Here is a 41,046-nt window from a genome sequence, read left to right on the forward strand (position 1 = left end):
TGCGGGCGGCCGCCCGCAACGCGGCCGACACGCTCGCCACCGGCGGCGACGACATCGACGTGGCGGTGGCCGTCGCCCAGGCGTTCGCCGCGCCCGTGGCCGTCCACGCGGCCGAGGAGGCGCTGCAACTCCACGGCGGCATCGGCATGACCTGGGAGCACCCGGTCCACCTGTACCTCAAGCGGGCCAAGGCCGACGCGATCGCGTACGGCACCGCGGGCGCCCACCGGGAGGCACTGGCCGAACTGGTCGACCTGCGCGCACCCTGAGCCACCGGCAGCCAGCCACCCTCAGCCGCCGTCAGCCATCGACGGAAGGCGCCAAGGAAGCACGCGGCGGCACGCGGCAGCGTGCGGAGAGCCCGTCCCACCTGGGGCGGGCTTTTCCGCGCGCCCCGCGCGGACGGGGTGAACGCACGACGGCGGTCCGGCCAACTCCTGCCCCGTACATGCTCGTTGCGCGGTACGGCACCCCATACTCGCTGGGGTCCCGTACGCCACCTCAGGGGAGGCAGAGCATGGCCCTCACCACCCGCCGCAGAGCCCTCACCACCCTCGGCGCCGCCCTCGCCGGCCCGCTCGCCCTGCCCGCCGCCGAGGCCCTGGCGGCGCAGGACCGCGGGCACCGCCCCCGACCGCTGTGGCGGGCCCACGCGCACAACGACTACGAGCACCCGCGCCCCCTCCTCGACGCCCTCGACCACCGCTTCGGCAGCGTCGAGGCCGACATCTTCCTCGTCGGTGGCCAACTCCTCGTCGCCCACGACCCCGAGGACCTCGACCCGACCCGCACCCTGGAATCCCTCTACCTGGCGCCGCTCGCCGCCCGCGTCCGCGCCCACCACGGCTCCGTGTACCGGGGACACCGAAGGCCGCTGCAACTCCTCATCGACATCAAGACCGAGGGCGCCGCGACCTACCTCGAACTCGACCGGCAACTGCGCCGCTACGGCCCTCTCTTCTCGACGTACGCTCACGGCCGGGTGCGCCCCGGACCGGTGACGGCCGTGATCTCCGGGGACCGGGCCGCCCGCGTCCCCATGGAGGCGCAGACCGTGCGGCACGCCTTCTACGACGGGCGGCTCGCCGACCTGGTGAGCGCGACACCCGCGCCCGCCTCCTTCATCCCGCTGATCTCCGACAACTGGTCGCTGAACTTCACCTGGCGGGGCGCCGGTTCGTTCCCGGAGGCCGAGCGGGCCAAGCTGCGTGCCGTCGTCTCCACGGCGCACGGGCGCGGACAGCGGGTCCGGTTCTGGGCCACGCCGGACGTCGCGGGTCCGGACCGGGACGCGGTCTGGGGTGAACTCCTCGCCGCGGGCGTGGACCACCTCAACACCGACGACCTCGCGGGCCTCGAAGCCTTCCTCGACGCCCACCGGGCGCGCTAGTGCTGTGACCGGAAGGGTTCACCGGCTCGCGACGCCCGGCACGGCACTAGCGACACCACCGACACCACACGTTCGGCGGACACGTCAGCCGCACGGACCAACCCCCCGCTACGCCACACTTGCGGCCGAATGCCGCGAAGTGGGCGTGGCGGAGGAGGTTGACGATGGCCATTTCCATCTCTGTGGTGCTGCTGCTCGTGATCCTGGCGGTGGTCTTCATGCGCAACGGCGCGCTGAAGCTCTCGCACGCCGCCGTCTGTGTGCTGCTCGGGTTCTCCATGGCGAGCACGAGCCTGGCGCCGACCATCCACAACGGCCTCACGGCCACGGCGGACATCGTCAGCAGCCTCAAACCATGAGCCGGGTCCCCGCCCGTCGCTCTGCCGTCACGGCTTGGTGAACACCCCGATCCCGTTCGGCACGGGGCGTTCCTCGCCCGCGCTGGGGTGGTTCCGTACGGTCACGGCGCTCTCGCCGGCGGCACGGGCGACCAGGGTGGAGGAGCCGCCGCCGTCCAGGCTGAACGCGTCGTCCGAGCCCAGTCCCCGCATCACCTCCGCGGCCTCGGCGACGGTGAGGCCGGACCGGTGGGCGGGGGCGCCGTCCAGGGCGAGCAGCAGCAGCCGGTGGCCGTCCTCGGCGACACCGGCGGCCGTGCGCACCGCCGAGACCGTGTCGTCGAGGCCCGGCAGCGGCCGGCCCGACCGCAGGACCGGGTAGCCGCCGAGCGCGAAGGCGTAGGCGGTGCGGGCCGTCGCCGCCACCAGGCGGTGCCGTACCTGGACCGGGTCGCCGGGGGAGAGCTTGCGCAGCCACTGGGCGCCCGCCTCACGGCCGACCAGGACCGTGGCGCCGGGCGCGACGGCACCGCTGCCGGGCGCGGACGCGACGGAGACCACCCGGCCGCCGGCGACCAGCACCTCGTGGACGTCGGTGCTGCACGGTGCCGCCCGGTCGGTGTCGGTGCCGCACACGGCCCGCGTCCGGGAGACGGTGCCCCAGTCGGAGGTGAACGCGCCGACGGAACCGACCGGCAGGGCGTACTGGTTGAGGCCGCCGAGCGGAAGGTCGCCCCCGGCGGTGGTGACGGAACCGTCGAGGGCGAGGCTGTCGAGGCGGGCCACGCCGTCGGCCGTGACGCCGAGTACGTCCTTGGTGCTGGTGCCGGGCGGCAGGGCAGGGCCGAAGCGCTGGCCGTCCGGCACGGCGGCCTTGAGGGCGTGCCCGCGGGCGATCGCCGGGCCCACGGAGGCGCCCGTGGCGGTGACACCCGGGTGCTGGACCTCGGTGATGTTGAAGAAGTCGCCGTTCACCCCGGCCACGGCGCCCGCGGCGGTCGCCATCCGGGACACGGTCTGCCGCGCGGCCACCGCCCCCGGGTACAGCAGGCCGACACCCACCCGGCGATCCCGCAGATCGACGCTCAGCACATGGGCGTGCGCCACACCCTGCGCGCCCGTCACGTCGAACTCGGAGTACGCGACGCCCGGCGCGAGGTCGGCGGCCCGGGGCGCGCCGGTGGCCGGCGCCGCCCCCACGAGGGCCGCGCCGGTGAGCACACTCCATGCCGCGAGAACCGTCAGTACCGTCCTGAACCGTCCGCCACGACGTGTCACGGTGCCCCCTGATGTCTCGTCAACTGTCCCAGGACCCAAAGGAAGTGCACCAGACGACTACCGGCCGGGCGGCGGCTCCGGGCCGACGACGCGGGAACGGATCAGGAAACGCACTCCTTCGGGTGCCTCCAGGGAGAAGCCGCTGCCCCGGCCGGGGACGACGTCGACGATGAGCCGGGTGTGGCTCCACACCTCGTACTGGCCGCGGGACATCCAGAAGCCCACCGCCTCGTCGACCCCGTCGACCTCCAGTTCCGCGAGGAGGACGTCCGAGTCGCCCGTACGGAACTCGCCGTCCGGGTAGCACATGGGGGCGCTGCCGTCGCAGCAGCCGCCCGACTGGTGGAACATCAGCGGGCCGTGGGCCGCCCGCAGCCGCCGGAGCAGGTCGGCGGCCGCGGGGGTCAGCTCTACACGCGGGACCACATCCATGGCCGCAGTCAACGCCCCGTCAGGTTGCGAGGACGTTGCGCGCGGCCCCGTCACTCCTCGGACGGACCGCCGGAGCGGTCGCGGCGCCGCAGCAGGAGCAGACCGCCGGCGAGGGCCGCGACACCGCCGGCCACGGTCCAGGCCGGGACGTCGGAGAGGCCGGTCGCGGCCAGGTCCGCGCCGCGTCCGCCCTGGGCGCCCGCCGACGAGGGGGGCGAGGAGGACGGGGAGGACCCCGAGGACCCGGAGGTGCCGCCCCGCTTCGCCGATGAGCCGGATCCCGTTGCGGAACCCGTGTCCGCCGTGCCGCCCGGCGCCGACGGGGGCGCCGCCGCCTCGGCGGGGGTGGCCCGGTCCCGGGTGAAGGCCAGGGTGCCGAAGCCGAGCTGGTCGTAGCCGCCGCTGTTGGGGCCGTAGTCGCCGCCACCGCCCTCGGGTGCCGACCGGGCCGCGACCCGGGTGAGGTACGGGGCGTCGAGGCCGCGGCGCCGGGTGTAGTGGTTGGCGATCATGGCCCAGACGGGGCGTGTCATGTTCGGGTCGACGGCGGCCGCCTCGGACGCGGTCTCCCTGCCGGACCAGCCGTCGACGGCGCCCTTCGCACGGGTGTTGGCCGTGTAGGCGACCTTGCCGCCCATAGTCCACTTCGCCACGTACTGGGCGCCCTTGAGGAAGCGGTTGTCGTCGTAGCCGTACAGGTCGATGCCCTGGTTCCAGGCCATCTCGCAGAAGGTGCCCATGAGGCCGACGCCCAGCAGGGCGTGGCCCTGGTCGCGGCCCGCCTCCAGCCACTCGCCGAGGCCGTCGTCGTGGACGACCGGGATGGCCTTCCTGACGGCGCCGAGACCCTCGCCGTGCTGGAAGTAGTCCACGGCGCGCTCGACCCGGGCCCGGTCGTCGCAGAAGATGCCGGTGGCCAGGACGCAGGCCATGGCGCACAGGTCCCAGTTGGTCCAGTAGTTGGTGATGACGGCACCGTTGTGGTGGCGCAGGAAGTCCTCACTGAGCCGGGCGAAGACGCCGGTCAGCATCTCCTGGAAGCGGTCCAGCTCGAAGCCGTCGTGGTCGCGGACGAGTTCGGCGGCGTTGGCGATCTGATAGCCGTACAGGCCCGCCGCGAGGAACCGGTCGGCGCTTCCCTCGACGGCGGTCAGCTTCGCCGACCAGGCGTTGAGGATCGCGACGGCGGTGTCGGCGTGCGCGGTGTCGCCGCCGACGTGGTAGCGCAGTCCGTTCTGGTAGGCGGCGTGCACGTCGTTGTAGAGGATCCCGTAGTTCTGCGGGCCGCCGGCGCCGCGCGTGACGACGGACTGCGGGTTGGCCCGCCAGTCGCTCCCGGAGTGCCGGTTGGCGGTGAGTCTCGCGAAGCCGGCGGTGTGGGGCCGGGCACCCGCCTTCACCTCGGCGGCCATCCGCCGCAGATCGGCCGTGGTGTGGAGCAGACCGGGGTGCGCGAAGGCGCCGCCCACCGCCGAGGCCGGCGTCGCCGCCGCTCCCGTGCCGATGCCCACCGCGCCCGCGGTGGTTCCGGCGACCTTGAGCAGGGTCCGGCGACTGATCTGTGCTGTCACGTGGGGGTCCTCGGGGCTCGGGTACGGTTCACGGCTCGCTCTGCGCGCGGTGTGCGCCGTGTGCGCGGGCCACGAACGGGAGACGCACCGGCCCCGGCGCGATAACAGAAACCGGGGGCGGTGCGTCCGCGGGGCCGGGGCTCCTCGGCCGGGCGTCAGGCGCCGGGCGTCCAGCCGGCCAGCCAGTCCGCGACCTCCTGGTCGGCGGCCTGCGCGTCGGTCAGATGCGGGCGGTCACCGCTCGCGCCGCCCGCGCCGGGGCCCTTGTTCCTGTACTCGGCGAAGCGGTCGTCCTTCCAGGAGAAGCCGCTCATGTCGGTCCACGGCGTGGTCTTCACGGCGGCGCTGAGAGTGGTGTTGCGGACCGTCGTCTGCGGGTCGAGGGAGGCGTCGCCGCCCGCGTGCCAGGGGCGCCCGAGGTAGAAGCTCCGGTCGGAGACGTCGCCGTTGACGGTGGAGTTGGCGATGAGGATGCCCTTGCGGCCCGCGGCCGTGCTCGGGGCGGTGACGTAACCGGCCGAGGTGCCGTTCCAGCGCTTCTTGAGGGTGATGACCGACCGGTCGATGACGGCCGTGGCCCTGCCGAAGATGAAGTCGACGTTGCCGATGACGTAGGAGTTCGAGACGTAGACGCGGCCGAGCCTGTCCTTCGACGCCGTGTCGAGCAGCAGGGTGTCCTGGTCGCCGGTGACGATGACGCCGTCGAGGACGACCTTGTCGGCGGCGGTGCGCAGGGCGACCGCCTGGTGGCCGTCGAGGGACTGGTGGGTGGCCTCGTCGAAGTCGTTGGAGATCGTCAGGTTGCGGGCCTGGAAGTCGTCGGCCTCGACGGCGACGGTGGCGCTGCCGCCGGTGCCGTAGGTGCCGCCGCCCGGCTTGGGCGTACCGGACGCGTTGTTGTAGACGATCACCGTGTCCTTGCGGCTGGCGCCCGAGCCCTGGATGGTGATGTGCGGCTTGTTGGACGGGACCTTCACAAGCTCCCGGTAGGTGCCCGGCTTGACCGAGATGATGACCCGCGAGGCGTTGTTCGCGGGCACCGCGTCGACGGCCTTCTGCACGCTGGTGAACTGGCCGCTGCCGTCCTTGGCGACGGTCAGCGTGGTCGCCGCGGAGGCCTTCGTCGTGGCCGTCGAACCGATCGAACTCCGTGGCCCGGTAACGGACTTGAGGAGAGCGGGCACATCAGCGGCCTTGTCGAGGGTGTAGGGGTAGTACGCCTTCGGGTCGAAGGCGGTGCCGCCGCTCTCGTTGCGGCCGGAGGTGCCCGAGAAGACGTTGCCGCGCTGGACCAGGGACGCCGTCGCGTCCTTCGTCACCGGGTTGCGCATGCCCTGGAAGTAGCTGTTCTCCAGGACCATCCTGGTGTTGCCGCGCGCGTAGTTGCCGTACGACGAGGCGATGTCCGTGCCGGAGACGTCCTCCAGGAAGTTGTTGTACAGGTGCGCGTGGGCCACGTTGTCGGTGGACGGGTTGCGCTGCTCGGTCTCACGGAACCAGTTGTGGTGGATCGTCAGATCGGCGGTGGTGTTCGTGGTCCAGCCGATGCCGAACGTCTTGTTGTTCTGGCTCAGCTTGTTCCAGGACACCGTGACGTAGGTGGTGTCCTTGCGGCTGTCGATCAGGCCGTCCGCCATGTGCCGCAGGTCGTTGTGGTCGATCCACACATGGTGGGCGCCGTCCATCTGGATCGCGTCGAAGTCGTGGTCCTTGTCGTTCCAGGTGCCCTGGTAGGAGTCCCGGATCGTCAGATTGCGGATGATGACGTTGTGCACGCCGGAGCCCAGGAAGAAGCCGCCTCCGACGATGTGCCCCGACGTTCCCGAGCCCACGATCGTCTTGTCCGAGGCGACCTTGATCTCCTTGCCCACCGGGTTCACGGCGATCGTCCCGGCGACCACGATGACGTAGGGCTCGGCGGCCGTCGCGTACTTCTCCAGGTCCGCGAGGGTTTTCACGGTGACCGTTCTGCCGTTCCGGCCACCGTAGGTGCCCTTCTGGCCGAGGGCGTCGACCGAGGCGAAGCCGTCGGCGGCCTCCGTGGCCCATGTGGGGCCGGCCGCCGCGGCGAGCGGCCGGGCGTCCTCGCCGAACGCTCCGAAGACGGAGCCGTACGCCATGGTTCCGGCGGCGGTCAGAGCCAGGGGGAGGCCGACCACGAGCGCCGTCCTCCTCCTGCGGTGGCGAGCCTTGCTTCGGGTCTCAGTCACGAGTCGCTTCCGTTCCGTGCGGGGGATGGCCGGTCAGCCGAGCAGTCGCCGCCGCACGGGAAGAGGTTGCCGCCCTTCCGGGCGGGTTCAGGCCATCCAGGAAGGGCCCGACAGGACGGGGGAGTTGGCCGGATCCGAGCGATGCCGGATTTGCGGAATTCCCGGTGGGTGACACGTGTGCGCCGGTCGCGTCCGACCTGTCACAGCAGTACATCGATTTCGATGGTCACTTGACTACCGGGCGTCACACGCGATTGGCTCCGCCCAGCGAAAGTCAGCCAGTCGCCGCACGTCAGCGCGGTATCGCGGTGTTTTCGCCTCTCCCGACGTCCCGCCTTGGTCGCACAGCGAGGTGCCGCACCCTCATGAACCCAGCCTCCGCCGCCCGTCGTTCCTCCCTCCTGTTCCGCGCCGCGGCCCTCGCCGCCGCCGTCTGTCTCACCGTCGCCGGCTGCTCCGTCCTCACGGGCGCCGACTCCGACGCGGGTGACGGAGCGTCGGGCGGGTCGGGCGGAAGCGGGATGAAGGTCGCCCTCATCGCCCACGGGGCGGAGGGGGACGTCTTCTGGGACCGGGTGCGCAAGGGAGCGGAGGCCGCGGCGGCCAAGGACGGCATCGACCTGACGTTCGTCAGCGACCCCGACGCCGCGGGCCAGGCGAAGCTGGTGCGGAACGCGATAGCCGACAAGGTCGACGGCATCGCGGTGACCCTCGCCAAGCCCCGGGCCATGCGCGGCGCGGTCGCCGAGGCCCGCGCGGCCGGCATACCCGTCGTCGCCCTCAACTCCGGTATCGACGCCTGGCGGGCACAGGGCCTGCTGGGCTTCTACGGCCAGGACGAGTCCGTCGCCGGACGGGCGCTCGGCAAGAAACTGGACGCCCGCGGCGCCCGGCACGCCGTCTGCGTCATCCACGAACGCGGCAACGTCGCCCTGGAGGCCCGCTGCGCCGGCGTCCGCAAGACCTTCGGCGGACAGACCCAGAACCTCTACGTCGACGGCGCCGACATGGACCAGGTGACCGGTGTGATCGCCGCGAAGCTCCGTCAGGACCCCTCCATCGACGAGGTCGTGACCCTCGGGGCGCAGTTCGCGCTCGCCGCCGTCGAGTCCGTCAAGGACGCGGGGGACCGGGCCGAGGTCGCCACCTTCGACCTCAACGCGGACATGGTGAAGGCCGTCAGGAGCGGCGCCGTGCAGTTCGCCGTGGACCAGCAGCCGTACCTCCAGGGCTATCTCGCGGTCGACGGGCTGTGGCTCTACCGCACCAACGGCAACATCAGCGGCGGCGGTGTGGAACCGGTGCTCACCGGTCCCGCGTTCGTGACCAAGAAGAACATCGCCGGGATCGAGAAGTTCGCCGCCAACGGCACCCGTTGACGCGATGCCGACGCCCGGCGTGGACACGATGCGAACGGCACGCCCGCACACCGGGCGCACAGCCCTCACGCATCCGCCGCGAACACCAAACGGAACCCTCCGTTCGGACACGGGTTCACCACGGATCCCAACCATCCGGAACGGTCCGGTAACGGCGGCACCAAGCTTTGGGCCTCCCCGGACGCACGCGTTCACTTGTGCCGATAGCATCCTGCGCATCCCCTGTGCACCGTACTGACGGGTGACCACCCACCACCCGCGGCCGCCGAAGCCCCGCCCCTCGAAACCCTTCCGCTCCCCGCAACCGCCCAAGGACGACGATGCCCTCAAGGACCGGCGCCCGGCGCCGTCTCGGCTCCATACGTCTCTCGCTGATCCTGCTGGCTCTCATCCCCAGCGTCACGCTCACCGCGAGCTGGGCCATGACGACGACGCAGATGTTCTCCGAGGGGCTGCGGCTGCGGGCGCAGACGGGGCTGAGCAAGTCCACCGGCGCCATGGGCACCGAGGCCACCCTGGCCCTCCAGCGGGAGCGGGCCCTCTCCGCCGCCCACATGGCCGCCCCCGGCAGCTCCACGGCGGCCCTGGAGGATCAGCGCAGGAAGACGGACGCGGCGGTCGCCCGGCTCGCCGAGAAGGCGGACGCCATCGAGGACGCCCCCGACCGTATCGGCGAGCGGCTGTACTCGGTGATGGCCGGCTCCGGCAGCCTGGAGTACTACCGGGACCAGGTGGACGACCCCACCGACATCACCCCCGAGCAGATCCTGGACCAGTACACCGAGATCATCGACGGCCAGATCCACGCCTTCCAGGAGCTGTCCCAGGTCGACGACGGCGACCTCACCTCCCAGGCCGGCCCCCTCGTCACCCTCGAACAGGCCGCGGAGCTGGTCTCCCAGGAGGACGCCCTCCTCACCCTGCACTGGCCCGCCGGGCAACTCGACGACGCCTCCCGTCAGCGTTTCGCGCAGGTGGTCAACGCCCGGCGCTGGCTCGTCGACAACCAGCTCGTGCCCTCCCTCGAAGGGGAGGTGAAGAGCGAGGTCGAGCGCATCGTCCAGGACAAGGACTGGCAGAACCTCCAGGCGGTGGAGGACCAGGTCCTCTCGGCCCACGCCACCGGCACCGGCAAGAACCGCAGGACCGCCCTGCCCGACTCCCAGGACCGCTGGGACACCGCCATGACCAGCCTCTCCATCCAGTACGAGAAGCTGATCCGGGAGCAGACCCGCGCCCTGCTGGACCGCAGTGGCGAGGAGGCCCGCGGACTGCTCATCAAGGCCGGCTCGCTCAGCGCCGCGGGGCTCGCCGCGCTGCTGCTGTGCGTCGTGATGTCCTGGCGCATCACCCGCTCCCTGTCGCTGCGGCTGAGGGGCCTGAGGACCGCCACCCTGAGCCTCGCCCAGGAGCGGCTGCCCGACGTCGTCGCCCGCCTGGAGCGCGGCGAGAAGGTCGACGTCGACACGGCGGCGGCCCCGCTGGACTACGGCACCGACGAACTCGGCCAGGTCGCCAAGGCGTTCAACGCAGCCCAGCGCACCGCCGTGCACACCGCCGTCGAACTCGCCGACACCCGGCGCGGCTTCCAGCGCGTCATCCTCGGCATCGCCCGGCAGAGCCAGAACCTGGTCAACCTCCAACTCACCAAGCTCGACAAGCTGGAGCGCCAGCACCAGGACCCGGAGATCCTCAAGGGCCTGTACGAGCTGGACTCCACCGCGAGCCAGCTGCGCCGCTACGAGGAGAACCTCGTCATCATCAGCGGCGAGCGGCCCGGCCGTACCTGGACCGAGCCGGTCGCGCTGATCGACATCCTGCGCAGCGCCGTCGGCGAGGTCGCCCAGTACCAGCGCGTCGAGGTGCACACCGAGGACGACGTGTGGATCGCCCCGCCGGCCGTGGCCGACGTGATCCACCTTCTCGCCGAGCTGATCGACAACGCCACCTCGTACTCGCCGGCCCCCAGCCCCGTGAGCGTGCGCGCCGCGATCGTGGCGAAGGGCCTCGCCCTGGAGGTCGAGGACCGTGGGCTCGGCATGTCCGAGGAGGACTACGAGGCGTTCAACGCCCAGCTGGCGGTGCCCCCGCAGTTCGACGTGGTGGCCCTCGCCGACGACCTCCGGCTCGGCATGTTCGTCATCGCCCGGCTCGCCACCCGGCACGGCATCGCCGTCACCCTGCGGGCCTCGCCGTACGGGGGCACCACCGCGATCGTGCTGATCCCGCACGACATCGTCGTCCACGAGGCACCTGAGCCCGAGTCGGACGCCACCGACGAGGACGAGCCGCCCGTGCGGTCCTCCCTCGTGGCCCGGCGGGTCGCCGCCGCCGAGCCCGAACCCGTACGGGCCGAGCCCGAGCCCGAGCCGGAGGAGCGGCCCGCCGCGTCCACCCGGACCCCCGGGACCCCGGCCGCGAACGGCACCGGGAGCGCGGCCCGCAAGTCCTCGGCCCGGACGAACGGCGGCCCGATCCCGCTGCCCCGGCGGGTGCCGCAGACCAGCCTGGCGGCCGAGCTGAAGGAGGAGGCGGCGCCCTGCCCCGACGGGGACGACGATGACTTCACGGCCGAGCGAGCCGCCTCCTCGCTCGCCGGTTTCCAGCGCGGAACACTTCAGGCACGTGACGACGAGGCGGAACCCGAGTACGTACTGGGGGAGGAATCCGCTTCCGTCGACCCGGGAGACCGGATCCCCGCCTCCGGCACCTGACGTCCCCATCGACTCCCCCGCCGCAGCCCGCTCATGAAGGACACACAGATGACACGCCCCATCCCCGCCACCCACAGCCAGCTCGACCAGCTGCTCACCGGACTGGTGGACCGGGTCGCCGAGGTCGACCACGCCGTCGTGCTCTCCGAGGACGGGCTGGTCGTCAGCAAGTCCACCGCGTTCCTGCGCGACGACGCCGAGCGGCTGGCGGCGACCGCGTCCGGGCTGATGAGCCTCAGCAAGGGCGTCAGCATGGACTTCCGCGGTGGTCCCGTGCGTCAGCTGCTCATAGAGATGGGCAACGCCTTCCTCATCCTCACCAACGCCGGGCCCGGTGCCAACCTCGCCGTGCTCACCCGGCAGGGCGCGGACGTCGGTGTGGTGGCGTACCAGATGAACATGCTGGTGAAGAAGATCGGCGAGCACCTCAGCGCGGCCCCGCGCGCCGGTGTGGTCGTCGCGGACAGCGGCGAGTGAGGTGAACGGAGGCGACGCGGCGGGCCGGCTGGTTCGCCCGTTCACCCTGACCGGCGGCCGGACCAGACCGAGTCGGAGCGACTTCACCCTCATCACCACGGTGACGGCGGTGGACCCGCAGCCCGTCGGCGGGGCCCGGCCGCAGCCCGAGCACACCCGGATCCTCAGACTCTGCGCCAAGCCGATCGTGGTGGCGGAGCTGGCCACCGGGCTCGACCTTCCGGTGAGCGTGGTGGCGATCATGCTCTGCGACCTGCTGGAGGCGGGCCGGATCACCGTACGGCAGCCGCGGCTGATCTCCCGCACTCCCGACCTGGACCTGCTGAAGAAAGTGAGGGACGGCCTTGGCCGCCTCTGACCCCACCCCTCAGAGGATGCCGGCTCCCGACGCGGTGAAGATACTCATCGCCGGCGGATTCGGCGTCGGCAAGACGACCATGGTCGGGTCGGTCAGCGAGATCGTCCCGCTGCGCACCGAGGAGCCCCTCACCACGGCGGGCCTCGGCGTCGACGACCTCGACGGCATCCCCGACAAGCACGCCACCACGGTCGCCCTCGACTTCGGGCGGATCAGCATCGGGGACGACCTCGTGCTGTACCTGTTCGGTACGCCCGGACAGCAGCGGTTCTGGTTCATGTGGAACGACCTGGCGCTCGGCGCGCTCGGCGCGGTGGTCCTCGTGGACGTCCGCAGACCGGAGTCGAGCTTCGCGGCGATCGACTTCTTCGAACGCCGGAAGATCCCTTTCGTCATCGGCGTCAACGGGTTCTACGGCGAGCACCCCTACGAACCGGACGAGATCCGCGAGGCGCTCGCCCTGCCCGAGCACACCCCGGTCCTCCTCTTCGACGCCCGCGAACGCGCCTCCTGCCGAGACGTGCTGATCGCGCTCCTCGACCAGCTGATCGCCACGTCGGCCCGCTGAGGGGGCAGGGCGCCCCCGGCGTCGCGGTTCTCAGGGGCGGGCCTCCTCGCGGACGAGGCCGGAGACGTGGTCGGTGATGGTGTCCAGGATGCTCGTCCAGGTCGTGTCGTCGCCCAGGACCAGGAAGTTGAGGGTGAGGCCGTCGGTCATGGCGGCCAGGTAGCGGGCCAGGACGGGGACGGGGACGGTCAGTTCGAAGTCCGTCGTGCGGCGCAGCTGGTCGATCAGTTCGGTGTACGTGTCGCAGTACATCTCGTACTGGCGCCGCGCCAGGTGCTCGAACCCCGGCTCCCGCAGGGCGTACTGGGTCAGCTCGTAGGTGAGCATGTGCTCACCCGGGTGGGCGGACACATGGTCCCAGTACGCCTGGAAACCGGCCCGGACGGTCTCCCTGAGCGTCTCCCGAGGGCGGATCGCCTCCCGCACCAGCGCCACGTAGTGGCCGGTGATGGTGGTGATGACGGACTCGATCAGCTCCTGCTTCGAGGCGAAGCAGTAGTGGAAGACGCTCAGGGACACGCCTGCCTCGGCCGCGATGGACCGGGTCGTCGTCCTGGGGACGCCGTCCCGGGTCATCGCGCGGATCGCCGCTTCGGTCAGCTGTCTGCGGCGTTCGGCCGACGGCAGGCGTGCCATGTGGTTCCCTTTCCCCCGTGCGTGCGGTCAGCCGCCGTAGACGCCGACCTCGTAGAGGGAGTAGCCCCAGTCCGTGCCGCGGTCGACCCCCTGCATCCGAACATAGCGGGCGGGGACCGCGGAGAACCCGGCCGTGTCGAGGCCACCGTCACCCGAGGTCGTGGACCACACGGTCTTCCAGTTCGAGCCGTCGGTGGAGACGTCGATCCGGTACGACCTGCCGTACGCGCGCTCCCAGTCGAGGGTGACACGCTTGACGGTGTGGGTGGAGCCGAGGTCCACCTTCCACCACTGGTCGTCGCTCCAGTCGCTCGCCCAGCGGGTGCCGCCGTCACCGTCCACGGCCCGGCCGGGCTGGTAGCTGGTGAAGGGGTTCGACTCGGACGCGCTCGCCGTGGCCGTGGCGCCCTTGGCGAGGTTCACGCCCGCCTTGTGCGACTCGGACGCGCCCCAGGTGTCGAGGTAGGACTCGGCGCCCCGGAAGAGATCGTCCACGACGCCCTTGCCGCCGACGAGCCGGATGTCCTCGATCCAGTCCGGGACCATGCCGACGTGGGCGGCGCCGTCGGTGTTGAAGTCGAAGGTGCGCTGACCGGTGGTCTGCTTGTCGATGGTCGAGCCGCCGTCGGCGCTCTTGAAGGGGTACTTCACGGGGTTCGACGTGTTCGCGCCGCGCGGGGCGGGGTGGTCGCCGATGCCGTTGAAGTCGGTGCCGAAGCCGTAGCCCACGTCGTACTTGGCCCGCAGGGCGTCCGTGCGCGCGGCCTCCTCGCTGAACTCCTTCGAGCCGTGCATGTACTGGGCGACGAAACCGCCGAGGGAGTAGACCCGCTCGGTCCAGTTCAGGTCCATCCAGCTGTGCGAGGACAGCACGCCCGGGTAGGACTCGGCCTCGAAGATGTCGAGGACGCGGCCGGTGGCCTTGACGCTCATGTGGTCGATCTCGACCATCATCTTGCGCTTCATCATGCCGCGCAGCGCGTACTCGCCGAGGTCGGTGAGCCCGCGCACGTTGCACTGCGCGTTCTCGTCGTACTCCGGGACCTCGGTGCCCGCGGGCAGGTCCGCCTCGGCCTTCGACGCGGCGTCGCCGATCGGGTTGTCCTTCTGCGGGCCCTTGCACTTCTCCGTCTGCCAGAACGTGCCGGTCGACAGGAACTGGCCGACGTTGATGGCGGTGCCGAGACCGTGCTCGTCGAAGCGGACGCCACACAGCGCGTTGTCGAACTTGTGGCACAGGAACATGCTGCGCACACCCAGGTCGTACAGTTCGTCGAGGCCCTTGTCGATGTCCGACTTGTCGCACTGCGGGATGTCGAGGATCTGCTTGCAGCCGAACGGCTCGGACGTCTCGACGCCCAGCACGACCGCCAGCTTGCCCTGCGCGACGACCTCACGGGCCTGCGCGCTGTCCGTGACGATCCGGAACCAGCCCTTGCCGGTGCCGCCGTACTGGGCGTCGATGTAGGCCTGGAGGTCGTACGTCAGCTTCGCCTGGAGCCGGATCGACGTCATCTCGTCGCAGCCGCGGTCCTTGAACGGGTAGACCGAGCAGATCATGCCGTTGGTGACGAGGTCGTTGACGAGGACGCGCTGACCGCCGCGCCAGGCGCGCTCGACCCAGGCGTAGTAGTTGGCCTGGTGGGTCATCGAGTCGTAGGCCGGCCAGTCCTTGAACGTCGGGTAGCCGACCGGGTCGTGCTTGCCGTCGCCGCCGTGGGTGATGTAGTCGAAGATCGCGAGGGTGCCGTCCGGGTAGTGCTCGGGGCAGTCCTTCAGCGCGTCGGCGATGCCGGCCGTCGAGAAGACCTTGCCGCAGATCAGCCGGCCGCCGAACGCCTCGTTGGAGAACAGGTGGTTGTGCGCGTCCACGAAACCGCGCACCTCGCCCGCCGCGTTCGTGCCCTTGAACGGCTCGCCCGTGACGTTGATCTGGGAGTCGGGCGTCGGCCGCGCGGTGGGCTGCCACCAGTCGCCGGTGGCGGCCGAGCTGGCCGACGGGCTGAGCAGCATGCCCATCGCGGTCAGGAACAGCGTCAGCACCATGAGGGGTCTGCGTCTGTGGTGGGCGCGTCGGGTCCGGGTCATCGTTCACGTCCTTGGTCGAGGGAAGCGTGGTCGATCGGCCAGACCCTGCGGGACGCGCGCACACCACGACGCCATGGCCCGGTTGTCATGGCTGGCACAAGCGATGTGACGAGAATCGCCACTGTGGTGATGCGAGTCAATAGTCCGGGACGGATGACCTGATGGTGATCGCGTGGTAGGCGTCGAGATGACGTCTCGTCAAACACTGTGTCCGGCCCGCCATTAGGGGCTGTCCTCAGTTGTGATCAATGGGCTTCGTAAGAGGTCGCTGGTCAGGGGATTGGTCACGAGATCGCGATCAAGGACGGCTGCTCGGCGTCACCACCGACTACCGCCCGGACCCGTTGCGTTGGCGCACCCGCCGGGCGGCCACGACCGGCGTGGCCGACTACGGCGGGTGGCTCGACCGTGGGTCGGTTACGGGATGAAGCCGTAGTCCAACTGCTTGATGAGTTTGGTCTTGTTGCCCTTCAGGGACACCACGAGCGTGCGTGCCAGGGTGCCGCCGAAGCGCGTCCCGCCGTCGGCGGTCGGGACGGTGTCGATGAAGCTCTCCACCAGCCCGTTGGGCATCACGTAGTGGGAGTACTGCTGCGTCGGGGCTTCCTCCGGGTTGCCCAGGACCAGTGCACTGCCGTTGAGCGGCTTGTAGTCGCTGCGCAGGGACGCGCCGACGAACCCGTAGAGGCCGTCCCAGCCGCTCAGGCCCGGCGCGAACGTGAACTTGTGGCTGATGGTGAACAGGTAGTACTTGCCGTTACGGATGACCAGGTGGGGCCGTTCGGTCTGCTGGTTCACACAGTTGGCCGAGAGCAGCGGGGGCTTCAGCCGCCAGTTGGTCATGCTGTCGCTGTCAGCCGTGGCCAGCCCGATGTTGCCCGTGTAGTACTTCGCGTCTTCCGGCACCTCATGGCCGGCCGGGACGTCACCTATGTCGCGCTTGGTGCACCGGTACGTGCCGGCGACACCGGCCGTGTTGCCCTCGAACAAGATGTGGATCTTCCGGTCCCGGGGGTCTCGGAAGACGAACGGGTCGCGGAAGGCGTAGATGATCGGGCCCGCCTGGGACTGTTCCATGGTCTGGTACAGCTTGCCGTCGGCCTCGGCGATGATGCGGTGGTTCCGGAACCCGTCGAACCACACGTGGGTCTTGTCCGCGTGGATCCGACCGCTCGCCATCGCCAGGCGCTGCAGGGGATCGTTGGGGTCCACCCCACCGTTGTCGCGCCCGGAGGCGGTGTAGAAGGAGTACACCTTGTTCCCGACGAGGGCCGCCGAGCCGGCCCACTGACGTGAGCCGAACGCGGTGCCGGGCTGGAACAGGTCGCCGCCGTACTTCCAGCTCTTGGCGTCACGCGAGTAGTAGTAGCCGATCTTCGCGTACCAGTGCCGGTCACCGAAGGGGACCGAGCGCGGGGCCGTCAGCGCGAAGATGACATGCCAGCCCTTGTAGGTGGCGGTCTTCGTGTTGAGCTTGGTCAGCGGCCAGGTGTCCCACTGCCACACTCTGTCGCTGATCACGGGAAAGTCGGGAGAAACACGGGGGGCGGTGTTGGTCTTGTCCTGCCGGAGCTTCAACGCGTCCGCGCGGGACCAGACGGCGAAGTAGTCGTCGTCCGCGCTGTACTGCCGCGTTCCCGTCTGTGACGAGGCCGGTCTGTCGGCGGAAGCCGGTGTCGCCACACCGCCCAGCACCGCGAGGGCCATCAAGCCCGTGGCCAGCCGGAGCAGCACTTTTCGTGCTCTGCGCATGCGTCGTCCTTCCCAAGGGGGGTGATCGAAAGGAACAGAACTGGAGCGACTGCGATTCGCGACTACCCCCCTTCTCGCCTGACACACCCTCACCTTTCTTCACTGGCAACGCACTTCTGTAATCCGGGAGTTCAGGGCTCGACCAGGTCCACCGGTTCCACCCCTCGGGCGCTGTCTGGTTCGGGCGGGACGTCGCACGTGGCGAACAGCGACCGACAGGTTTCCGCGTGGGACCGACACGGCCGAGAGCCCCCGATCAGTGAGCCTCTTCAGCGCTGCCGGCTCCGGCGCGAGGATGGCCTTGGCGACTGACGTCATTAGATGCGGGCTGCGCCGGGACCTGCGGCCCGGCTGTCACCGCCCCGGTCGCAACCGGCGAGCGCCCCGTACAGCAGGACGTGAGCGGGATCCGTCTTCCGCAGGACCCGCAGCAGGCCGCGAGCCCGGCGGGACGGATGGCCGACGAGGGCGGTGACGTAGGTGTGGGAAGTGCCGACGGACATGCCTTGCGGGAGGCCACCCCGTCACCCAACCAATACCAACTCCGCACATGTTCACGGGACTTCTAGCCAGAGCGGTGCTCGGGCACGCGACGGGGAGTCGATGAGTATCGGCCGACAGATGCCGTTGCCTGCATCGAACGGCCAGCCGCTCAGGGACGGGGCTTCGGTCGTCCGGCATGCGACCTGAGGTGGACGACACCTACATCGCACAGCGTGAACGACCGCCGAAATGCTCAGCCCGGAAGCCGATGGCCTGGACGGCGCGAAGGCACAGGATGGATCCCGTCGAACACCGACTTTCAGAAGAGGGACGGGATCACCATGACATCTCCTTTACGCCGCAGGACCCTGGCCGTCCTGGCGGCACTCGCCACAGGTCTCACTCTGTCCAGCTCCGCCGTCGCTGCCTCCGGAGACCGGGAGGGGAAGCCGGCCCGCGCGAGCGTCGTCGGAAGCGCCGAGTTCGTGCTGCCCTACTACAAGGACGACGACATCCGCTCGTTCACCTTCGACGCTCATGGTGCCCCGTACAGCCGCCCGCTGCCCGCGATCCCCACGGGCCTGCCCACCGACGCACAGGGGACGATTCTCATATCCCACTACTCGGCCGAGCGGAACATCACGTACACGTCGAAAGGGAGTGTGGACTGCTTGGTCACGGGACCACGAACCGCGACGGTGACAGCGGTCATCACCGAGGTGAGTCCTGGCGGGTGGCCCCCCGTCGGGCAGCGCGTCGGCCTGAGCGTCTACGACGGGGGCAGAGACAAGGGCCGTTCGGCCGACCGCGTGGGCTTCTCCTGGAACGGTCTGAACCTGCGGCCGGAAGACGACGCCGATCCCGAGGACGCCCCGGTCGGCACCTGTATGGCGCCCGCTCCGTTCGCGCCGGTGACCAGGGGCGGGTACACGGTCACGCATGCCGAGCTGCCGCCGATGCCGTCGACATCCGACTAGGGGTGGAACGCACGGTCCCTGCCAGACCGTCTACGAGCGTCGCCGCTGGTCGGTCGACGGCACCTGGACGGGGATCGGGCAGATCGTCGCCGCCATGGATGCCCTCATGAACCAGGCACATCAGGAGCGCACCGCGGTGATGTGCAGCGAAGCGGCGTGGTGGCGATGCCACCGGCGCCTGATCGCCGACTTCGCCGTCCTGTCCGGCGGAATGCCCGTCCGCCACTTGATGCGCGATGGACGCCTCACAGCGCACCGTCCGACGCCAGGGGTGCGCCTTCGCGACGACCGCCTGCTTGTGTACGACGACGCCTGACGTCTGGAGTCCGTCGACCTCATCGACCGCAAGACCGAGTAGTCCGGACCTGGTGGCCGTCCGGCTCGCGCGCAAGGAATCGCATGAGCGCTCGCTTCTCGATCTGAGAAGCGGCGACGTCGACCGCTGCGAGCTGTCCGCGAACAACCCGCGGACGATCACCCGGGCCTTGGGAGTGCGGGTGCCGACTCTTGCTCGGTGTCCCGGTGACTTCTCGTCCCATCGTCCGTGCGGTGGCCGGAACGGCGCCGGAAAGTGATACGGCATCAAGTCAAAGTCATCGAAGTGCCCTCGGTCGTCTTCCGGGACGGTGGCCTCGCCCATATCCTCGTGCGGCCGATGTTACCGATGGTAAGGGATGGCGATGAGCGGCACGACGCGCAGAGGGTTCCTGGGTACGGCCGCGGCCGCCGGTGGCGGGATCGCCCTCGGCGCCCCTCAGCCGGCTTCGGCCGAGAACGGCGCAAGAGCGCAGACCGTGGCCGTGCTGGGTGGGGGCGTCGCCGGGCTCACGGCCGCGCACGAACTCGCCGAGCGTGGCTTCCGGGTCACGGTCTACGAACGCAAGGCGCTGGGCGGCAAGGCCCGCAGCATGGACGTACCGGACAGCGGCACGGGCGGCCGCAGCCCCCTGCCAGGGGAACACGGCTTCCGCTTCATCCCCGGCATCTACCACAATCTGCCCGACACCATGCGGCGCATCCCGCTCCCCGGCAACGCAGGCAGTGTCCACGACAACCTCGTCGCGCCCAAGGAGATGCTGTTCGCCCGGTCCGGCGGTCGCGAGGACATCCGGATCCCGCTGCCCTGGCCCGGCAACACCCCGGTCGAACTCACCCCCGACGAGCTCCGCCGCGCCATCACCTCGGTCCTGGACACGGCCTTCAACCTCCCCCTCCACGAGGCCCTCTACTTCGCCAACCGCTTTCTGGTCTTCCTCACCAGCTGCGACGAGCGCCGCGACGACGTATGGGAGCGGACGCCGTGGTGGGAGTTCGTCCGGGCCGGACGGATGTCCTACGACTACCAGCGGATCCTCGCCGTCGGCATCACCCGCAACATCGTGGCCACCAAGGCGGAGGAGGCCAGCACCCGTACGGTCGCCACCCTGCTGGAGGCCTTCGCCTTCAACCTTCTGGGGCGAGGCGCGGACGGACCACTGGACCGGATCCTCAACGCGCCCACCAACGAGGCATGGATCGACCCCTGGGTGACGTACCTGAGGTCACTCGGGGTCGAGTTCCGCGTCGGCTGGACCGTACGGGACCTGGCGCTGGACGCCGGGGTGATCGCCGGAGCCGTCGTGGAGGACCCGGCAGGCGCACGCCGGACCATCACCGCCGACCACTACATCTCGGCGATGCCGGTCGAGCACGCCCGCCGCACATGGAACTCCGCCGTACGCGCCGCCGATCCCCAACTGGCCGAGTGCGACCGACTGGAGACGGACTGGATGACCGGCATACAGTTCTATCTGACCGAGCGTACGCCGATCCTGCACGGTCACCTCGACCTCATCGACTCCCCGTGGTCGCTGACCGCGATCGCCCAAGCCCAGCACTGGCCGGGCCACGACTTCCGCGCCGACTTCGGCGACGGCACGGTCGCGGACTGCCTGTCCGTGGACGTCTCCGAGTGGGACCGACCGGGCATCCTGTACGGCAAGACGGCCAAGCAATGCACCCGTACCGAAGTCGCCCGCGAGGTGTGGGCGCAGTTGAAGGCGGCTCTCAACGACAGCGGCCGCACGGTTCTCAAAGACTCCGTGCTGCACTCCTGGTTCCTCGATCCGGCTGTGGACGGACTCGGCACGCCCACCCCGGTCAACGAGGAACAGCTGCTCATCCATCCGGTGGGGACCTTCCACCATCGCCCGCGGTCGGCCACGAAAATCCCCAACCTCTTCCTGGCAGGCGACTACGTGGCCGTTCCCATCGATCTCGCCACCATGGAGGGCGCCAACTCTTCGGCTCGGCAGGCCGTCAACGCCCTGCTGGAACGGACCGCCTCGACCGCCGAGCGGTGCACCGTGACCCCCTTGTACCGGCCCCCCGAGTTGGAGGCGCTCAAGCGGCACGACCGTACCCGCTACCTCCTTCGACTGCCGAACGTCTTCGACTTCGGCTGACAGCCGCTGCCGTGCACGCGTTCCGAGGGACAGCTTGTGATCGGACCGCCTCGCATTGCCGATGAGAAGGGCCGGCCCGCCAAAGCGACGCCGCGCGGAGGTCACGGCGACGGTGAACGCGGCGGCGATGAACGTCGGCCCGCCCGCCGGCCTGCACACGTAGTGGGCAACGTGGCGCCGACGTCGGCGGTCCCGGCTTGAGGGCCGCTCGCGCGGGCGGTCCCGCGGCGGGCTGACCAGCAAGCTCCACCTGCCCGTCGGCCGGCGCTGCCGGCCGACCGTCATCCCGGAGAGGCAAGACCGAGCCACCAGCCGCCGAAAGAAAGGCAGTCGGGGCGGCAGGCCGGTCACCCACGACATCGACCTGTACCGCGACCGCGGCACCGTTGAACGGGCCACCAACGTCCACGATGAGGACGGCGTCCTTGGCGAACCGCTTGCGGGGGCTGGAGAGCGAACAACGGCCCGAGGTGATTGATGATGCGGTCCGCCGCAGACTTTGACACCCCGAACAGCGGCGCGAGCTGCCGCATCGTGAGGTTCGTGCGCCAGTACGCCGCGACCAGCAGAGCTATCCAGGACGGCTCCGACGCCGTGATCACACCAGCCACACCAAGATCATCCCAGGCCGGTTAGGGTGCCTTCGTCGAGCCGACGGACTGAAGACGGATGATGGAGCAGGACGAAGCCCTGCAACTCGCGGTGGCGTTTCTCGCGCACAGCCAGCGCGATGACGAGACGCCTCTCGCCGTCGAGGCAGAGCGGGTCCGTGAGAACAACGGACTCCTGATCGTGCCCTACAACTCCGTGCAGTACCTCGCCTCGCGTGATGTGAGAGAGCAGCTGCTGGACTGCTGGCCCATCCTCGTCGACCTTGCGTGCGGAGACGTGCGATTCGGGACCCTGGACGAGCGGCATCTGTGGAGGATGTCCTTTGACAGCGAAGTGAGTCGGGCCGAAGTCGCTGAACTTCGCGGACCAACTTCGCTGTCAACGCAGTCGCGTGACGCTTCTTTCGGCCCGGACCCCCTGGCCGCCTGCGCCGACTGGGTTGGATGGCAAGGAGCGCCATGTGGAAGGCCAACCTCTTGCGGTGAACCTGCGTCGGCCGCCCGCGGGCCGGTGTGGGCCTTCCCCTTTTGCCGGGGCGACGTACCTCCCGGCAGCGGTAGTTCCGCGCGATAGCGGGCTCACACGGCGCTACGAGGTTCACGGCGCCGGTACGGCACCGATCTGCTGCATCACCCCGAGGAGATCGGGCTGGCCCCGTTCGCCGACGATCCGGCCGTCGGCCAGGTAGTAGAAGTTCATGGCCTGCACCGAGATCTTGCTGCCGCTCGCCGGGATCCCGAAGAATTCACCGTCGTGGGTTCCCCGCATGGTGAACCGCGCGGCCACGGTGTCGCCTTCGGTGACCGTCTCCTCCAGCGTCCACTGGACGTCGGGGAAGGCGCCGCGCATCATCCCGATGACTTCCATGTACCCATCGGGCCCTCGCAGTGGTTCCGGGTGGCTTGGCGCGTGGAACACCGCGTCCGGAGAAATGACCTCGCGGCCGAGATCCTCGTTGCCCGCGTTGATGAACTCGACGAAACGGTTCATCACTGACTCGGTGGACTGCGATGGCATCTTGCTGTGCCTCTCCAGAGACGTTTGGGCGGATACCTGGGAGCGTAACATCGATTCGATGTTCACATCGAATCGATGTTCGCGTGCGAAGATGGACTCATGCTGGAACTCGCGATACTCGGCTTCCTCGCCGAGGGACCCCTGCCTGGACACGAGCTGCGCCGCCGCGTCTCACAGCTGACCGGTTACACGCGGCCGGTCAGTGACGGCAGCCTGTATCCGGCGATCAATCGCCTGACCAGGGCGGGCTTGATCGAGCGGCACGCCGACCCGGCCGCGGGGGCGGCCCGGTACGTGCTCAGCCTGACTGCGGCCGGGCGGGCCGAGATGCTTCAGCGTCTACGAAAGCCCGCCGACCACGAGATCACCGACTTCACCCGGTTCTACGTCGTCCTGGCATTCCTCTCCCACCTGCCCGAGGTGGCCGAACAGCACGCGGTGCTGCGCAGACGGCTGGAGTTCCTGGAAGAACCGGCGAGTTTCTTCTACGACAACGAGCGGCCCCTGCGTGCCGAGGAGATCGCCGACCCCTACCGGCGGGGCATGCTGCTCACCGCCCGCGCCACCAGCCGCGCCGAACGGACCTGGCTGCGCGAGACCCTCGGGGAGGAACCGCCCGTATTCGACACCGGATACACCGACAGCGATCCGCATGCGCCCGCTGCTCCCGCAAGCTGACTGTCCACGGAGGTACCCCCATGCTTGCTTCCTGGTACGACGCCCAGGGCCCCGCCGCCGACGTCCTGCACGTCGGTGAACTCCCTGATCCCGTCCCCGGCCCCGGCGAGGTCCGCGTCCGCGTCACCGTCTCGGGCGTCAACCCCGGCGACACCAAGAAACGGCGCGGCTGGCTCGGCTCGTCCATGCCCTTCCCGCGGGTGATCCCGCACAGCGACGCCGCCGGAGTCATCGACGCCGTGGGCACCGGAGTCGACGTCCACCGCGTCGGACAACGGGTCTGGGTACACGGCGCCCAGTCCTACCGCCCCTTCGGCACCGCCGCCCAGTACACCGTCGTACCCGACCGCCAAGCCCCACCCCTGCCCGCCCACCTCAGTGACGAGCTGGGCGCGAGCCTCGGCATCCCCGGCATCACCGCCCACCGCACCGTCTTCGCCGACGGCCCGGTCGACGGCCAACTGGTCCTGGTCCACGGAGTCCTTGGCGGCGTCGGCTCCCTGGCCGCCCAGCTTGCCCACTGGGCCGGTGCCACCGTGATCGCCACCGTCCGCCGCACCGCGGACCTCGACCGCGTCGATCCGGCCGTCGCCCACGCCGTCGCCCTGGATACCGGCGACCCCGCCGCTGCCATCCGCTCGTACGCCCCACGGGGCGTCGACCGGATCATCGAGGTCGCGCTGTCGGACAACGCCGATCTCGACAACGCCGTCGCCGCCAACAATGCCGTCATCGCCGCCTATGCCACCCGCTCAGACCGCACCGAAATCCCTTTCTGGCCGCTGCTGTTCAACAACGTCACCCTGCGGCTGCTCGGCAGCGACGACTTCCCCGCCGAGGCCAAGCGCCAGGCCGCCCGCGACCTCACCGCCGCCGCCGTCGGCGCCCTCACCGTCGACGTCCGCGACCGCTACCCGCTGGACCAAATCACCAAGGCCCACGACCACGTCGACACCGGCGGTGTCCACGGCCGCATACTGGTCACCCTCCCCCAATAGCGCAGACTCGGAACACCGGCCGGTCACCAGCAACCCCCTTCTCATTGACGGCTACTGGATCGCTCACCTCACACGACTGAGTTCACTGTCAAAGAAGCCGAAACGACTGGGTTCGCTGTCAAACGACTCAATCGGATGTCAAGGGACAGAGGAACCCGAGCACCTGACGGCTGTCCGCACTTACCCGTCTCAACGATCTTTGACGGCGTCTCAACGAAGTGTGCCCGGCTTGGTCGGCTCTCGGGTTCAGCTGTCGGAGTCGACGGCGTCGCGGGCGGCCCGACAACCCGCTTGCCGCGCTCTACTCACCGGCCCGCACCGTCGCCATGCGCCGCGACTTGCTCGCCGCCTGGCGCGACCCGGAACACGCCGGTACCCAGGACCACGAAAGCCACAGCATCGACTGGTCGCTGCGGGTCCTCGCAGCAACCGCCTACTCCGATCGCCCGGGATACCGCGAAGAGTGGGCCCCTGCCGACGACGAGCCGGCCTGACACCGTCGACTCCGCCAGCTGAACCCGAGGGCTGACCCAAGCCGGTCAAACGTCGTTGAGACTCGTCAAGTTCGTCGAGACGGGTCACGCACCACAGTTACGGGACAGCCCCTAGCAGCGACCTCTGACAAACCGGACCCGTGGAGGTCAGTTTCGGTCGACCCGGCGGTCATCCCGCGTCGAGGGTGACCGGAGGCCTCAGGGGTTTCGGCCGGGTCCGGCCGCTCCTCGCCCTCGCACAGTGACATGTGTGCGCTTTCAAGGAATTGGCCGGAAAATATGGTCGGCGCCCCTTTCCGGTGACACTCGTGAGCACGATTCCCGGCAGGCAGCGCGGACGCACGCCGGTTCAGCGAGGGGGCACGGCCATCACCAGCATGCAAGGCAGCGGTACGGGCGCGGGGTTCGGGAACGCGATCACCGCCCTGACCCGACGGCGGATCGAGATCTACGACGGCGCGGGCGACGACTGGCGGTTCGCCGAGAGCCTGAAGTCCGTGAGCGGGGACACCGCCAAGGAGTACGAGGGCCGCACCCTCCTGGAACTCATCCAGAACGGCCACGACGCGCTGGCCGCGGGCAGCACCGGCAGGATCGCCGTCCTGGCGATCCGCCACGAGGGCGGCGGCGTCCTGTACGTCGCCAACGAAGGCACCGGGTTCACCGAGGAGAACTTCCGGGCCATCACCGAACTGGCCCTCTCCAGCAAGGGAGCGGGGGAGGGCATCGGCAACAAGGGGCTCGGCTTCCGCAGCGTCCTCCAGCTCACCGAGTGGCCCGAGATCTACTCCAAGGCCTCGCCCGGCTCCGAAACGTTCGACGGCTACTGCTTCCGCTTCGCCCGGCCGGACGACCTCCATGCCCTCCTCGACGACCCGGACCTCGCCGCCAGGGCGGCCAGGGACATCTCCCCGCTGCACCTGCCCGTGCCGATCGAGGTCACCGACCCCGTGCTCAAGGAACTCGCCGCCGAGGGCTACTCGACCGTCGTACGGTTGCCGCTGAGCGACGACCACGCCTGGGACCTGGTGCTCGCGCAGACCGCGAACGTGGTGGACGACGAGGCACCGCTGCTGCTCTTCCTCGACCGGGTCGGGGAACTGGTCGTCGAGATCCGCGACGAGGAGGACACGGGGGAGGCCCAGGAGGACGCGGGGGCGGCCGACAAGGCCACCAGCGGGGGTGGCGCACGGCACGTGCTGTCGCGTACCCGGCGCGTCTGCGAACTCGTCGGGTCCCGGCCGGAGGACTGGGTCAGCGAGGTCGACCTCGGCGACGCCGGGCGCTATCTGCTGGCCCGCCGGAGCCTCGACGCCGAGGCCCTGCGCGCGGCGATCGAGCGCAGCGTCCAGGTCCACGGGATCGACGAGAAGTGGCTGGACTGGCAGGGCGAGGCATGGGTCGGCGTCGCGCTCCGCCAGGACCGGCCGATGTCCGGGAGCGGCCGGATGTACACCTTCATCCCCATGGGCGAGGCGTCCCCCGCGCCGTTCGCCGCCCATGTCCACGCCCCCTTCTTCACCAGGCTCGCCCGTCTGGAGATCAGCGAGGCGGTGCCCCTCAACGACCTGCTCCTCGACCAGGTGGCCCTGCTCTGCGTCGAGTTGGGGCGACGGCTGCGCACGGAGGCACCGCACGGCAACGCCGGCGACCTCGTCCTCGACCTCATGTGCTGGGACACGCCGACGCGCCTGGACAAGGCCGTGCGGGGGCGGCTCGCGGACGAGCCGTTCCTCCCCCTGGAGGGCGGGGAGGACTGGGGAGCCCTGCGCGACACCTACGCCTGGCCCGACGGCAGACGCCCCTGGCGCGTGCTCACCGCCGAGGCGCTCGCCGGGGCGGGAGCCCCGCTGCTGGCCACCTCCGTGGGCCAGGCCCGCCACACCCGCGTCGACCGGCTCGCCAAGCAGGTCGTCACCCGGGCCATGCGGCCCCCGCTGGTCCGCACCGCCGGATGGGCCGAGGCCGTGGCCGAGAAACTCAGGGACGAGGGCCCCACGGCGGTCGGCCCGCGCTGGGCCGACTTCTACAACGACCTCTCCCACGCGTTCACCGGCCAACCCACCCTGCTGCGGGGCCGACGGATCGTCCTCGACCAGGACGGCGACCTGCGCCCGGCGCTCGGCGGCGCGGCGGACCCCGGCAGAAGGGAGAAGAAGGAAGGCACCGTCTTCTTCCACCCGGGCGACGAACACGGCGACGCCGTCACCCGCGTCCCCGGCGACCTCAAGGCGCTGCGCCGCCGTATCTGCTTCACCCACCCGGACATCCCCTGGGAGGGCCCCGGACGGGACTTCCTGCTGCGGGGCGGCCTGGTGCGCTCCTACCAGCTGGACCAGGTCGTCGACGCGCTCGACGACCTGCTCCGGGCACGGCCCTCCGACGCCCTCAGCCGTGACGCCCTCACCTTCGCACTGCGGCAGTTCCCCCTGCTCACCCGGGTCCAGCGCGAGCGGCTGTCGAGGATCGCCTTCCGGGTGCCGCTCGCCGACGGCGGCTGGGCGCGAGCGGCACAGTGCTCGTTCTCACCGGGCTGGGGCACCGAGGGCGCGAGACGACTGGAGCGGTTCCTCGAAGCGGGCGGCTCCCGGGTGCCGGAACTGGCGGCCCAGCGGGGGCGCTGGATCAGCGGACCCGACGACTGGCCGGCGCCGGTACGGGACCGCGACGCGTACCTGGAGTTCCTCACGGCCGTCGGCGTGGTCGACGGACTGCGACTGTCCACCGTCGGCGACCGGCTCGGGGTCCACGACGGCAACGACCTCGCACCCCGTGCCCTGGCCCTGCGGTTCGGGCTCGGCGACCTCGGTCCGGCATGGGTGGCGGACGTGCAGTCGGGGTGGAGCAGGTTCGCGCACCCGTGGACGCCGTACGTGTTCGCCCGGCCGCCCGCCCATCTGCCCGGCGCGACCGAGGTGGCGGGCCTCGGACCCGCGGCCCGGCGGGAGTTCGCGGAACTGCTCCTGCTGGGCCTGCGCACCTGGGCCGACGAGGCGTTCCAGGTCACCCTGTACCGGCCCCAGCACCCGCAGAAGAGGGACGAGCACATCTGGCCCACCCCCTTCGCGTCCTTCCTCCGCCGTACGCCCTGGCTCCCCGTGGAGGACGCCGGCGGCGACGGCCCGGCCTTCGTCACCCCCGGCGGGGCCTGGTACAGCACGGAGGGGGAACTGCCGGGATTCGTCCCGTCGTTGCCGCTCCACACCCGGCGGCTCCTCACCGACGGGAAGGCCGTCGCACGGCTGCGCCAGTGCGGACTGCGCGCCTGGGAGGACCCCCGGCACGCCGGAGCGGCCGTCAGACACCTCGCCCAGATCCTCCACCGGGGCGACGTGCCGTCGTACCTCACCGTCTCCTTCAGGAAGCACTACGCGCGGGCGTGGTCGGACCTCGCACAGCGCGACCGCTGGCCGTGGGCCCCGGCGAGGAGGTACGGCTCGTGGTCAGCCGCGGCAACGCCCTCGGCACCTTCGTACCGCAGGCCGAGAACGTGCCCCTCCATGTCTGCGACGAACAGGCGCCGTTGAAGGAGGCGCTCGTCGAACTGGCGGGCCACCCCGTGCTGGTCGCCGGACCCGACAGCGGCGACGCCGTCGTGGAGCTGGCCGACCGGCACGGCATCCGCACCCTGCGCACCTCCACGACCGATGTCCAGGTCCGCCACCGCGACGGCGAACCGATCACCCCCGGCCGGGACGCCGACACCCTCGTCGCCGGCCGGGAATGGCTCGTCACGGTCGTTGCCCTGGCCGTGGAGCTGAAGTCCGGGGCGTTCGCCCGCCGCAGCGAGCGCGGTGTGCGGGCCCTGCTGGAGCGGCTGCGCACCGTGCGGCTCGTCCGCGCCGACGAGGTGGAGGTCGTCGTCTCGGGTGTGCTCACCGCGCCGCCGCCCACCACACGCGCCCTGCCGCTGCCCGACCCCGACCACCCGACCGTCGTCGTCTGGCGCGGCGAGGAGGGCTGGGACGAACTGCAGGCGTGCACCTCCGCGCTCGCCCAACTCCTGGACAGGCCGGCCCTCCAGGACGCCCTGGAGCTGATCCTCGTCAAACTCGAACGGCACTTCGGCGCCCACGACCCCGAGCACATCGACGACCGGACGCTGGCCATGGCGCTCGACACGACCGAGGCCAAGGTCGCCGAGATCCGGCGCAATCTCACCGGAGACGTCCACGACACGGTACGGCTGCTGCGCCCCGCCCTGTGCTGCCTCCTCGGCCCCGCCTGGGACGAGGACGCGGCGCGGGCGCTCGGCCGGGCGGCCGGCGAGGACGAGCTGGTCCGGATCGTCGACGGTCACGCCGCCGCGCTGCCCGTACCGGCCGCCGACCTCGTCGCCCTCGCCCGCTCCTGCACCACTCCCGCCGAACTCCGCGACGAACTCGGCCTGGACTTCCGGCGGTTCAACGAGGCGCTCGCCACCCTCGGCCCCGGCTACGCCCCCTACTCCCACCCCGACCTGCACGAGCAGACCTTCGGCGACTTCGTCCGCACCCATGCCGGCACCCTGGTGGACAGGCTGCGGGAACGCCATACGGAAGCGGCCCGCGAGGGCGGCGACCTCTCCGTGTACGCGGCGGCCCGCCGACTCCACGACCTGCTGCCGGACCCCGCCTGGCTGCCCCGGTTCGTCACCCCGCCCGAGGAGGAGATGCGGGTCAGGGTCCAGGACTGGCTGCGTGCGCACGGCGCCGACGACGACCTCGACCGGCCCACCGAACTCCCGCCCGTCGACCTGCTCCGCGAACGCAACACCGCCGCACTGGACTCCCTGGTCCCCGCGCTGTCCCCCTTGGTGTCCGCATGGTGCCGCCGGCACGGGGCCGCCGTCCCGCACGGCTGGCTGGGCGCGCCCCTGCTGGAGGCGCGGACCTTCCTCGACGGCTCCGGCCTGGGCGACCTGCTGGAGCTGACCGAGGAGCGGCTGCTCGACACGGTGCGCAGCGCGGTGGGATGGCCGACCGGGATGCCTCTCACCGCCGACGCCGGGCTCCTCGGTCTCACCCCCGCCGACCTGGCACCCCGGCCCGGCCCGGCGCCGGGCACCGCCGGGTCGCGTGCGGCGGGGCCGGCCACGATCACCATCGGGGAGAAGGAGATCGCCGTCGGACGCGACCATTTCTCCGCCATCGCCGACCTCGCCTCCAGGACCGTCGACGAGGCGTTCCTCGCCCAGTCGGGGAAGGTGCGCCTCGACCCGGTCGCCCCGGCCACCGGGTCCGGGCGGGGCGGGGGCTCCGGCACCTCGCGGGTCGTCGTGGCCCGGCTGCACCAGGTGAGCGAGGACCAGCGGTCCGCCATCGGCCTGGTCGGCGAGGTCGCCGCACGGGCGTGGCTCCAGCGGCACTACACGGAGGTGCGCTGGCGGTCGGGGTACGCCGCCGTCATCAACGGCGACCGGGAGGCGTCGGACGGCCTCGGGTACGACTTCGAGGTCGTCCTGCGCTCCACCACGACCCGGCTGTACGAGGTGAAGGCGCTCAGCGAACGCGCCGGTGAGCGCGTGGAGTTCGAGCTCGGGCCGTCCGAGGTGGAGGCCGCCCGCAGTCACGCCCGCGGCGGCCGCTACCGGATCCTGCTGGTCACCTCCGCGCTGGACCCGGAGCACCGTCAGGTGTTCGACCTGCCCAACCCGTTCTCGGCGGCCGGCCGCGAGCGGTTCCGGATCGTGGGCAAGGGCCTGCGCTACCAGTGCCGACCGCAGCCGAACTCCCTGAGGCCGTGACCGCGGCGCGGCGACCCCGTGACCGGAGCGCCGCGTCGGGCCGTGACCGGAGCCCCGGGTTCCCGTGGCCGGAGCCTCACCGGGGCCGCGGCCACCACGCCGGCACCCGGTGGTTCAGGACGACGAGTCGGCCGTGGAGACCGCGGCCGTGCCGGTGGCGGCCGGTGCGGTCGTGGTCGACGTGGCGGGCTCGGGCAGGTCGGCCGTCCGAGGGCCCCGGCGGCCGGCCATACGGCAGCCGAGGCAGCCCGGGTGACCGCCGCGGACGGAGCGGTCGCGGGCGCCGAGAGCCCACTGGTCCCTCGGCCGCGGCCCCGGCGGCTTGCCCCAGCCCGCGAGGTGCAGGACCCAGGTGACCAGGAGCGCGGCGACCGAGACGGCGATGCCCAACGGGAGGCCCGGAGCCCAGCCGCAGACGCCCATGCCGAGCGCCACGGAACCGGCCGTGCCGATCGCGGTGCCCGTCCAGCCGGCCACGGTGTGGCCCTCGTCGTAGAGACTCATGTGTCTGCTCCCCTCGCGCGCCGGGGCGCGCCACGGCATGCCGTGGCCACGCCTACGGCGCCGGACTGTAATATCTTAGTAGCTAAGGAATCTAGCCTGTCCCGGAGGCACATTTCAATGGAGGCCGAGCGCCACCCCACCGTCCCGGACGCCATCGGCGCCATGGACCGCATGATCGCGACGATGATCGTGGGACAGCAGGAGTTCGCGCGCCGGTTCGGCCTGAGCGTCACCGACCTGGTCTGCTTCGCCTACGTCCTGGAGGCAGGGGAGACCCCGGTCACCGCCGGTGACCTGGCCACTCGTGCGCATGTCACGACCGGTGCGATCACCGGCGTCCTCAACCGCCTGGAAGGCCGCGGCTTCGTCGCCCGCAAGCCGGACCCGGCCGACCGGCGTCGCGTCCTGGTGGTCGCCCAGCCGACCGCCGCCGAGCAGGCGATGACCCTCTACGGCCCGTTCTACGAGCGTCTAGCGGAACTCTTCGGCGGCTACACCCCCGACGAACTCGCCGTGCTCACCGACTGGTTCACCCGCGCCGGCGACGTGGCCCGCACCTTCCTGGAGGAGTCCCGCTAGTGCTGTGACCGGAAAGGTTTGCCGGAAAGCTCGCGGCGTCCGGTGCGGTGCCGCGCAAGGCGGAGCATGACCCGCGTACTGGATGTACTCGGGTCATGCGACAACGCCGCGAGGTGCCGTGCCGGGCGTCGCGAGCCGGTGAACCTTTCCGGTCACAGCACTAGGCGCTGCCGTCACCTTCCCCCGTCGCCCACGAGGGGACGGGGGAGGGTGACGAGCGGTCCGGTCGAGCTGCGGCCCCTTGCGGGGGCGGGCCTCAGCGGCGTACGAGGTCGATCCGGTACCTGCGGGTCCGGGAACCGTCCTCGGAGGTCACCGTGACGACGGCCGATGTCCGGTCGCCCGTGCCCGTGCGGTCCACGGTGACGGTCGCGTACGGGTCGCGGGCCGTGGCGGTGACGGCGGCCCGGCGCGGGTGGCCCGTGGTGACGCGGTAGGTCGTCGTGTCCGGGTCGAAGGACGCGATCGGCTCGCCCGCCACCTCGATCGAGGCCGCGGCGGGGTCCGTGGAGCGGCCGGGGGCCTTGGCGTACACCTCGATCTCGCTCATCGTGATGTAGCCGCCCTGGCGGGCCGTCATGACCACACGGACGGCGATGGCCGGTCCTGTCTGCAGGGGCACGTCGATCACCGGTGTGCCCTCGGTGCCGACCGGGACGGAGTCGCTCGCGTCGGTCCAGGGTCCGTCGGCGGTGGCGCGTACCTGGACCTTGAGGTTCTCCGGGAAGGAGACGTTGCCGCCGTCGCGGTGGAAGTGGGTGACGACGCGCGTCAGGTCGCGGGCCCTCGGCAGGGTGAAGGTGAGGGTGTCGGAGGGGTTCTTGGTGCCCGATCTCCAGTTGGACCAGGCCTTCTCGGACCGGTCGCCGTTGCGCAGCCGCTCCGCCGAGTAGCCGCTCTCGGTGAACGTGGCGTCGACGGAGACCTCCGGGTCGGGGGCGATGTTGGTCTGCGTGGCCTCGGTGACCTGGACGCGCACGGTGGCGTCGACCTCGTCGCCGCCGACGACACGGGCGGTACCGGAGAGCTTCACCACGCCGGCCTTGTCGTAGGCCCCGGCGGGGGCCGCCTCCCAGGTCACGGGAAGGTCGGTGCGGCCGCCGTGCCGGCCGACGCCGATCACCGTGGCCGGGAGTTCCGGCGCGCCGCCGGCATGGGTCTTGGCGCGGCCCGGCAGTGTAGAGGCGATCGTGTCGACGGTGACGAGCGCCTTCGCCCGGAGCTTGCGGCCCAGGGCGTCGGTCGCCTCGCCCTCGACGCGCACCGTGCCGGGCCTCTTCCAGCGCCGGTCCGAGGGCAGGTCCCACACCACCGGCAGGGAGCCGCGGGCACCGTCCCGGAACACCGGCGTCACCGTCTCCGGCATCGTCGGCCGCAGCCCCGGCACGGTGAACACCTCGGCCCGCTCCGTGCGCAGCACCGTCTCGTCGGTCACGGCCCAGCGCTGGTTGGCCGCCGAGGTCGGTGTGTACGTCGACACCTTGGCGCCGTCGGCGGACGACTGACCCGTGACGTCGATCAGACGGCCGGTCGCGGCGTTGACGAAGGTCCAGGTGCCGTCGCCGGTCGTCGACATGAGCCACTGAGCGGCGTCGGGGACCTCGCCGGCCGCCGCGCCCTCCAGGACGGCCTGATTGTCGCGCACCGCGAGGCGCGTGCCGGTGGCGGCGTTGACGAGGGCGTACCGTTCACGGTTGCCGGTGCCGGGCGTCAGCTGCCGCACCGACCACAACTGCCGGGCGCTGCCGGGGTCGTTCGTGCGCTGGACGACGCCGGTGCCGTCCTCCGACGGGGCCAGCGACCTGCCGCTCTGGGCGCCCTGGAGCCGGTAGACATGACCGGGCCGCACCAGGGCGGCGTCCTTCGCCACCCCGCCGACGCCCTTGACCAGGAACGTGGTGACCGACTTGGCGGGGACGTCGAGCGTCGCCGAACGGTCGGTCACCCGGACCGGGGTGCCGCGCACGAGAGCGCCGTCGGCGCTGGTCACCACGGGCGTGACGGTGGCTCCGGGGGAGACCGTGCCGAAGCGCGAGAGGTCGAGGGTGACGGAGCGGCCGGTGGCGCCGCTGTTGACGTGGACCACGGTCGCCGCACGGCCGGACTTCTTCACCGCGGCGACGCTCGACGGGTCGTCGACCTTGACGAACCTGTCGCCGGGGCGGATGTGATGGGTGAAGTTGCGGATGGTGTGGAACTTGGAGTTCGCCCGGATCGGGCAGGTCTCCAGGGTGTCGTCGGCGGTGCAGTTGAACGGGACGTGGATGCTGCCCCAGTTCTTGCCCGCCGCGGCCTGCGGGATCGAGTCCTCGATCGGCTGCCAGAACACCCAGGCGGACGGCTCCAGTTCCCGCATGTCGTCGACCATGCGTGAGGCGATGCCCAGCCCCGGCTCCATGCCCGTGAAGTCGGTGCCCGTGCCCCAGGTGCCCTCGACCTCGCTCATCCAGAGCTTTTTGTCGGCGCCCTTGGCGATGTCGCGGGCGCTGGTGCGCATCCCGGTGCCGTAGGTGTGCACGTTCAGCTGGGGGAGGGCCGCCCGCGCGGAGGCGTCGTAGGCGTTCCAGTTCTGGGTGAAGATCGTGGGGTTGGTCTCGTCCATCGCCGAGATCTCGGCGTCGGTCCTCGCCCCGTCGAGCGCCTTGTCGAGCGCGCGGACGACCTTCTGCTGGAGCGCCGGGCCCGCGTGCGCGCCCTCCTGGCGGCCTCCGGTGGGCTGGCCGTTCGCGCCGATCTGGGTGCCCCAGTAGTTGGTGTTGGGCTCGTTGAGGGGTGCGATCGTGTCGAAGTCGATGCCGTGCGCCTTCTCCAGTTCCTCGGTGACGCGCACGAGATAGGTGGCGAACTGATCGACGCGGTCCGCGCGGATCTGGTCCGTGTTCGCGTCGAAGCCGCCGGAGACATAGCCGCTGACGGTCTGGAACCAGGGCGGGGAGTTGCTGAACGCCTCCCACTTGGTGACCTTGTCCTTGACCTGGTCCACCCACCAGCGCTGGCCGGCGTCGGCGTCCCAGTTCCAGTGGTCGGGGTTGTCGGGGTCCCACCACTCCATGTCCTGCCGGGTGGTTCCCTCTGGGGCCTTCCAGAAGCCCTCCATGGTCGCGCCCGTCTTCATGTAGTCCTTGCGGACGTCCGGGGCGTTGCCGCCGCCGATGTTGTAGCGCGCGATGTTGAGGGCGAGTCCGTCGTCGTCGAACAGCATGTCCACGAGTCGTCTTCGGATGGGCTCCGGGTAGCGGCCCGTCGCGTTGGCGAACCAGACGAGGCTCGTGCCCCAGCCCTCGAACTCCTGCTGCCGGTACGAGGGATCGATCCGTACCGTGACTCCGCTCCGCGCCGCCGGGGCCGGTGTGTCGGCGACCGCCGGGGGCGCGGCCACCAGGCCCGCGCCCAGCACCAGGGGAACCATGGGCGCCAAGGCCCGGACGATGCGATGCCGTTGGAACACGGCACTCCCTTCCACAACACAGAGCTGAGCAGAACCGATCAGAAGGAATCGCGCTCTGGGCATGCTTGATGACGGAAATGAACACGTCAAGACGGAGGGCGGCTTCTTCGGTCGCGCTTCGACCGGCGGTCGGACGGACCGCCCCTTGTCGAGTTCATTGACATGTCCAAAACACCTCCTTAGCATGCGTGAAGAATGGAAAGCGCTTTCTCGCTGTGCGTCAACGGCCCGTCACTCCGACGGCGACGGCAGCCGTCCGGGCGCTCGCGGCCGCCTCTTGCTCCACCGTCGCCACCCCCGGGCGACGGATCCCCCCACAGGAGGACCCCTCATGCGTTCACCCCGTAGGAAGGCGGTCGTCGGTGTGCTGGCCGCCGTGCTGCTGGCCGGTACCGGTGTCGCCCAGGCCGCCCCGCCGCCCGTGCCCGTCGCGCAGGAGAGGGCCGCCGCGGCGACCATCACCTGGACCCTGCAACGGGCGAGCAACCCGACGCAGGACCAGCGGACGGCGTACGCCCTGATCACCTCGGCCATGAACGCCGCGGTGGCCCGCTACAACAACCTCAGCGACCTGGGGAAGAACATCACCGTCCGCTACGACCCCGGCGTGCCCACCGCCGACGGCAACATCAACGGCACCATTCGCTTCGGCAACCGCGGCTATATGAACGAGCGGACGGCCCTGCACGAGATCGCGCACACCATCGGCGTCGGCACCAGCTCGGGCTGGTCGCGGCTGGGCGGAGGCGGAACCTGGACCGGCGGACAGGCCACGGCGCTGGTGCGGCAGTTCGACGGGGCGAGCGCCAGGATCTCCACCGGCGGCGGCCACTTCTGGCCCTACGGGCTGAACTACGACAACGAGTTCTCCGGCACGGCGGCCAACCGGCACGTCCAGATCGTCGCCGCCATGGTGCGCGACGGACTGTGATCGGCGCGGACGCGCCGACAGTTGGTGCCTGATGACAAAGGCGCCACCGGCCGCTGCGTTCTTGTGAGCATGGGCGGGGCGGGCGGTCCTCGCGGTCCTACCGTCCCACCCATGAACACGAGTCGCAGCAGGAAGAGAACGTGGCGAAGCGCCGCGCTGGCGGTGCTGCTGACCACCGGAGCGCTCACCGGGGCCGCCCCGGACGCCCGGGGCGCGACCGCGCGGACCGAGACCCCGGTGACGTCGTCGGGTCCGGCCGACGGGGTCACCGAGACGGTCGTACGGGTGAGGGCGCCGCTCCCGGCCTCCTTCGGGGCACGGCCGGCGGCGTGCGACTGGCTGTCGTACCTGCGCTACCGGGCCACCGGCGGACCGGCGGACTCCGCCGACGCCGACCGGATCCTCGTCGCCCAGCCCGGCATCCTGGAGGGAGCCGGAGCCTTCGACAGCGTCGCCCGCACCACCGTGGCCCGCGCCGCCGCACAGGGGACGCACATCGAGTTCTGGGCCCTCGACCGGCGCTCCAACTGCCTGGAGGACCACGCCGGCATCGCCTCCGGCGACCAGCACACGGCCGTCGACTACTACTACCGGGGCAAGCCGGTCGACGGCCGCACCTTCCCCGGATACGTCGAGAACAGCCGCCTCGGGTGGATGGCACGCCTCGGCATCGAACGCACCGTACGGGACCAGTACGACCTGCTCACCGCCGAACTGCCCGACCAGCGGCTGCGCGATCGGAAGGTGCTGTGCGGCGGGCACTCGCTGGGCGGCGTCATCACCGGGTACTTCGCGACCGCCGACTTCGACGGGAACCCGGCCACCACCGCCGACGCCGGACACCGCCAGTGCGCCGGCTACTTCGCCCTCGACACCACCGTCTCCACCTCGCTCGCCGACCTCCAGGGCAGCATCCCCGACGACACCAACCTGCCAGACATCGGGCTCGGCCACGGTGTGATCCAGGCCGGGCTCGACAGCGGCGTCCTCTCCCGCACCCTGTCGGCGCCGGTGCTGCTGAACCCCGAGACCATGACCCTGCTCGCCATCGCGGGACTCGGCGCCCTGCGGGACCCCGGCGGCGAGGCCGACCTTCCGCACTATCTGCCCCGCAACGCCAACATCGAGGCGACCAACCGCTTCCTGTTCTCCGAGGACACCGCGGCCTTCCTCACCGGCACGCCCGCCGTGCGGGACTTCCGGCTCACCAACCAGGCGGTCCTCGGCGCCCTCATGGACGACCACTCCGTACCGCTCGCCTTCCTCCAGAGCAGCGTCGGCTTCTTCGACGGCGGCCCCGTCGTCGACAAGAGCTTCCCCGTCGCCAACGGCGGAGAGAGCCGACCCGGCCTGTTCGGCGGCGAGTACAAGGCCATCCCCGACCGGCCCGGTGGGCCCCTCTACACCTGGCGCGCCTACGACCGGGTCGGCGACCCCGACGACCCCGGATACCGGTCGGCCGACGGAACCCCGTTCACCGACGCCGGCAAGGAGGTCACCGACATCCAGGAACTCGCCCGCAGCCTGGCCGAGCAGCCGCTGGACTTCACCGAGCAGTACTTCCCCACCAAGCTGGTCACCGACCTCCAGTTGTCCGGCTCGCCCCAGGTGAAGCGGCTGATCGTCCACCCCGACGGTCTCACCGCCGACCCGACCCTCACCGTCCTCGCCGGCGACGGACTCCTCGCGGGCCGCGTCCCCGCCGACCTGAACCCCGTCATCGCGCCCGGCTACCAGCACCTCGACGTCCTGACCGCCGCGCCCGTCCAGAACGACGGGCGGCCCGAACCCGTCTCCACGAGCCTCACGGAGTTCGCCCGCGACCCCGAGTAACCATCGCCCCCAAGGAAGAAGGGCCCGGGAGGAAACCCCTCCCGGGCCCTTCGCCCTGTCACCGGCCTGTACGGCCGCCGTCCGGCCCGGACACGGGGAACCGGGCCGGAGGCGGACTCAGACCTTGCCCGCGGCGAAGGCGGCCGCCGCGTCGGCGTCGTCCCGATAGCTGAGGTGTGCGCCCACGTCACCGCCGCCGCTCTCGCAGATCGGGTCACCGGCGGCGCAGAAGTCGATGGTGCGGCTCTGGTAGACGCCGGTGACGCTCTTGCCGATGGCCCGGATGGGGTTGCCGAACAGCAGCACCGCCGCCACCCTCGGTTCGAGCGCGGCCGGGATGGTGGCCACGATGGGACTTCCGACGACCGCGCCGGCACTGCTGATCCCGATCGAGTTGTCGACGACGTTCGCGCCCTGCGAATAGCCGACGAGAACGAAACGCTGATTCGGGCAGGAGGCGGCCTGACTCCTCACATGGTTCACCAGATCGGCGTTGCCCTGCGCGGCCGACGTGGGGGAAAGGTCGGCGGGATAGTTCACCTTGTAGCTGGAGAGGGTTTTGCCGCTGATTTTCTGCCGCAGCGCGGAATACACCGGGTCGCCGACGATGAAGCCGAGCGTGCCCGGCTCGAACGTGCCGCGCGCCGACACGACATCGAGGTCCGTGCAGGCCGCGGCCGTCGCCGCGGGCGCCGAGAGGGTGGCGAGTCCGGCCCCGCCGACGAGTGAGAGCGCGGCGAGACACAAGCGGATACGCATGGGGATCCTTTGCGGGTGGGGCGCGTTGCGCGCCGTGGAAAGGACGTCCCCGAACGTATTCGCTCTGCCAGTTCCTTTGTTATGGCCGGGAATTCAGAATTTCCCCGCCTTTTTGTGGCACGGTGAGTGCGGTCGCATACGAGCGCGGGCCGCGGGCGTCGCCGCGGTCATGGCGCGGCTGCGGCGTCCTGGTCGCCCAGCGACTCGGCGCGCAGGGCCAGGATGAGATCCAGCCGCGCGTCGGGGTCGTGCAGGGCGTCACCGAAGAGTTTCTCCAGCTGCCGCAGGCGGTAGCGGACCGTCTGCGGGTGGATGTGGAGTCGGGCGGCGACCTCGGGCACGTTGCTGCCGCCGAGCAGCCATGCGAGCAGCGTCTCCGCGAGCCGTGAGCGCTGCCCCTCCGACACCGTGTCGAGCGGGGCCAGCGCCCGAGCCCGCAGGTGCCCGAGCATCGCCTCGTCGCCGTACAGCAGCAGCGTCGACAGATGGTCGGCGCAGCGCACCACGCCCTGCCGGGGCAGGATGCCGCGCCCCATCAGACCGAGGGCCCGGGTCGCGCAGCGCAGCGAACGGGCGGCCTCCGTCACGGGCACCGTCGGGCCGATCGCCGCCGGCCGGCCGCGCAACGCCAGGGTGAACGCCCGCCCGCCGAAACGCCCGGAGCCGTCCGGGTCGGGCACCAGCATGCGGGGCGGCCGGGAATCCATGTCCACCAGCGCCCCGGCCGCCGCCAGCGGACGGTCCGCCTCCCGCTGGTCCGGAGTCGCCGCGAGCGCCACCACTGCGACCTGCCGAGGCACCGACCAGCGGGCCCCGTGCGCCAGGTCCTGCACGGCCTCCGGCGACACCGGGCCCTCGCCCAGCAGCAGATCGAGCAGCCGCTTGCGGCGCCGCTCCACCTCCTCCGCGCTGTGCGGCCGGGCCTCCGCGTAACCGGCGGCGGCCGCCTCGGCGACCTCGTGCACGGTCCGGAACGCCAGCTCGCCCAGCGCCGCCACGACCCCCGAGTCCAGGCCCAGGTCCTCCGCCGTACGGCCCATCAGGCGCCACGCGTGCAGACCGCCGACCCGCAGCGCGGACTGCAACGCCTCCAGACCGCGGCCCTCCAGCGCCTCGCCGCGCCCCAGTTCGTAGTACGTCGCGGTGATCGCCGCGCCCTGGCCGAGGGGATCGGCGATGTGGTCGACGAACAGGGTCAGCGCCTGCACGACACCCGCCCTGAGGTGCGCGCGGTACGTCCCGTCCGCCGGCCGGGCGTACTCCGGGACCTGTCGGCGCACCTCCTCCTCCACCTCGTCGGCGACGGCCTCCAGCTGGTCGCGCAGCAGTGTGGCCAGATCGGGGGGTACGGGGGTGGCGCCGAGGCCGTCCGGTACGGCGTGCGGCGGGGTGGGGGCAGCCACGGCCGGCCCTCCTTTCACCCGGAAGCGGCTCACCCTCGGGCCGGTGCCCGTGGGGCGAGGGACAAGTCCCGGGTTGGACGGATGTCCCCCGCGCTCCGTTCCGTGCCCCGACGGCACCGCCCTCACGCCGGCACCCCCAGCGCACCCGCGAGCATCGGCCACGACGCGGTGAACTCCCGCTTCCAGTAGGCCCAGCTGTGCCCTCCTCCCGCGTAGAAGTGGGTCGTCACCGGGACCCTGAGCAGGGCGAGCGTGTCCGTGAAGGCGTGCGCGGACGGCCACAGCGCGCTCTCCAGGGCCTCCGGCAGCCAGTCGCCGACGCCGCCGACCACCCCGCTGCCGCTCGACACGTACAGGGCGGTGCCCCGCAGGCCCGCCGCACGGGAGCGCGGGTTGAAGTCCCGCCAGGTCAGCGCGTTCAGGAAGGGGTTGCCCCACAGGGACAGGGGCGCCAGGTTCTCGCGGGCCACGATGGCGTCCATCAGCGTCGGCACACCGGGGGCCGTCGTGTCGAGGATGCCGCTGTAGGAGGCCGCCGCGGTGAACATCCCCGGGTGCCGGGCCGCGTGCGCCATCGCCCCGTAACCGCCGGTCGAGACCCCGGCGACGACACGGACACCGGAGGCCCGGTAGTCACGGGCCAGCAGCGCGGGCACCTCGGTCAGCTGGAACTTCTCGTAGTCGGCGCCGCTGCGCCAGACCGTCGGGATGCCGGTGGGCCCTGCGTCCGGCATCGCCACGATCAGCTCCCGGCCCGCCGTGAACGCCTCGATGTCCGTCTCCCGGGTCCACGACGTGTAGTCGTCGTGGGCGCCGTGGAGGAGGTACAGCACGGGGTACGTCCGGTCGGGCCGCGTACCGAACGAGGACGGCAGGATCAGTCGCACCGGTGCGCTGCGGCCGAGCGCGGCGGAGGGCAGCGAGACGTCGAGGGTGCGGGGGCCGAGGCGGGTGGCGGCGGCTCCGGAGG

The 41,046-nt window shown here is 71.0% G+C and carries 33 protein-coding genes and 2 pseudogenes; 19 read left to right on the forward strand and 16 right to left on the reverse strand.

From position 1 onward, the window contains the following. The 3 genes from AOK23_RS05455 to AOK23_RS05465 all read left to right on the forward strand — a co-directional run. Positions 1-269 (forward strand): acyl-CoA dehydrogenase family protein (locus AOK23_RS05455; RefSeq protein ID WP_276205716.1); only part of this gene is annotated, 269 nt, incomplete at its 5' end. 248 nt (positions 270-517) lie between these two features. After that, entirely contained in the window at positions 518-1,390 is an 873-nt protein-coding gene (locus tag AOK23_RS05460; RefSeq protein ID WP_055711609.1) for a phosphatidylinositol-specific phospholipase C/glycerophosphodiester phosphodiesterase family protein, read from the forward strand. Between the two features lie 164 nt (positions 1,391-1,554). Beyond that, complete coding sequence (locus AOK23_RS05465; protein ID WP_055514301.1) at positions 1,555-1,749, forward strand: hypothetical protein; 195 nt, start codon at positions 1,555-1,557, stop codon at positions 1,747-1,749. A gap of 27 nt (positions 1,750-1,776) precedes the next feature. On the opposite strand, the gene AOK23_RS05470 is transcribed toward AOK23_RS05465, so the two are convergent. The 4 genes from AOK23_RS05470 to AOK23_RS05485 all read right to left on the reverse strand — a co-directional run bounded on the left by AOK23_RS05470 (position 1,777) and on the right by AOK23_RS05485 (position 7,219). After that, positions 1,777-3,006: a phosphodiester glycosidase family protein gene (locus AOK23_RS05470; protein WP_420823688.1), complete on the reverse strand. Its 1,230-nt coding sequence runs from the start codon at positions 3,004-3,006 to the stop codon at positions 1,777-1,779. A gap of 57 nt (positions 3,007-3,063) precedes the next feature. Continuing rightward, positions 3,064-3,438 carry a DUF779 domain-containing protein gene (locus AOK23_RS05475; RefSeq protein WP_055711611.1) on the reverse strand — a complete coding sequence of 125 codons (375 nt, stop codon included), beginning with the start codon at positions 3,436-3,438 and terminating at the stop codon, positions 3,064-3,066. A 50-nt stretch (positions 3,439-3,488) separates the two neighbouring features. After that, entirely contained in the window at positions 3,489-5,009 is a 1,521-nt protein-coding gene (locus AOK23_RS05480; RefSeq protein ID WP_206336117.1) for an alginate lyase family protein, read from the reverse strand. A gap of 155 nt (positions 5,010-5,164) precedes the next feature. Next, on the reverse strand, positions 5,165-7,219 hold the full coding sequence (locus AOK23_RS05485; RefSeq protein ID WP_055711612.1) for a pectinesterase family protein: 2,055 nt from the start codon (positions 7,217-7,219) through the stop codon (positions 5,165-5,167). Between the two features lie 365 nt (positions 7,220-7,584). Between AOK23_RS05485 and AOK23_RS05490 the strand changes: the two genes are divergently transcribed. From AOK23_RS05490 to AOK23_RS05510, 5 genes are all read left to right on the forward strand, one after another. Continuing rightward, positions 7,585-8,598, forward strand: a complete 1,014-nt coding sequence (locus AOK23_RS05490) for a substrate-binding domain-containing protein (RefSeq protein WP_055711613.1) — start codon at positions 7,585-7,587, stop codon at positions 8,596-8,598. 320 nt (positions 8,599-8,918) lie between these two features. Continuing rightward, the gene (locus tag AOK23_RS05495) at positions 8,919-11,312 is read left to right on the forward strand and encodes a sensor histidine kinase (protein ID WP_055711614.1); all 2,394 of its coding nucleotides are present in this window, start codon (positions 8,919-8,921) and stop codon (positions 11,310-11,312) included. A 48-nt stretch (positions 11,313-11,360) separates the two neighbouring features. Next, positions 11,361-11,789, forward strand: a complete 429-nt coding sequence (locus AOK23_RS05500; RefSeq protein ID WP_055514289.1) for a roadblock/LC7 domain-containing protein — start codon at positions 11,361-11,363, stop codon at positions 11,787-11,789. A gap of 1 nt (position 11,790) precedes the next feature. Next, on the forward strand, positions 11,791-12,147 hold the full coding sequence (locus tag AOK23_RS05505; protein WP_055514287.1) for a DUF742 domain-containing protein: 357 nt from the start codon (positions 11,791-11,793) through the stop codon (positions 12,145-12,147). A 16-nt stretch (positions 12,148-12,163) separates the two neighbouring features. Beyond that, positions 12,164-12,715, forward strand: coding sequence for a GTP-binding protein (locus AOK23_RS05510; RefSeq protein ID WP_055711615.1), 552 nt, complete (start codon positions 12,164-12,166; stop codon positions 12,713-12,715). Between the two features lie 30 nt (positions 12,716-12,745). Here AOK23_RS05510 and AOK23_RS05515 read toward each other — a convergent pair whose 3' ends face one another. From AOK23_RS05515 to AOK23_RS05530, 4 genes are all read right to left on the reverse strand, one after another. Beyond that, the gene (locus tag AOK23_RS05515) at positions 12,746-13,351 is read right to left on the reverse strand and encodes a TetR/AcrR family transcriptional regulator (RefSeq protein ID WP_055711616.1); all 606 of its coding nucleotides are present in this window, start codon (positions 13,349-13,351) and stop codon (positions 12,746-12,748) included. A 27-nt stretch (positions 13,352-13,378) separates the two neighbouring features. Beyond that, positions 13,379-15,439: a galactose-binding domain-containing protein gene (locus AOK23_RS05520; RefSeq protein WP_206336118.1), complete on the reverse strand. Its 2,061-nt coding sequence runs from the start codon at positions 15,437-15,439 to the stop codon at positions 13,379-13,381. Between the two features lie 417 nt (positions 15,440-15,856). Further along, positions 15,857-17,191, reverse strand: coding sequence for a glycoside hydrolase family 68 protein (locus AOK23_RS05525; protein WP_240496263.1), 1,335 nt, complete (start codon positions 17,189-17,191; stop codon positions 15,857-15,859). A gap of 317 nt (positions 17,192-17,508) precedes the next feature. After that, on the reverse strand, positions 17,509-17,694 hold the full coding sequence (locus AOK23_RS05530; RefSeq protein ID WP_055711618.1) for a hypothetical protein: 186 nt from the start codon (positions 17,692-17,694) through the stop codon (positions 17,509-17,511). Between the two features lie 321 nt (positions 17,695-18,015). Between AOK23_RS05530 and AOK23_RS05535 the strand changes: the two genes are divergently transcribed. The 3 genes and pseudogenes from AOK23_RS05535 (at position 18,016) to AOK23_RS05545 (ending at position 21,095) form a co-directional block, all read left to right on the forward strand. Next, positions 18,016-18,651 carry a hypothetical protein gene (locus AOK23_RS05535; RefSeq protein ID WP_055711619.1) on the forward strand — a complete coding sequence of 212 codons (636 nt, stop codon included), beginning with the start codon at positions 18,016-18,018 and terminating at the stop codon, positions 18,649-18,651. Positions 18,652-18,736: 85 nt separating this feature from the next. Continuing rightward, a pseudogene (locus tag AOK23_RS05540) lies at positions 18,737-18,967 on the forward strand (DUF488 family protein); the annotation flags it as partial. Between the two features lie 364 nt (positions 18,968-19,331). Then, complete coding sequence (locus tag AOK23_RS05545) at positions 19,332-21,095, forward strand: hydroxysqualene dehydroxylase (RefSeq protein WP_055711634.1); 1,764 nt, start codon at positions 19,332-19,334, stop codon at positions 21,093-21,095. A 403-nt stretch (positions 21,096-21,498) separates the two neighbouring features. On the opposite strand, the pseudogene AOK23_RS44515 reads toward AOK23_RS05545, so the two are convergent. From AOK23_RS44515 to AOK23_RS05555, 3 genes and pseudogenes are all read right to left on the reverse strand, one after another. After that, positions 21,499-21,706, reverse strand: a pseudogene (locus AOK23_RS44515) (helix-turn-helix domain-containing protein); the annotation flags it as partial. Positions 21,707-21,713: 7 nt separating this feature from the next. After that, positions 21,714-22,013, reverse strand: coding sequence for a hypothetical protein (locus AOK23_RS51605; RefSeq protein ID WP_055711620.1), 300 nt, complete (start codon positions 22,011-22,013; stop codon positions 21,714-21,716). 291 nt (positions 22,014-22,304) lie between these two features. Then, a complete protein-coding gene (locus AOK23_RS05555; RefSeq protein ID WP_240496264.1) occupies positions 22,305-22,790 on the reverse strand; it encodes an ester cyclase in 486 nt (161 codons plus the stop codon). Between the two features lie 33 nt (positions 22,791-22,823). Between AOK23_RS05555 and AOK23_RS05560 the strand changes: the two genes are divergently transcribed. From AOK23_RS05560 to AOK23_RS44525, 5 genes are all read left to right on the forward strand, one after another. Beyond that, positions 22,824-23,402, forward strand: a complete 579-nt coding sequence (locus AOK23_RS05560) for a PadR family transcriptional regulator (protein WP_055711622.1) — start codon at positions 22,824-22,826, stop codon at positions 23,400-23,402. Between the two features lie 20 nt (positions 23,403-23,422). Continuing rightward, on the forward strand, positions 23,423-24,400 hold the full coding sequence (locus tag AOK23_RS05565; RefSeq protein ID WP_055711623.1) for an NADPH:quinone reductase: 978 nt from the start codon (positions 23,423-23,425) through the stop codon (positions 24,398-24,400). Between the two features lie 218 nt (positions 24,401-24,618). Beyond that, positions 24,619-24,894 (forward strand): DUF6221 family protein, encoded by a 276-nt coding sequence (locus AOK23_RS51355; RefSeq protein WP_276205717.1) that lies wholly within the window; start codon positions 24,619-24,621, stop codon positions 24,892-24,894. Positions 24,895-25,202: 308 nt separating this feature from the next. Next, complete coding sequence (locus AOK23_RS47705; RefSeq protein ID WP_157877949.1) at positions 25,203-28,421, forward strand: sacsin N-terminal ATP-binding-like domain-containing protein; 3,219 nt, start codon at positions 25,203-25,205, stop codon at positions 28,419-28,421. Then, a complete protein-coding gene (locus AOK23_RS44525) occupies positions 28,334-30,619 on the forward strand; it encodes a protein NO VEIN domain-containing protein (RefSeq protein WP_157877950.1) in 2,286 nt (761 codons plus the stop codon). The genes AOK23_RS47705 and AOK23_RS44525 overlap by 88 nt, the downstream gene beginning before the upstream one ends. 114 nt (positions 30,620-30,733) lie before the next feature. Here the strand turns inward: AOK23_RS44525 and AOK23_RS05575 are convergent, their stop codons facing one another. Beyond that, on the reverse strand, positions 30,734-31,123 hold the full coding sequence (locus AOK23_RS05575; RefSeq protein ID WP_055711625.1) for a hypothetical protein: 390 nt from the start codon (positions 31,121-31,123) through the stop codon (positions 30,734-30,736). A gap of 117 nt (positions 31,124-31,240) precedes the next feature. Between AOK23_RS05575 and AOK23_RS05580 the strand changes: the two genes are divergently transcribed. Further along, the gene (locus tag AOK23_RS05580; RefSeq protein ID WP_055711626.1) at positions 31,241-31,702 is read left to right on the forward strand and encodes a MarR family winged helix-turn-helix transcriptional regulator; all 462 of its coding nucleotides are present in this window, start codon (positions 31,241-31,243) and stop codon (positions 31,700-31,702) included. 256 nt (positions 31,703-31,958) lie between these two features. On the opposite strand, the gene AOK23_RS05585 is transcribed toward AOK23_RS05580, so the two are convergent. Beyond that, entirely contained in the window at positions 31,959-35,111 is a 3,153-nt protein-coding gene (locus tag AOK23_RS05585) for a glycoside hydrolase (RefSeq protein WP_055711635.1), read from the reverse strand. A 370-nt stretch (positions 35,112-35,481) separates the two neighbouring features. On the opposite strand from AOK23_RS05585, the gene AOK23_RS05590 reads away from it, so the two are divergent. Together AOK23_RS05590 and AOK23_RS05595 are read left to right on the forward strand one after the other, a co-directional pair. After that, on the forward strand, positions 35,482-36,081 hold the full coding sequence (locus AOK23_RS05590) for a hypothetical protein (RefSeq protein ID WP_055711627.1): 600 nt from the start codon (positions 35,482-35,484) through the stop codon (positions 36,079-36,081). A 111-nt stretch (positions 36,082-36,192) separates the two neighbouring features. Then, on the forward strand, positions 36,193-37,914 hold the full coding sequence (locus AOK23_RS05595) for a hypothetical protein (protein ID WP_055711628.1): 1,722 nt from the start codon (positions 36,193-36,195) through the stop codon (positions 37,912-37,914). 117 nt (positions 37,915-38,031) lie between these two features. Here the strand turns inward: AOK23_RS05595 and AOK23_RS05600 are convergent, their stop codons facing one another. The 3 genes from AOK23_RS05600 to AOK23_RS05610 all read right to left on the reverse strand — a co-directional run. Continuing rightward, a complete protein-coding gene (locus tag AOK23_RS05600; protein ID WP_055711629.1) occupies positions 38,032-38,673 on the reverse strand; it encodes a cutinase family protein in 642 nt (213 codons plus the stop codon). 167 nt (positions 38,674-38,840) lie between these two features. Next, positions 38,841-40,076, reverse strand: a complete 1,236-nt coding sequence (locus AOK23_RS05605; protein WP_055711630.1) for a PucR family transcriptional regulator — start codon at positions 40,074-40,076, stop codon at positions 38,841-38,843. Between the two features lie 122 nt (positions 40,077-40,198). Next, positions 40,199-41,046, reverse strand: an 848-nt coding sequence (locus AOK23_RS05610) for an alpha/beta hydrolase (protein ID WP_055711631.1), incomplete at its 5' end; no start/stop codon positions are given.

It is taken from the genome of Streptomyces torulosus (assembly GCF_001419765.1).
In the GTDB taxonomy this organism is placed as follows: domain Bacteria; phylum Actinomycetota; class Actinomycetes; order Streptomycetales; family Streptomycetaceae; genus Streptomyces; species Streptomyces torulosus.

What these genes read in the sequence shown, in the direction of transcription:
- AOK23_RS05460 (WP_055711609.1), top strand. Translation starts at nt 518, where the DNA reads ATGGCCCTCACCACCCGCCGCAGAGCCCTCACCACCCTCGGCGCCGCC.
- AOK23_RS05465 (WP_055514301.1), top strand. Translation starts at nt 1,555, where the DNA reads ATGGCCATTTCCATCTCTGTGGTGCTGCTGCTCGTGATCCTGGCGGTG.
- AOK23_RS05475 (WP_055711611.1), bottom strand. Translation starts at nt 3,438, where the DNA reads ATGGATGTGGTCCCGCGTGTAGAGCTGACCCCCGCGGCCGCCGACCTG.
- AOK23_RS05490 (WP_055711613.1), top strand. Translation starts at nt 7,585, where the DNA reads ATGAACCCAGCCTCCGCCGCCCGTCGTTCCTCCCTCCTGTTCCGCGCC.
- AOK23_RS05495 (WP_055711614.1), top strand. Translation starts at nt 8,919, where the DNA reads ATGCCCTCAAGGACCGGCGCCCGGCGCCGTCTCGGCTCCATACGTCTC.
- AOK23_RS05500 (WP_055514289.1), top strand. Translation starts at nt 11,361, where the DNA reads ATGACACGCCCCATCCCCGCCACCCACAGCCAGCTCGACCAGCTGCTC.
- AOK23_RS05510 (WP_055711615.1), top strand. Translation starts at nt 12,164, where the DNA reads ATGCCGGCTCCCGACGCGGTGAAGATACTCATCGCCGGCGGATTCGGC.
- AOK23_RS05515 (WP_055711616.1), bottom strand. Translation starts at nt 13,351, where the DNA reads ATGGCACGCCTGCCGTCGGCCGAACGCCGCAGACAGCTGACCGAAGCG.
- AOK23_RS05520 (WP_206336118.1), bottom strand. Translation starts at nt 15,439, where the DNA reads ATGACCCGGACCCGACGCGCCCACCACAGACGCAGACCCCTCATGGTG.
- AOK23_RS05525 (WP_240496263.1), bottom strand. Translation starts at nt 17,191, where the DNA reads ATGCGCAGAGCACGAAAAGTGCTGCTCCGGCTGGCCACGGGCTTGATG.
- AOK23_RS05530 (WP_055711618.1), bottom strand. Translation starts at nt 17,694, where the DNA reads ATGTCCGTCGGCACTTCCCACACCTACGTCACCGCCCTCGTCGGCCAT.
- AOK23_RS05535 (WP_055711619.1), top strand. Translation starts at nt 18,016, where the DNA reads ATGACATCTCCTTTACGCCGCAGGACCCTGGCCGTCCTGGCGGCACTC.
- AOK23_RS05545 (WP_055711634.1), top strand. Translation starts at nt 19,332, where the DNA reads ATGAGCGGCACGACGCGCAGAGGGTTCCTGGGTACGGCCGCGGCCGCC.
- AOK23_RS51605 (WP_055711620.1), bottom strand. Translation starts at nt 22,013, where the DNA reads ATGCCGCTCGTCCAGGGTCCCGAATCGCACGTCTCCGCACGCAAGGTC.
- AOK23_RS05560 (WP_055711622.1), top strand. Translation starts at nt 22,824, where the DNA reads ATGCTGGAACTCGCGATACTCGGCTTCCTCGCCGAGGGACCCCTGCCT.
- AOK23_RS05565 (WP_055711623.1), top strand. Translation starts at nt 23,423, where the DNA reads ATGCTTGCTTCCTGGTACGACGCCCAGGGCCCCGCCGCCGACGTCCTG.
- AOK23_RS05575 (WP_055711625.1), bottom strand. Translation starts at nt 31,123, where the DNA reads ATGAGTCTCTACGACGAGGGCCACACCGTGGCCGGCTGGACGGGCACC.
- AOK23_RS05580 (WP_055711626.1), top strand. Translation starts at nt 31,241, where the DNA reads ATGGAGGCCGAGCGCCACCCCACCGTCCCGGACGCCATCGGCGCCATG.
- AOK23_RS05585 (WP_055711635.1), bottom strand. Translation starts at nt 35,111, where the DNA reads ATGGTTCCCCTGGTGCTGGGCGCGGGCCTGGTGGCCGCGCCCCCGGCG.
- AOK23_RS05590 (WP_055711627.1), top strand. Translation starts at nt 35,482, where the DNA reads ATGCGTTCACCCCGTAGGAAGGCGGTCGTCGGTGTGCTGGCCGCCGTG.
- AOK23_RS05595 (WP_055711628.1), top strand. Translation starts at nt 36,193, where the DNA reads ATGAACACGAGTCGCAGCAGGAAGAGAACGTGGCGAAGCGCCGCGCTG.
- AOK23_RS05600 (WP_055711629.1), bottom strand. Translation starts at nt 38,673, where the DNA reads ATGCGTATCCGCTTGTGTCTCGCCGCGCTCTCACTCGTCGGCGGGGCC.